The 57,671-nt window shown below is 28.9% G+C and carries 54 protein-coding genes, 1 pseudogene and 1 CRISPR repeat array (2 of these 56 running past the window's edge); of the genes and pseudogenes, 19 read left to right on the top strand and 36 right to left on the bottom strand.

Annotated elements, in window-relative coordinates:
- The 6 genes from OCV55_RS06820 to OCV55_RS06795 all read right to left on the bottom strand — a co-directional run.
- A protein-coding gene (locus tag OCV55_RS06820) for a hypothetical protein (protein ID WP_147580186.1) crosses the window boundary here: on the bottom strand, positions 1-451 show its start. The gene continues 1,607 nt to the left of window position 1, outside the view; the window shows 451 of its 2,058 coding nt (coding positions 1-451); the start codon lies at positions 449-451; its stop codon lies beyond the left edge, outside the window.
- Positions 438-3,239 carry a Z1 domain-containing protein gene (locus OCV55_RS06815; RefSeq protein WP_147580185.1) on the bottom strand — a complete coding sequence of 934 codons (2,802 nt, stop codon included), beginning with the start codon at positions 3,237-3,239 and terminating at the stop codon, positions 438-440. Before OCV55_RS06815 ends, OCV55_RS06820 begins: the two co-directional genes overlap by 14 nt.
- Before the next feature lie 263 nt (positions 3,240-3,502).
- Entirely contained in the window at positions 3,503-4,699 is a 1,197-nt protein-coding gene (locus OCV55_RS06810; protein WP_147580184.1) for a hypothetical protein, read from the bottom strand.
- Between the two features lie 102 nt (positions 4,700-4,801).
- The gene (locus OCV55_RS06805; RefSeq protein ID WP_267309849.1) at positions 4,802-5,563 is read right to left on the bottom strand and encodes an ATP-binding protein; all 762 of its coding nucleotides are present in this window, start codon (positions 5,561-5,563) and stop codon (positions 4,802-4,804) included.
- Positions 5,548-5,736, bottom strand: coding sequence for a hypothetical protein (locus OCV55_RS06800; RefSeq protein WP_217498435.1), 189 nt, complete (start codon positions 5,734-5,736; stop codon positions 5,548-5,550). Before OCV55_RS06800 ends, OCV55_RS06805 begins: the two co-directional genes overlap by 16 nt.
- A 51-nt stretch (positions 5,737-5,787) precedes the next feature.
- Entirely contained in the window at positions 5,788-6,237 is a 450-nt protein-coding gene (locus OCV55_RS06795) for an AAA family ATPase (protein WP_217498436.1), read from the bottom strand.
- Between the two features lie 237 nt (positions 6,238-6,474).
- Here OCV55_RS06795 and OCV55_RS06790 point away from each other — a divergent pair, with 237 nt between their 5' ends.
- Entirely contained in the window at positions 6,475-7,437 is a 963-nt protein-coding gene (locus tag OCV55_RS06790) for an Abi family protein (RefSeq protein WP_147580183.1), read from the top strand.
- A gap of 114 nt (positions 7,438-7,551) precedes the next feature.
- Here the strand turns inward: OCV55_RS06790 and OCV55_RS06785 are convergent, their stop codons facing one another.
- The 3 genes from OCV55_RS06785 to OCV55_RS06775 are packed head-to-tail and all read right to left on the bottom strand — an operon-like array spanning position 7,552 to position 12,220.
- Positions 7,552-9,195, bottom strand: a complete 1,644-nt coding sequence (locus tag OCV55_RS06785; protein WP_147580182.1) for a glycoside hydrolase family 13 protein — start codon at positions 9,193-9,195, stop codon at positions 7,552-7,554.
- Positions 9,188-11,404, bottom strand: coding sequence for an alpha-galactosidase (locus tag OCV55_RS06780; protein ID WP_147580181.1), 2,217 nt, complete (start codon positions 11,402-11,404; stop codon positions 9,188-9,190). The genes OCV55_RS06785 and OCV55_RS06780 overlap by 8 nt, the downstream gene beginning before the upstream one ends.
- A 9-nt stretch (positions 11,405-11,413) precedes the next feature.
- On the bottom strand, positions 11,414-12,220 hold the full coding sequence (locus tag OCV55_RS06775) for an HAD family hydrolase (RefSeq protein WP_147580180.1): 807 nt from the start codon (positions 12,218-12,220) through the stop codon (positions 11,414-11,416).
- A gap of 132 nt (positions 12,221-12,352) precedes the next feature.
- Here OCV55_RS06775 and OCV55_RS06770 point away from each other — a divergent pair, with 132 nt between their 5' ends.
- Positions 12,353-13,252, top strand: coding sequence for a Fic family protein (locus OCV55_RS06770; protein ID WP_147580179.1), 900 nt, complete (start codon positions 12,353-12,355; stop codon positions 13,250-13,252).
- 28 nt (positions 13,253-13,280) lie between these two features.
- Here the strand turns inward: OCV55_RS06770 and OCV55_RS06765 are convergent, their stop codons facing one another.
- Positions 13,281-14,759, bottom strand: coding sequence for a 6-phospho-beta-glucosidase (locus OCV55_RS06765; RefSeq protein WP_117809840.1), 1,479 nt, complete (start codon positions 14,757-14,759; stop codon positions 13,281-13,283).
- A 151-nt stretch (positions 14,760-14,910) separates the two neighbouring features.
- Here OCV55_RS06765 and OCV55_RS06760 point away from each other — a divergent pair, with 151 nt between their 5' ends.
- Entirely contained in the window at positions 14,911-15,801 is an 891-nt protein-coding gene (locus OCV55_RS06760) for a helix-turn-helix domain-containing protein (RefSeq protein ID WP_147580178.1), read from the top strand.
- A gap of 24 nt (positions 15,802-15,825) precedes the next feature.
- Here OCV55_RS06760 and OCV55_RS06755 read toward each other — a convergent pair whose 3' ends face one another.
- The 8 genes from OCV55_RS06755 to OCV55_RS06720 form a co-directional block, all read right to left on the bottom strand.
- Complete coding sequence (locus OCV55_RS06755; protein ID WP_147580177.1) at positions 15,826-17,160, bottom strand: MATE family efflux transporter; 1,335 nt, start codon at positions 17,158-17,160, stop codon at positions 15,826-15,828.
- A gap of 69 nt (positions 17,161-17,229) precedes the next feature.
- Entirely contained in the window at positions 17,230-18,090 is an 861-nt protein-coding gene (locus tag OCV55_RS06750; protein WP_147580176.1) for a LysR family transcriptional regulator, read from the bottom strand.
- A 59-nt stretch (positions 18,091-18,149) separates the two neighbouring features.
- The gene (locus OCV55_RS06745; protein WP_022002075.1) at positions 18,150-18,524 is read right to left on the bottom strand and encodes a DUF956 family protein; all 375 of its coding nucleotides are present in this window, start codon (positions 18,522-18,524) and stop codon (positions 18,150-18,152) included.
- Between the two features lie 32 nt (positions 18,525-18,556).
- Entirely contained in the window at positions 18,557-19,474 is a 918-nt protein-coding gene (locus OCV55_RS06740; RefSeq protein WP_147580175.1) for a PTS system mannose/fructose/sorbose family transporter subunit IID, read from the bottom strand.
- A 20-nt stretch (positions 19,475-19,494) separates the two neighbouring features.
- On the bottom strand, positions 19,495-20,310 hold the full coding sequence (locus OCV55_RS06735) for a PTS mannose/fructose/sorbose transporter subunit IIC (RefSeq protein WP_147580174.1): 816 nt from the start codon (positions 20,308-20,310) through the stop codon (positions 19,495-19,497).
- Between the two features lie 12 nt (positions 20,311-20,322).
- Positions 20,323-21,315, bottom strand: coding sequence for a PTS sugar transporter subunit IIB (locus OCV55_RS06730; RefSeq protein ID WP_032091072.1), 993 nt, complete (start codon positions 21,313-21,315; stop codon positions 20,323-20,325).
- A gap of 301 nt (positions 21,316-21,616) precedes the next feature.
- Positions 21,617-22,450: a PRD domain-containing protein gene (locus OCV55_RS06725; RefSeq protein WP_147580173.1), complete on the bottom strand. Its 834-nt coding sequence runs from the start codon at positions 22,448-22,450 to the stop codon at positions 21,617-21,619.
- A gap of 5 nt (positions 22,451-22,455) precedes the next feature.
- Complete coding sequence (locus tag OCV55_RS06720) at positions 22,456-24,537, bottom strand: PTS transporter subunit IIABC (protein WP_147580172.1); 2,082 nt, start codon at positions 24,535-24,537, stop codon at positions 22,456-22,458.
- A gap of 461 nt (positions 24,538-24,998) precedes the next feature.
- On the opposite strand from OCV55_RS06720, the gene OCV55_RS06715 reads away from it, so the two are divergent.
- Positions 24,999-25,376: a hypothetical protein gene (locus tag OCV55_RS06715; RefSeq protein ID WP_147580171.1), complete on the top strand. Its 378-nt coding sequence runs from the start codon at positions 24,999-25,001 to the stop codon at positions 25,374-25,376.
- A gap of 3 nt (positions 25,377-25,379) precedes the next feature.
- Here the strand turns inward: OCV55_RS06715 and OCV55_RS06710 are convergent, their stop codons facing one another.
- From OCV55_RS06710 to OCV55_RS06700, 3 genes are all read right to left on the bottom strand, one after another.
- A complete protein-coding gene (locus tag OCV55_RS06710) occupies positions 25,380-25,658 on the bottom strand; it encodes a hypothetical protein (protein WP_147580170.1) in 279 nt (92 codons plus the stop codon).
- 2 nt (positions 25,659-25,660) lie between these two features.
- Complete coding sequence (locus tag OCV55_RS06705) at positions 25,661-25,885, bottom strand: hypothetical protein (protein WP_117787719.1); 225 nt, start codon at positions 25,883-25,885, stop codon at positions 25,661-25,663.
- 82 nt (positions 25,886-25,967) lie between these two features.
- Positions 25,968-27,851, bottom strand: coding sequence for a hypothetical protein (locus tag OCV55_RS06700; protein ID WP_147580169.1), 1,884 nt, complete (start codon positions 27,849-27,851; stop codon positions 25,968-25,970).
- Between the two features lie 157 nt (positions 27,852-28,008).
- Between OCV55_RS06700 and OCV55_RS06695 the strand changes: the two genes are divergently transcribed.
- On the top strand, positions 28,009-28,767 hold the full coding sequence (locus OCV55_RS06695) for an SDR family NAD(P)-dependent oxidoreductase (RefSeq protein WP_022002084.1): 759 nt from the start codon (positions 28,009-28,011) through the stop codon (positions 28,765-28,767).
- A 572-nt stretch (positions 28,768-29,339) separates the two neighbouring features.
- On the opposite strand, the gene OCV55_RS06690 is transcribed toward OCV55_RS06695, so the two are convergent.
- Complete coding sequence (locus OCV55_RS06690; RefSeq protein ID WP_147580168.1) at positions 29,340-30,677, bottom strand: MATE family efflux transporter; 1,338 nt, start codon at positions 30,675-30,677, stop codon at positions 29,340-29,342.
- A 488-nt stretch (positions 30,678-31,165) separates the two neighbouring features.
- Here OCV55_RS06690 and OCV55_RS06685 point away from each other — a divergent pair, with 488 nt between their 5' ends.
- A complete protein-coding gene (locus OCV55_RS06685; RefSeq protein ID WP_147580167.1) occupies positions 31,166-33,190 on the top strand; it encodes a glycogen synthase in 2,025 nt (674 codons plus the stop codon).
- 312 nt (positions 33,191-33,502) lie between these two features.
- Here OCV55_RS06685 and feoB read toward each other — a convergent pair whose 3' ends face one another.
- Positions 33,503-35,833, bottom strand: a complete 2,331-nt coding sequence (feoB, locus tag OCV55_RS06680; protein ID WP_147580166.1) for a ferrous iron transport protein B — start codon at positions 35,831-35,833, stop codon at positions 33,503-33,505.
- Positions 35,834-35,977: 144 nt separating this feature from the next.
- Here feoB and OCV55_RS06675 point away from each other — a divergent pair, with 144 nt between their 5' ends.
- Both OCV55_RS06675 and OCV55_RS06670 read left to right on the top strand, forming a co-directional pair.
- Positions 35,978-37,411, top strand: coding sequence for an ABC transporter permease (locus tag OCV55_RS06675; RefSeq protein ID WP_147580165.1), 1,434 nt, complete (start codon positions 35,978-35,980; stop codon positions 37,409-37,411).
- A gap of 1 nt (position 37,412) precedes the next feature.
- Positions 37,413-38,087, top strand: coding sequence for an ABC transporter ATP-binding protein (locus OCV55_RS06670; RefSeq protein WP_147580164.1), 675 nt, complete (start codon positions 37,413-37,415; stop codon positions 38,085-38,087).
- A gap of 75 nt (positions 38,088-38,162) precedes the next feature.
- On the opposite strand, the gene OCV55_RS06665 is transcribed toward OCV55_RS06670, so the two are convergent.
- Positions 38,163-38,837: a helix-turn-helix transcriptional regulator gene (locus OCV55_RS06665; RefSeq protein ID WP_032091063.1), complete on the bottom strand. Its 675-nt coding sequence runs from the start codon at positions 38,835-38,837 to the stop codon at positions 38,163-38,165.
- 231 nt (positions 38,838-39,068) lie between these two features.
- Between OCV55_RS06665 and OCV55_RS06660 the strand changes: the two genes are divergently transcribed.
- Genes OCV55_RS06660 through OCV55_RS06635 form a run of 7 tightly spaced genes read left to right on the top strand, consistent with a single transcriptional unit; the run spans position 39,069 to position 45,164 of the window.
- Positions 39,069-39,446, top strand: coding sequence for a RidA family protein (locus OCV55_RS06660; RefSeq protein ID WP_032091062.1), 378 nt, complete (start codon positions 39,069-39,071; stop codon positions 39,444-39,446).
- A 26-nt stretch (positions 39,447-39,472) separates the two neighbouring features.
- Positions 39,473-41,089, top strand: coding sequence for a PTS transporter subunit EIIC (locus OCV55_RS06655; RefSeq protein WP_147580163.1), 1,617 nt, complete (start codon positions 39,473-39,475; stop codon positions 41,087-41,089).
- A 26-nt stretch (positions 41,090-41,115) separates the two neighbouring features.
- A complete protein-coding gene (locus tag OCV55_RS06650) occupies positions 41,116-41,454 on the top strand; it encodes a PTS lactose/cellobiose transporter subunit IIA (RefSeq protein WP_147580162.1) in 339 nt (112 codons plus the stop codon).
- Positions 41,455-41,510: 56 nt separating this feature from the next.
- On the top strand, positions 41,511-42,710 hold the full coding sequence (locus tag OCV55_RS06645; RefSeq protein ID WP_147580161.1) for a pyridoxal phosphate-dependent aminotransferase: 1,200 nt from the start codon (positions 41,511-41,513) through the stop codon (positions 42,708-42,710).
- A 5-nt stretch (positions 42,711-42,715) separates the two neighbouring features.
- Entirely contained in the window at positions 42,716-44,188 is a 1,473-nt protein-coding gene (locus OCV55_RS06640; RefSeq protein WP_147580160.1) for a glycoside hydrolase family 1 protein, read from the top strand.
- Positions 44,181-44,324 carry a proline racemase family protein gene (locus OCV55_RS13965; RefSeq protein WP_317233022.1) on the top strand — a complete coding sequence of 48 codons (144 nt, stop codon included), beginning with the start codon at positions 44,181-44,183 and terminating at the stop codon, positions 44,322-44,324. The genes OCV55_RS06640 and OCV55_RS13965 overlap by 8 nt, the downstream gene beginning before the upstream one ends.
- 15 nt (positions 44,325-44,339) lie before the next feature.
- Entirely contained in the window at positions 44,340-45,164 is an 825-nt protein-coding gene (locus OCV55_RS06635; protein WP_317233021.1) for a proline racemase family protein, read from the top strand.
- Positions 45,165-46,055: 891 nt separating this feature from the next.
- Here OCV55_RS06635 and OCV55_RS06630 read toward each other — a convergent pair.
- Positions 46,056-46,514, bottom strand: a complete 459-nt coding sequence (locus OCV55_RS06630; protein ID WP_147580159.1) for an Lrp/AsnC family transcriptional regulator — start codon at positions 46,512-46,514, stop codon at positions 46,056-46,058.
- Between the two features lie 150 nt (positions 46,515-46,664).
- On the opposite strand from OCV55_RS06630, the gene OCV55_RS06625 reads away from it, so the two are divergent.
- From OCV55_RS06625 to OCV55_RS14200, 4 genes and pseudogenes are all read left to right on the top strand, one after another.
- Complete coding sequence (locus OCV55_RS06625; protein ID WP_147580158.1) at positions 46,665-48,008, top strand: MATE family efflux transporter; 1,344 nt, start codon at positions 46,665-46,667, stop codon at positions 48,006-48,008.
- A 10-nt stretch (positions 48,009-48,018) separates the two neighbouring features.
- Complete coding sequence (locus OCV55_RS13960) at positions 48,019-48,153, top strand: hypothetical protein (RefSeq protein WP_317233023.1); 135 nt, start codon at positions 48,019-48,021, stop codon at positions 48,151-48,153.
- Positions 48,113-48,322, top strand: a complete 210-nt coding sequence (locus OCV55_RS13955) for a hypothetical protein (protein ID WP_317233020.1) — start codon at positions 48,113-48,115, stop codon at positions 48,320-48,322. The genes OCV55_RS13960 and OCV55_RS13955 overlap by 41 nt, the downstream gene beginning before the upstream one ends.
- Positions 48,289-48,372: pseudogene (locus OCV55_RS14200) on the top strand (NAD(P)-dependent oxidoreductase); the annotation flags it as partial. The gene OCV55_RS13955 and the pseudogene OCV55_RS14200, both read left to right, overlap by 34 nt.
- Before the next feature lie 13 nt (positions 48,373-48,385).
- Here the strand turns inward: OCV55_RS14200 and OCV55_RS06615 are convergent.
- The 11 genes from OCV55_RS06615 to csm4 all read right to left on the bottom strand — a co-directional run.
- Positions 48,386-48,523, bottom strand: coding sequence for a hypothetical protein (locus OCV55_RS06615; protein ID WP_167693749.1), 138 nt, complete (start codon positions 48,521-48,523; stop codon positions 48,386-48,388).
- A 119-nt stretch (positions 48,524-48,642) separates the two neighbouring features.
- Positions 48,643-49,566: a calcium/sodium antiporter gene (locus OCV55_RS06610; protein ID WP_147580157.1), complete on the bottom strand. Its 924-nt coding sequence runs from the start codon at positions 49,564-49,566 to the stop codon at positions 48,643-48,645.
- A gap of 200 nt (positions 49,567-49,766) precedes the next feature.
- Positions 49,767-50,606 (bottom strand): HAD family hydrolase, encoded by an 840-nt coding sequence (locus OCV55_RS06605; RefSeq protein WP_119364250.1) that lies wholly within the window; start codon positions 50,604-50,606, stop codon positions 49,767-49,769.
- Between the two features lie 13 nt (positions 50,607-50,619).
- Positions 50,620-50,820, bottom strand: coding sequence for an HAD hydrolase family protein (locus OCV55_RS06600; RefSeq protein ID WP_267309848.1), 201 nt, complete (start codon positions 50,818-50,820; stop codon positions 50,620-50,622).
- 7 nt (positions 50,821-50,827) lie between these two features.
- Positions 50,828-51,316, bottom strand: a complete 489-nt coding sequence (locus OCV55_RS06595) for an HAD hydrolase family protein (protein ID WP_267309855.1) — start codon at positions 51,314-51,316, stop codon at positions 50,828-50,830.
- Between the two features lie 222 nt (positions 51,317-51,538).
- Positions 51,539-53,147: direct repeats of the CRISPR family, unit length 31 nt; unit sequence GCGTTAATCCTTAATAAGTATGATATCTAAC.
- Positions 53,148-53,307: 160 nt separating this feature from the next.
- On the bottom strand, positions 53,308-53,571 hold the full coding sequence (cas2, locus tag OCV55_RS06590) for a CRISPR-associated endonuclease Cas2 (protein ID WP_147580156.1): 264 nt from the start codon (positions 53,569-53,571) through the stop codon (positions 53,308-53,310).
- Position 53,572: 1 nt separating this feature from the next.
- Positions 53,573-54,559 carry a CRISPR-associated endonuclease Cas1 gene (gene cas1 / locus OCV55_RS06585; protein ID WP_147580155.1) on the bottom strand — a complete coding sequence of 329 codons (987 nt, stop codon included), beginning with the start codon at positions 54,557-54,559 and terminating at the stop codon, positions 53,573-53,575.
- Positions 54,534-55,271: a CRISPR-associated endoribonuclease Cas6 gene (gene cas6, locus OCV55_RS06580; RefSeq protein ID WP_147580154.1), complete on the bottom strand. Its 738-nt coding sequence runs from the start codon at positions 55,269-55,271 to the stop codon at positions 54,534-54,536. Before cas6 ends, cas1 begins: the two co-directional genes overlap by 26 nt.
- Positions 55,261-55,977 carry a hypothetical protein gene (locus tag OCV55_RS06575; protein WP_147580153.1) on the bottom strand — a complete coding sequence of 239 codons (717 nt, stop codon included), beginning with the start codon at positions 55,975-55,977 and terminating at the stop codon, positions 55,261-55,263. Before OCV55_RS06575 ends, cas6 begins: the two co-directional genes overlap by 11 nt.
- Positions 55,964-57,109: a type III-A CRISPR-associated RAMP protein Csm5 gene (gene csm5 / locus OCV55_RS06570; RefSeq protein WP_022002452.1), complete on the bottom strand. Its 1,146-nt coding sequence runs from the start codon at positions 57,107-57,109 to the stop codon at positions 55,964-55,966. Before csm5 ends, OCV55_RS06575 begins: the two co-directional genes overlap by 14 nt.
- A gap of 12 nt (positions 57,110-57,121) precedes the next feature.
- Positions 57,122-57,671, bottom strand: the 3' portion of a protein-coding gene (gene csm4 / locus OCV55_RS06565; RefSeq protein ID WP_022002451.1) for a type III-A CRISPR-associated RAMP protein Csm4. Its footprint extends 407 nt past the window's final position; the window shows 550 of its 957 coding nt (coding positions 408-957); the start codon falls outside the window, past its right edge; it ends in the stop codon at positions 57,122-57,124.

Here is a 57,671-nt window from a genome sequence, read left to right as displayed (position 1 = left end):
TTCCAACTCTAAAATATACTGTTTTGCCATATCCCCATGATCCACCAGCATCTTCTTTGGTTTGTGGTTTTGCAATCTCATACACTAGTTTTCTAAAATTTCCATACTTTTCTTTTGCATCAGAATATTTTATTTTACCGTTTAATCCAACAGTATTTTTATCTTCAATAGATATAAAAGAACATTCAGTTTCTTTTATTTTATTTTTCAAATCAACTGATATACCTTCTAATTCATTGGTTAAATTTGTTTTGGTAAATTTACCAATTGTGTAATTTACATCTACACTTCTATATATTCCGATGTTATCTATACCAGCATCAAGAGAATTTTGTAAAGATTCTCTGATCATTAAATCAATAGTTGACATAGAATTATTTTGGATTGATGAAAGGACAGATGAACCTGACATAGACATTGGTGTTTGTTCAGGAATATTAATTTTCATCATAATATTCTTCTCCTTTGTTATCTAATTTAATTGTTAATTTTGAAACATAATCCTTATATTTTTTATCTCCAGGTATTGCCAAGTATAGACCTACCAAGTCTTGAGAAGTATTCAAAGCTAATCTTTTTTGATTCTTTACGTTTAATGGTTTTGAATTTTTATCTATTATGTAAATAACAAGCATTGGATTAATATCAAAACCAATGGACTTTTTAAATTCAAAAAATGATTCACTGTGTCTTTCATCAGGATTTTTAATCTTAGCTTGAATAACTTTTTCTTTGTTTTTTAGTTCGTTAAAAGCAATATCTTCAAAATTATCACGATAAGTTCTTAAAATTCCAATGTTTATATAATCTTTTATGTTGCTTTTCTTTGAACGGTTTACTTTGTTTATTGATACTTTGTTAGATAATTTCCAAGAATTACCGCTTTCAACCCCAACCAAAACGACATTCCATTTTGATAGTTCAGTTGTATCTTTTTTATTTAGCCATTCTAATAATAATTCAATATTATTGAAAACCCTATTGTTATGACAAAATTTAAATTTTGTTAAAAAATGATACACCATTTTATAATCTACATTTTTCCATACAAATGAGCTATTTGACCTTGATTTTATAGGTGCACAAGGAATATCATTTAGAAAAGCTTTTGTTAAGTCAATATTATTATTCATAATATCTTCATTTGTATCAAATGATATTGTTTGCGCCTGAACTCCTGAAAAATTATAGTCTGCTTCGATTACACTTTGTTGTTTATTTCTTGCAGTTATTCTAAGCCAACTAACAGAAGGCGTATTATTTATTAAAGGACCTGCTTGTCTAGGAGAAATTCCTTGTATCATATATTGTTCAAGATTCATTCTTAAGTCATAATCAAGTTTAGATAAAAAGGTAAATTGTTCATACGTAATTTCGTCCATCCAAATTCGAGGATATAATTCATAGCCAAATCTATAACCAAACCATCTCCCCATTTGCATTAAACTATCAGCTTGTCTTCCTTTTCTAAAAAAGTATGTACTAACCAGGCCTTCTAATGTAAGTCCTCTAGAAAGAGTATTTCCCCCTATAATAATAAAAGCAGGTGCTTCCATTGCATCTAATTGTTTTTTTTCTGGATAAATTATGCGTTTGTATTCATTATCTTCGTTAATTTTATTATTTTTATAATTATCAATACATAGATGTATACCGTTGCTATATTCGAACGAATTATCATCATTTAAGAGAATATAGTTAATTCTTTGTTCAATTAGTTTTTTTAAATAAGGTTTTATCTCATTAAAGTTAGGATATTCTTCCACGTTATCAATCATTTCATAATCTGGAAATTCCTGTTTTAAAGTATCATAAGAAAACAAATTAGTTTCTTTATCCCAAACTTTTTTACAATCATTTATAATGGCGTCTATTTTTGTGGTACTTATCCAATTGTTTATAGCATTAGATATACGAGAATGTTCATCAGTTTTATATGAAATGTTTACTAGCATACTAAAAGGTTTTTTTATTTTTTTGAATCTAAATGCACTGACAGAACATAAGAACCAACAAATTGCGGATTTTAAATTATTTGGTATGTCTAAACTTGTTTCTTCAAGTATTTTATTTATTTTTGATTCATCATCACTATCTATATTTCTGATAATTGAAAGACCATCGCTTAACCCATCTTCATCAACTCCAAAAATTTCTTGAGGGCCAAAATAACTTTTTGGAGGAGTAAGTGTTGTTATAAAATTATTTGGATATAATCCATCTTCGCTACTATCATTTAGGAAATTTGCATAAGGAGTAGCAGAATAACAAATATAATTCATTGCTCCACACAATTGTTTACCTTTTGGACCATTTACGATATCATTAACCAATTTATTAATTGTAGTTTGTTCTCCTGAATCTAATTTTTTGGTATTGATACTTGCTTGATCAGCTTCATCATCTATTATTAGAACTCTCATATTCTTTGCATTTGATGTATCTCTTTTAATCCAGTTAAGTAAGTTATTTAATCTATCCTTTTGTTTTAAAGTAACGCATAAATATTTTGTATGCGAATGATTACTTAAATCCAAATCGCTTAGTTCTTGACCAGGATCTGCTTTTTTATTGGTTATTGATGAAAGGGAAACCCAATTAAACATACCTTTACCAGAAAAATCATTTATTAATCTTTTTTCTGTTTGCATTCTTAAATTTTCAAGCATTCCTCCTAATATAATAAAGAAATTCCATCCATTATCAGCGCATTGACTTATTAATGCACCCATATTAGCTGTTTTTCCTGATTGAATAGCACCTACTACCATCCCTTTTATAGCCCCTATATCTTCAGAGTATTCAGTGGATAATCTTTTTCTTATTATTTCAGTATCATTTTCAATTATTTTTATAGATACTTTTGAAAAATGTTTTTCGTTAAGCAGTTTATTTTTATATAATACCCAAGCACTTCTTTTGCTTGTAGATGTTCTACTTTCATTATCTAGTAATTTATCAGTGATGATTGAAGAGCCTCTTGAATCTCTGCATTCTTTAGATTCTTTATAGATAAGTTCAATTCTATCGCAAGCAAAAATATAGTCGTCATATGTTGTATTGTCTTCTAGTAAACCATCATCTATCATTTCTTCGATTTTTTCTTTTATTTCATCTAAATTCTTATAATTGAAATTTCTAATAAATTGCCAATCAATTTCTTTTCCTTTAGATAAAAATTTTGTTGAGATCCTTTTTTCAATAAATTCTTCACAGCTTATTATAATATTATCATTCATATTCTTTACCTCTTTAGTTATTAAACATCTCAATTAGTCACTTATAATTTATTAAATATTAAAATTTTATATCATTTTATATAAGATTGAATTGTGAAATTTAAAAATGTTTTATAGATATAATTATACATCCTGATAGGAATGTATTCTATATAAATGGACTAAGCGAATGGATTTTAAAGCTAAAAACAATAAAAAGGTATATGTAGGAATTGTATTCAGTAGTATATAATTTTAAATCTAGAAGGAACTTAGTATTAATTTCAAAATATTACAACAATTTCATTATTTTTATTATTTATGTGAACATTGATATCCAACCAATTAGTTGACCTATTAATTTTATCAGTCATTTTATTAAACATATCATTATTTTTAAATGCTAATGTTATTTGTTTATGGTTAAATTCACATTCTATATTATTTAAAACATCTAAAGGAGATATATCTAAATTAGAACATGTTTTTATAGGTTCTAAAGTATCAGCTAAAGCTAGAATAAATAATATAGGATTCCTATTAAATTGAACCGGTTGAGCGTAAGGTGGGGTCAATTGTTTTAAACCATATTTTTCATATTGTTCTATAGTATAGTCATCAGTTGCAAACCACATATTATGTGAAATAATACAATCAGCTAAATATGCAAATATAGGAAATTGAGAGGTACTGAAATGTAAATCATTAATATAGAAATCATTAAAATCAGCAGATTTGTTTCTTGAGAAAGATAAATAATAATTTTTAACTAGGCTATCATATAACCATAATCCTCCTACTATTCCATGATCATAATGATTAATCTTTGGATTCATTTTGCAATATTCTAAATAATTAAAAATAGTTCCGCTTGTATACATACTTTTCTTAATTGTAGTTCCATTATTAAAAGAAATTCCATTATAGTAAGGTATTTCATATTTTGTTCTAACTGTTGGTGTATGATATCTTACATAGCGAGAAGGAACTGGAAAAGTAATTCCTAAATCATAATATGCTGTAAAAGGCATACGTTTATAAAATGAATGATTATAATAAATTTTATTTTCTTTCATAATCTTTTCAAAATCTTTAGATTTTTTTCTATAATCAAATTTGTATGTCCAGTCTTTTTCTTGAATATATCCCATATCATGAAATAAAGAGACTAAAAACCAAAGATAACTAAATTCAAAAATTTCATTTTGATCATTATCAATTATTTTCAAATCATGAAATGAACTGTTTTTTATAAGAAGGCCAATAAAAAAAACTGACAGTGTATGATTTACTCTTAATGTTTCACATTCTTGTAATATATCGCGAATTAAATAACTTTTTCCAGCATATGCGAAAAAATCATCTATAAATTTTTTAGCATCATTTATATTTTTTGGAAATGCTAAATCGTTTAAATAATAATTCCAATCAATATTGTTATATTTGTAATAATTAGACATTGTTTCATATAAAGTTTTCATGTTCTTTCTCTTTTCTAAATATTTTATAATTCTATTTTATCGTATTACATTAATTTAATCATTATATTTTATGATGCACATTAAAAGCTGTCTTACGACAGCTTAATCAAATGACATATCATTTAAATTAAATAATAATAAGTGATCATTATTTTCTTGTAATATTTTTTCATCAAAACCATTTTTTGAAAATAATGCATAATAGATTTTATTATTTTTCTTTAATGGTTCTAGTTTTGCAAGAGTATCTAAATATTCTGAATAAGAAAATGGACTTTCTTTAAATTTACATTCACCTATTAAATAACATTTTTCTTTTTTAGATAAAGCAAGAATATCAATTTCTATTTCTTTAATTTCAGTATTATTGTTTTTGCTTCTAACAGTTGTTTTTCCAAACCATCGCCCTATTTTTTCATATCTAAAAGGAAGCTTATTTTTTAATTGTAATCTTGTAAGATATTGTTGACATACTTTTTCATAGGTAATAGAAGCATATCTATCTAGATTATCAGCAATAACATACTGGTAAATACCATCTACATCACCATCTTCTAGACTAGAATAGTTAGTAAATATAAAGGTGTACCAAAATCTAAAGAATTGATCTGTTAATTGATAAATTCCACGATTATTATTTGCTATTTCTTTATTACCAGCATCGATAGAGAGTTCTCTTTCTACAATACCAAGTTCTATTAAATTTTTTAAGTAAACGCTGGTTTTTGAAGTGTTGTTAATAAGAATTTGTGTTGATATTTCATTTATCTTTGTATTTCCTAAAGCAATGGCTTCTATAATAGAATTATATAAAGAAGTTTCTCTTAATTCTTGATGTAAAAGAAATTCTACTTCATTAAACAAAATACAACCTTTGTTAAAATATTGTATTTTATATTTTCTTCAATAGTTAAGTCACTATTGAATTGTTTTAAATAATGAGGTATTCCACCTAGTATAGAATAAATAATAATTTGTTGTTCTAAAGAATAATTTGGAAAGAATTTTCTAGCATCAAAGAAATTCATTTCTTTCATTTTATAAATACCAGTAGCACGACCATATAATGGATTTTTATTTGCAAGTAATTATTTTTCAATAAAACTCATAGCACTGCCACATAAAATGATCATTACATTTTCATTTTTTAGAGTAGTATCCCATAAATTTTGTAAAATAGAAGGAATAGATTTATTATTTTTACACATATAAGGAAATTCATCAATAATAATTAATTTTTTTTCTTTATAAGGTAACTCTATGATAGAGCTTAATACTTGCTTCCAATCATGAAAAGTACTTAAATATTGGCTTGCTTTAATATTTTCTTTTAATAACGACTGAGAAAAGTTTCTTAATTGAATATTATCAGGGCATTCTTGACATGAGTAAAAAATATGTTCTTTGTCTTTACAAAATTCATGTAATGTTTCTGTTTTACCAATGCGGTATCTCCCATATAAAAAAATAAGTTCTGCATTTTTTGAATGATAACGACTATTTAAAAAATTTAATTCTTGTTCTCTACCTATAAACATATATCTTCACCTTTTTTATAATTATAAGGTTATATATAATTGAAACAATGGACAAATAGTCCACAAATTTACCTAAGCAAGCATAGATAAAAAAACATTTTTTTAAATAGTGAATAAATTTTAAAACAGATAGATGATATAAGATTATTTTGGTAATAAAGTATGGTAATATAATGTTATCAATAAAAAAAGAAATACTTTTATTTTTATAATATTTTATCGAAAAGAGGGATATGAGTGAGTGTCTTACTTCAAGAAAAAACAAAACCTATATTGTCTGTTGATGAGCAAATAGATAAATTAAAAGAAAATGGTGTAACTTTTAAATATGTTTCAGAAGATAATGCCAAAGAATATTTAAGGAAAAATAACTATTATTTTAAGTTAACATCATATAGAAAGAATTTCTTAAAAAAAGAAGTCGATGGTAAAAAGGTGTACATTGATTTGGATTTTGCATATTTACAAGATTTAGCAATCATTGATATGGAATTGAGGTATTTGTTAGTAGATTTGTCTTTAGATATTGAACACTGGACAAAAATATATTTATTAAATTTAATTCAATTACATAATGAAGATGGTTATGAAATTGTAAATGATTTTTTGGATAGTTTAGATAAAAATCAGTATGATAGATTAGAAAATGAAGTATTAAGAAATCGAAATTCAATTTATTGTGAAGATTTAATAAATAGCTATCCTGATTTAAAAAAATACCCTATATGGGTTTTTATCGAAGTAATTTCTTTTGGTACACTAATATCATTTTATAAATTTTGTGGGGAAAGATACAATGATAAAATGATGTCAAAAGATCATTTTATATTAAAAATGTGTAAAAGTGTTAGAAATGCAGCGGCACATAGTAATTGTATAATAAATGATTTAAATGCAAAAACAACATCATTATCAACAAGTTATTTAGTTACAAAAGAATTGGCAAATATAGAGAAAATTTCGAAGGTTACTAGAATTAAGAAAATGAGTAATGGTAGAATACAACAAGTAATATCTTTGCTTTATATGCATAAAAAACTAATACCAAGCGAAGGTGTTAGAAAGAATGCTGTTATAAATTTGCAAAAATTTAGTGATAGAATAAAAAGAAACGGTCACTATTATGATAATAATGATTTGATTAGGACAACTTTTGAATTTTTGAATATTGTTATTGACAATTGGTATCCAGTTGACTAAAATGAAATTGCATAAAAAAATATATAAATATATTTTGTAAGGACCGTGTAGTAATACATGGTTCTATTTTTTTTACAATAAAAAGCCCTCTAGTTTATCACTAAAGGGCTGTTATTATTTTTTGATCATAATAAATTGATAAGGTTTTAAGGTTGTTGGGTTGTAGTTGTTGTAGTTATCTAACAAAATGTTTCCTTGAGTTTCAGGAATTGGTTGTTCGTTGTTTGTAAAGTTACATAAACAAATAATTTCTTGTCCTTGATAAGTACGTTTATAACCAATAACATCATCTACAGTATTTACTTCTTCAAAATCTCCATAAACAAGAGTATCTTCTTGTTTTCTAATAGAAATCATTTTTTTATAGAAGCTATAGATTGAATTTGGATCATTGAATTGACTTTCAACATTGATTTTATCTTGGCTACCTGTCATTTTTAACCAAGGTTTGTGATTACTGAATCCAGCATATTCACTACTATCCCATTGCATTGGTGTTCTTGTGTTATCTCTACTTCTAAGGTTAAGGAAATGCATGGCTTCTTCTTTAGTAAAGCCTTCTTCTAAGGCTCTTTGATATTGTCCATGACTTCCAATATCATCAAATTCATCAATGCTTTCTCTTTCAAAGTTTTCCATACCAATTTCTTCACCTTGATAGATAAATGGTGTTCCTCTTAAATTAAAGAACATACCAGCAAGCATTGTTTGAGAATAATAATTATGATTTTTCTTATCTAACACAAATTTATCGATTGCTCTAGGTTGATCATGATTTTCCAAGAAACTAGCAATCCATCCAAGTTTTTGTACTTCTCTTTGGCTTGTAAACAATAATTCTTTAAATTGTTTAACAGTCCAATCCTTTCTTTTAAACCATTCTTCATCTTCACTAATATCAAAATTACAATAATTAAAATCAAACATCATTGAAAAACATCCTTGTTCACCAATAAAAATACCTAAATCCTTATATTGAACTCCAACAGCTTCAGCGACTGTCATACAATTATGTTTTTCAAATGTTTCTTTCTTCAATTCATCAAAGAATACTTCAATACCTGGTTGATTTCTAGAATAAGCAAAACAAGCACTTAAACCATCTTGTCCATCTACTGGACCATCTAAATATCTTTGATCTTTTTTAATAAAGTTAATCGCATCAACTCTAAATCCCGCAATTCCTTTATCTAACCACCAATTAATCATTTTATAAAGTTCTTGTCTTAAAGTTGGATTTTCCCAATTTAAATCAGGTTGTTTTTTAGAAAAAGCATGGAAATAATATTCATCTCTACCTTCTACCTTTTGCCATACTGAACCTCCAAAAACAGATCTCCAGTTATTTGGTTCTTTACCATCTTTAGAGGATTTAAAGATATAATAGTCATGATAAGGACTATTTGGATCTTTTAAAGCTTCTTGAAACCAAGCATGTTCATCTGAACTATGATTAATAACAAGATCCATAATAATCTTAATTCCTTTAGCTTTAGCCTTTTCAATCAATTCTTCTAAATCAGCCATTGTTCCAAATTCAGGATTAATATCATAATAATCAGAAATATCATATCCATTATCATCCATAGGTGATTTATAAATAGGACATAACCATAACAAAGTCACTCCTAAATCCTTTAAATAATCAAGCTTTTCAATAATCCCTCTTAAATCACCAATTCCATCTCCATTAGAGTCCTTAAAACTCTTAGGATAAATTTGATAAGCTATCTCTTTCTTCCACCATTCATTACTCATTTTCTTTTCTCTCCTTTAAAATATATAATTTAGAATAATAATCTCCAATACCATCCTTATTCTCACCACAAGAACTATCACTTATAATAAGTCCCACATTCATCAATTCATCTCCATATAAATCTAAACCATTCACATGATACATCTTATCTTCATCTAAACCTAATAAAGGTAAACGACGATAACCTACATTAACTTCTTGTAAAGGTCGATAGTAACCAACAATTGCTCGTGTTTTATCATGAGAGACAACCATCCAAGCTGTTTCGTTTGATGTAAATGGGCTTTTTAAACGATAAAATGTTCCAAATTGAAATAAAGAACGATATTGTTTCATAAAACTAATTTGTTTTTTAATAATTTCTTTTTCTTCAAAGGTTAATTGATTAACATCTAATTCATAACCAAAAGTACCAAAATAAGCTACATTAGCACGTGTTTCAAGTGGTGTATTTCTAAATGTTTGATGATTAGGAATTGCTGAAACATGTGATCCCATTGAAGAAAGTGGGTAAACAAGAGAAGTTCCATATTGAATCTTTAATCTTTCTATTGCATCGGTATCATCACTGGTCCAACATTGAGGGGCATAATAAAGCATTCCTGGATCAAAGCGTGCTCCTCCACTTGCACAGGATTCAAAGAGTATATCAGGGTATTTAGTTGTTAGAACATCGTATAAATGATAAACACCTAGGATATATTCATGCATGATTCTTCCTTGTGATGAAACATCATGAGTGCTTGAATAGACTTCTGACATACAACGATTCATGTCCCATTTAATATAGGAAATATAGGAATCATCAATCACATTCATCATTGCCTGGGCAATGTATTCAACAACTTCATGATTAGAAAAATCTAAAATATATTGATTTCTTCCATGACAACTCTTTCTATGAGGAGTTTTTAATATCCATTCAGGATGATTTCTATATAAGTTAGAATCTTCATTGACCATCTCTGGTTCAAACCATAATCCAAATTTTAAACCTAAATCATGAATTCTCTTTGATAGACCACGAATTCCATGAGGCAGTTTATCTAAATTAGGGAACCAATCTCCTAATCCTTGATGATCATTATTTCTATTACCAAACCAACCATCATCTAACACAAATAACTCAATTCCTAATTCTTTTGCTGTATTAGCCATTGAAACAATCTTATCTTCATTAAAATCAAAATAAGTTCCTTCCCAATTATTTACCAAAATAGGTCTTACTTGATCTCGATACTTTCCTCTAGCAAGTCTTTTTTGATAAAGTTGATGATAGGTTTGTGACATCTTATTCAGTCCTTGATTACTATAAACCATTACAACTTCAGGACTTTGAAAAGAATCTAAATGATTTAATAGATATTCAAAACAATGAGGATGAATTCCCATAGATACACGTGAGACATGATAATTATCGACTTCTACTTGGGCCAAAAAGTTACCACTATAAACCAAACTAAAACCTAAAACTTCACCACTTGTTTCTTTACAATTTTCTCTTTTTAAAGCAATAAAAGGATTAAATTGATGAGAAGAACAGCCTCTTAAAGAATAAATACTTTGAATACCTTCAGTAAGTTTTCTTGTTTTAATAGAACGTTCTCTTGCCCATGATCCTGTAAGTTCAATCATTTCATAATCTTGATCAGGTAAGTCTAAAGACATAGACATCATTTGATTAAGTCTTAATTTTTGTTTTCCTTCATTAATAATAAAAGCATTTCTGGTAATAACAGGTAAATCATGATAAATGGTATAACTTAACTGTAATTTTGTATCAATAACATCATCATATAGGGTAATGATCAATGTTTGTGCTTCATCTTCTTTTTCTACATAAGTTGCAGGTAAATGATCTAATTGAGGTTTACCTTGAATTATTTGATGATTTACATATTCAAAGTTTAAAATATGACTGCCATTTTCTTGGGTGATATCGATTGCTGGATGACGTAAATCACCAGAACCATAAACAGGATATTCTTGTTTAATATGTTCTAATGAAAAAGTGAGATCACCTTCATAGCTACAAGATGACATTGGTCGAGGACTTGTTTCAAAAAGATGATCAAAGTTATCTCGATCATGAATTCTTTTTCCATAATAGAGTTGACCTAATTGATTGTTTTTTAAGATTTTAAAGATATAACTGATTTGATCATTATATAAATGAAAAGTTTTACTTTCTTCATGAAATTGAATCATAAATTTCTCCTACTCACTAAATAAAATTTTTAAAACATCTTCTAATCCATCATCTACAATAGATTTACAAACAATATTTGCTTTAGCTTTTAATAAATCACAGGCATTTCCCATGGCAACCCCTACACGACAAAATTCAATCATTTCTAAATCGTTTTCTCCATCACCAAAAGCGTATGTGTCATCTTGATCTAAATGATAATAATCAAGAACTTTTTGAATACCTGTTGCTTTTGAAATTGTTGGTGAGTAGAATTCAAATGCATTGTCACTACCATGTTCATCAAAATTAATGACATAACCAAAATCATTTTTAATATAGTTTTCAATCTTTTCACGATCGTTATTTGTGACATTTGCTTCTATTTTAATCGCTCTTTTTAATACCTCATTACGATCAAACTTTGTTGTAAATAGATCTTTAAAATGTCCATTTTGAACAAAGAAGTTATAAAGTTCTTTATAAGAAGGATCAATGTATAAATGATTCGCTGTCGCAATCATATAATCACAATGAAGTTCTTCTAACATATTTGCTGTCTTTAAACATAACTCATAATCCATTCTATTTTCATAAATAGATTTTCCATCAATTTCTACATAACCACCATTATTTAAAACATAACCATCAAAAGTACCATCCCACCACTTTTGATCTAACATGGCTTTAGGACGTCCACTACAAATAAAGAGTTTATGTCCTTGTTCCTTTAATCTTTTTAGTTCTTTTTTTACACCTTGAGGAATTTCTTGAATACCACCATAAGACCATATTAATGTTCCATCAATATCAAAAAATAATACCTTTTGTTTCATAACGTTTCTCCTTTCATTAATTATATCACAAAGTAATAATCAATAATTTTCAAGAAAAGAAAATAGACAAATACGTAAGAAAGTACGCAAGATAATACGTATGATAGTACGTATGAAAAGGAGAAGTTAGAAATGAGTTATCAACCACTTTATACCATCACAAATCAAATATTAGCCTATGTATCTTCTATTTCTGAAAAAATAGGAAACATTTCAGCTACGCATAATTTAGAATCAAAGACCCATTTGCGAAGAAATAACCGTATTAGATCAATTCATTCGTCTTTAAAAATAGAAGCTAATTCTTTGTCTTTAGGACAAGTAAGAGATGTTATAAATGGTAAAATTGTTTTAGGTAAACAAAAAGAAATTCAAGAAGTAAAGAATGCTTTTGATGCTTATGAAAGAATAAAAGAAATAGATCCTTATGATATTGAAGAATTAAAAAAGTCTCATGGTATTATGACAAAATATGTTGTTGATATATCAGGTGAATTTCGTAATAGTGATGAAGGGTTTTTTGATGATCGAGGACGTTGTATTTTTATTGCGCCACCCCCATATCTTGTTCCTTCACTTATGGATGACTTATTTAATTGGATGCAAGATGAAAAAGATAATACGCATCCTTTAATATTAAGTTGTATATTTCATTATGAATTTGTTTTTATTCATCCCTTTTGTGATGGAAATGGAAGAATTGCAAGATTATGGCATACAACACTATTATCTAAATGGAAACCAATCTTTGAATATATTCCACTTGAAAGTCAAATAGATAAAATTTTAGATGATATTTCTAAACAAGTTAATGAAGATATTGAACAAATAGATCCTAATATAAAAAAATTACTAGATGTTATGGAAGATGATGTTTCCTATTCTAGTAATGAGCTTATGCAAAAACTTAATTTAAAAGCAAAAGAAGGATTTAGAAGAAACTATCTTCGTCCTGCGATAGATCAAAATTTGATTTATATGACAATACCGGATAAACCAAAAAGTAAAAATCAATGTTATATCAAAGTATAGTAAAAAAAGGAATCTTTCGATTCCTTAACTAGTCATCTAAAATAGAAGATCCATTAGTCGCAATAACTTCTTTATACCAATCATAAGATTTCTTTTTAGAGCGTTTATAAGTTCCATTACCATAATCATCAACATCTACATAAATAAATCCATAACGTTTAGACATTTGATTTGTAGAGTTAGATAATAAATCAATTGGTGCCCAAGTTGTATAACCCATTAATTCAACACCATCTTCTTCAATAGCTTTATACATTTGTCTAATATGTTCTCTTAAATAATCAATACGATAATCATCATTAATAGAACCATCAGCTTCCACAGTATCTTTAGCACCTAAACCATTTTCCACAATAAATAATGGTTTTCTATAACGATCATATAAATCTACACAAGAAATTCTTAAACCGATAGGATCAATTTGCCATCCCCAATCAGAACTAGGAATATGAGGGTTTTTAATAGCTGTAACAGTATTACCTGCACTCATTTCTAATCCTTTAGTATCCGCAGCAACACAACTTGATGAATAGTAAGAGAATGAAATAAAATCAACAGGATATTTTTTCATGATTTCTAAATCTTCATCTGTCATTTTAATATTAAATCCTTTATTTTTATACATTTGTAATAAGTATTTAGGATATTCACCATGAACTTGAGTATCACTATAACAATAGATTTGTCTCATTCTTTGTTGTTGTTCTAATACATCTTCTGGTTTACATGTATATGGATAATAAGTTAATTTAGTAAGCATACATCCTACTTTAGCATCAGGAATGTTTTCATGTGTAATTTTTACAGCAAGTGCACTTGCTACAAATTGATGATGCATTGCTTGATATTCTACTTCTTCAAATTCTTCAGGTTTAAATCTTGATTCAATTAAACCACCTGTCATAAATGGATGTCTAATGATTGAATCGATTTCATTAAATGTAAGCCATAATTTAACTTTATCTTTATATCTTTTAGTAATAACATCCACATAACGTGTAAAGAATTCAATGGAACGACGATCATACCAACCATTATAATCCATACAAAAAGCAAGAGGTGGTTCATAATGAGACATTGTAACTAAAGGTTGCATTCCATATTTTAAACATTCATCAAAAACAGCATCATAGAATTTTAAACCTTCTTCATTTGGTTCTAATTCATCCCCTCTAGGGAAAATACGAGACCAAGCAATAGACATTCTATAAACCTTAAATCCCATTCCTGCAAGTAAAGCAATATCTTCTTTATAATGATGATAAAAATCAATCCCATGACGTTTTGGATAGTAAACTTCATCATCAGTACTTAAAGCTTTTTCAATCATTTCATCAGAAATATCGCATAAACCATGAGTATTTAATAAATCATTCATTGATTTAGGATCAGTAAATAATTGTACATCACTACAACTTACACCTTTTCCTCCTTCTTTCCAACCACCTTCATATTGGTTAGCGGCAGTAGCACCACCCCATAAAAATCCTTCTGGAAATTGTTTCATATTATGTTCTCCTTATTTTTTATTATCAAATTCATTATATCGATATTATTGAATATTTGTTTGTTTTTTCATAATATAAAAACTAATTCTACTTATAAGAGGTGTTGTTTTCTATTTAAAATGATATGATTTGATTAAAGGAAGTGGTCATATGGATCTTATCAAAATAGGTAAATATATAGCTTTTAAAAGAAAAGAACAAGGCTTAACACAAAAACAGCTTGCTGAAAAGTTAAATATGTCTGATAAATCAGTCTCTAAATGGGAAAGAGGTATATGTTTACCGGATGTCTCTGTTTATCTAGAATTATGTAAAATACTAGATATAAGTATTAATGAGTTTCTGGCTGGCGAAGATATACCTAAAGAAACAATTGAACAAAAAGCAGAAGAAAATATTATTCAGATTACAAAAGATAATAAAAACAAACAAAAGTATCTAAAGAAAATTATAAGATTATTAATAGTTATGCTTGTTGTTTTCATATTTATTACAAGCATATTTATCTACAAAAAATTAACACAACCACAAAACTATATAGAACCTTATTTAGAAAAAAGCACAGAAATGCAAACGGCAAATATGCTTTCTAGTCGTCCAGGGAATATTTTGTTATTTCATTATAATTCAAAAAAGAATTATGATTCATTAACTATGTATTTAACCCAATATCAAAAAGGTAAAAAGATATCTGATAAAGAAATCTGTACATTTTATAATAATCCTTCAAAAGGAACAAATACCGGAAATATTGCTTTAGTAGTTGATTATGAAGCTTCTACTTTGAAGATTATAGATGCTTTTGAAGATGGGTATTATGTAGCTGAAGGTATTTCATTTTTAGAAAACATTAGTAACTATGATGTTTGGGATTATGATAAAATTGAAGAAAAAACATCTATTAAATATAGTAAAAAACAAATGTTAGTGGCATTATCTTATGGAAAAAATCATGTCACATCTCTTCCTATAAAAGGGTTAGAAACAAACAAAAAGATAAAGAATGATTATACATGTATTCTTTCAATTAAGTTTAAGTAAAAACGTCATCACTTGGATGACGTTTTAATAATCAAATTTATTTTTTTTCTTCATCACAATAAAGACAGTTATACAAATAAGAGCAGATAAAATAGAACCAAGAGCGGGTGTAAGTCCCATTGGTAGTAATGTTTCAGGGAAAAGTTTAGAAGTAATATAAGCTCCTGGAACTCTTATAAGGGCTATGGAAATTACATTATGAATAAAGGAAATAATGGAATAACCATAAGCTGTAAAGAATCCACTAAAACAAAAATGAATAGAAGCAAACATACAATCTAAAACATATCCTTTTAAATATTGACTACCATACATAATAACTGCAACTTCACTTGTAAATAACGAAAGAATTTCCTTGGAAATAAATTGACAAGTAAGCGCAAAGAAAATTCCAAATCCTAAAGCAATAAAGCATCCATAGCGTAAAGTTTGTCTTGCTCTTTGATGTTGTTTTGTTCCAACACATTGTGCACAGATTGCCGAGATGGCAGATAACATACTTGATGGTACTAAGAATAAAAAGCTAATGATTTTTTCTACAACACCAACTGCTGCGGCAATATCAACGCCACGGCTATTGGCAATAATCGTAATAATGATAAATGAAATTTGAATCAAACCATCTTGCATAGAAATAGGAAAACCAATTTTAAAGATATCTTTAATAATCTTTTTATGTAATTTAAAATGGTGTCTATGGATGACAATCAATTTTCTTTTAATAATTGCAAATAAAGCAACAATTACACTAATAAGTTGTGAAATCACTGTCCCAAATGCTGCTCCAACGGCATGCATATTGAAATAACCAATGAAAATAAAATCTAACACGATATTAAAAAAACAAGCAACTGCCACAAAATACATAGGACTTTTAGAATCCCCTAATCCTCTAAAAATAGAACTAATAATATTGTAAGCAGTAATAAAAGGAATACCGATAAAACATATTTTTAAATAAATCGTTGTTTCTTGAATTGCTTCTACAGGTGTAGACATAATAGAAACAATCGGATTAATAAAGAATAATAAAATCAAAGTAACGGTCAGAGATAAAATCATAAAGATAATGATTGTATTTCCTACAGTCATCCTTTTTTCTTCTTCTTTTCTTTCACCAACATAACGACCAATCATGACCGTTGAACCCATTGCAATTCCTACAAGCATAACAGTAATCATATGCATGACCTGACTTCCAATAGAAACCCCTGATAAAGAAGCAGCTCCATTGTATTGACCGACAATAAATAAATCAGCCATGCCATAGAATGTTTGTAAGAAATTAGCAAGTAAAAAAGGTAATGAGAAAGTAATAATATTTTTTAAGGCACTGCCTTTTGTTAAATCTTTTTGCATAACATCAACTCCTTGCTTTGTATTATATAGAATAAATGTTAAAAGATAAAACGAAAAAAAATGCTTAATCTAGCACTTTTTTTCATGTATATGTTGCAATAATAGATTTAAGTTCTCTGATTTATTTTGTTTTAAATAAACAAGATCTATTTTTTCAAGATCAGCAAAGTATTTACTAATATCCTCTAAATAGAACTGATCTCTGTTTTCTACTTCTTTTGTAGGAAGGATTGAAAAACCTCTAGATAGATTAAGTAAAAGAAGTTGTTTAGGAAATTCTTTAACGTATTCTACTTTATTAAAAGTTGTATGATAAATTTTATAAAGTTCATCTTTACATAATTGATGATAGTTTTGATCTGTTGCTTTTGTAATATAGGGAACAGATTGAATGACCTTTTCTATTGTATGATATTTATGGATCAGTTCTTTTGAACAAACAAGAGAAACGTTTTCTTTAGATAAGGTTGTTGTTTCAATTGGATTGTTTTTGTAGAAAGAGAGCATGCTTGGAGAAATTAACGCATCGAGTTGATGCGCTTTTAGGCCTTCCATCAATTCATTTTTTTCAAGATAAGAATAAGAAATAGAAAGATGTGGGTATTTCTTTTCAAAGCTTTCAAGAATTTCAAAGTCTGTAAAATCTGTTGTTTTCATGCCTATATGTAAAGTATTCGTTTGTTGAATATTTTGACATAAAGTTTGATAAGAAGCATAAATGTTTTTCATTCCTTCATAGAACTGTTTTCCTTGTTTAGTAAGAGTTAATGTTCTATGTTCTCTTATAAATAGCTGTGTTTGGAGTTCTTGTTCTAAGACAGCAATGTATTTAGACATGGTTGTTTGTCCAATATGGCAAGCGTTAGCTGCTTGCGTAAAGTTTTTATATTCAACAGCTTTAAAGAAATAATGTATTCTATTTAGATCCATATTATCACCTCTTTCATTATAACAAAAAAAAGGAGCAATGAAGCTCCTTTGCTCAATATTTATTTACGTTTGAATAATGATTTTAAACCACGAGAGATTACTTGAAAGAAACTAAGAGAACGAACCATATTATTTGGATCAACATAATTTCTAACAGCTCTTAATGTCTTTTTATTATCTCTTGTCGAAAAGATAAAGTTTCCGTTGTTTTTCGTAACAACTGCAAAACGAGGAATCCATTTTCCTTTAAACATGACACTTGCCATGATTTCTGTTACTTCAGACCAAGGAATTTGAATATAATCATTGACGTTTTTATCATTGTAATATTCAAAAGCTTCATCCCCGACTAACACTTTACCATAGTTTGCCATTCCTAAATAAGAAGTAGCATTAATTGTTAAATCGACTTTTTTATTTAATGATTGTACCATATATTCCCTCCATAAATATTGAACTTTTTAAATTACATAATTCCAGCTAAACGAGCTAAGATACCAACGATAAATAATGCAACGATAATAACGATTGGTGAAACTTTTTTCTTTAATAACCAGCAGCAAAGTAATGTAAGTAATAATGCTGCAAGACCAGGAATTAATTGATCTAAGTTTTGTTGTAAAGTAGTAACTTTAATTTTATCTAATCCAGTAGCTCCAAGGGAAGCATATTGAGATAAAGCTGATTTAATACCTTCAGCCCCACCTTTGATTTGACTCCAATCAATATAAGCACCTTCAGATTGAGTAACTCTAGAAACAACAGGAGTAAATGAAATACTTACCCAACGTTGAACTAAAGAACCGATAATGAACATACCTAAAATAGAAGCACCTTGAGTAATTTTACCTAATAAACCACCAGATAAATCTTTTGCGATAGAAGTACCAACTTTATATCCAAATTCTTGAGTATACCAAATAAATGCCATACGGATAATATTCCAAGCAAAGAAGAATAATAATGGACCAACAATACTTCCACTTAAAGCAAGAGAAGCACCTAAAGCACCTAAGATTGGTCTTAAAGTGAACCAGAATACTGGATCTCCAACCCCTGCAAGAGGTCCCATCATACCAACTTTAACCCCTTGAATAGCTTGATTATTGATTTCAGCACCATTAGCTCTTTCTTCTTCTAAGGCTAATGTAACACCCATAACTGGAGCTGAAACATAAGGATGTGTATTATAGAATTCTAGATGTCTTTTTAAAGCATCTGCTCTATCTTGTGGATCTTTGTATAATTTTTTGATAGCTGGGATAATTGAATAACACCAACCACCATTTTGCATACGTTCATAGTTCCATGATCCTTGAAGGAACTGATGACGCCAAGCAACTGATAAACGATCTTTTTTAGTTAATTGAATTTTTTCTGCCATATTTCTTTCCTCCTTCAAGATTAATAGTCATTTAAAATATCACCTAATGGATCACCAGAACCAGTAGAACCACCATTACCAGAACCACCGTTTTCTTTTAATCCTAAGTAAATTAAAGCAATAGCAACACCTAAAGCACCTAAAGCGATTAATGTTAATTGGCTTAATGCAGCTAATACGAAACCGATAGCAAAGAATGGCCAAGTTTCTTTAGTTGACATCATATTAATAACCATTGCATAACCTACAGCGGCAACCATTCCACCACCAACAGTCATACCACCTGATAACCAAGCAGGCATTTGATTTAAAACATTAGTTACTGCTTCAGCAGGAACGATACATAGTGCAGCAGCAGGAACTGCAATTCTGACACCTTGTAATAAGATACCTAAAATTTGATAGATTTCAATTTTACGGTAATCTCCTTTTTCAGCAGCACCATCCATTAAGTGAACTAATGGGATAGCGATTGTACGACAAATCATAGTTAAGAATAAACCAGCTACTGATAAAGGAATTGCAACAGCAATTGAAGTAGAGATAGCTGTTTGTGTATTAACAGTACCACCATTTAAACCTAAAACCATGATAATTGCAGAAGCAACAGAAGCTAAAGCAGCATCTGGAGCAACAGCAGCACCAACGTTTGCCCATCCTAAGGCAATCATTTGTAAAGAACCACCTAAGATAATACCTTCACTTAGATGTCCTGAAACTAAACCAATTAAAGTACACGCTACTAGTGGTTGATGGAATTGGAACTCATCTAAAATCCCTTCCATACCTGCTAATAATGCTACTAAAATAATTAACATAATAGTAATTGCAGACATTAAATTTTCCCCCTATTTCATATTTTGAAGTTCAGTCTTTGCTTTTTTAAGAAGACTGTCCATATTTTCTTTAGAATCAGCAGGTACTTTACGAACATCGAAAGTAACACCCATTTCTTTTAATTTTTCTAAAGTTTCAACATCTTTTTGATCCATAGCAATGGCTTTATTAACAACTACTTTACCAACTGAGTGAGCCATAGAACCAATATTTAATTCTTTAATATCAACGCCACCTTCAATAGCTCTTAAAGCATCTTGAGGAGTTTCAAATAACAATAAAGCTTTAGTAGCACCAAAACGAGGATCTTTAGCGACTTCAATCATCTTTTTGACTGGTACAACGTTTGCTTTAACACCTGGTGGTGCAGCTTGTTCAATCATTTGTTTACGTAATGCATCTTGAGATACTGCATCAGATACAACAATGATACGAGTTGGTTGAGTTGATTTTGTCCAAGTAGTAGCTACTTGACCATGTAATAAACGTGTATCAACACGAGCTAAGACATATTTAATATGTCCATCTCCAAGAACAGTTCCTTCAGGAATAGCCCCAGCAGGTGCTGGTTGTTCATCTTTTACTGCTTCTTCCTTTTTAGGTTCTAATTCTTCTGGACGAATGTTAACTCCGTCTCTAGCAACTTCACAGATATGAGTTGCGATTTCATGTGCGCTGTCAGTAGACATACGCATTGCATATGCTTCAATAAGCATTGGTAAATTTAACCCAGTAACGATTGCCCAATGATCTTCATGACCGTTAAGTAATAAGTTTGCTTGGTTGAAAGGAGTACCACTCCATAAATCAACTAAGAAAAGAACTTCGTCTTGATTTTCAAAAGTGGAAATAGCTTCTTCCATTTTTGCTCTTAAATCATCAGGACCTTCACTTGGTTGTAAAGTCACAGCTTTTACATCTTTTTGTTCACCGAAAATCATAGAACCAGATTGTAAAATTCCATTAGCGAATTCACCATGACTTGCAAGAATAATTCCTACCATATTTTTCCTTCCTCTCTTTAATTAACATTGAATAACAAAAAAGTAGGCCAACTATTTAAAAGAAGATACAATAAAGCTATTGCTCTTTTTTAAAATAGTTAATGCCTACTTAAAGTTACACACTATTGAATATTCAATTTAATTACAGTGGTATACTAACACCAAAAAATGTAAGCGTCAATCATTTTTTTACATTTTTATGTTCTTTCATTATTTTTTATCATACAAAAAATAATGAAAAGAATAAAATATAATATAAAACAATCACAATTTATCAATAAATAAAAAAAGGAGTGACCCCCTAATTTTGAAATGCACTTGATAAAATTCTTTCCAAATGTAAAGCAAGATAACCAACTTCTGATTCTGGTAATTCTTTATGAAGTACCTTTGATAAATTATCACACATTCTTATTGCTTGTTCATAAGCAAAAGGAAATTTATTTTTGGTAAATTCACTAATATCCATTTGCAATTGTTCATTAGTATTTAAACGAATGATTAGGAATTTAATATGATTCATTAAACGGGCATAAGAAATTGATTCAACATCAATTTTCATATTTAAATCAGTTTGTAATTTAATAATACTTTCATGAACAACACGTGCTGCTTCCATAGATTCCCCTACTTTATTAGAAGAAATTGCTGAGTGAATATGTAGAGTAATAAAACCTACTTCATCATTATTGATTTCTTTATTGATAAAGCTTTTTATGATTTCTTTTGATTTTAAAGCAACTTCATATTCATCGGGGAATAAAAGTCTAATATCATAAGTAAAGGGATTTGTAGGCATGATGTTTTCATCCATACGTTTAATCGCAAAATAAATATGATCAGCCAGTGGAATTAAAATATCATGATTGACTTGTTCAAATTTATTTGTTGCTTCTTTAATGATTTCAGCTGCGATTTCAAGATAAACAGGATTGATATAGTCAATGACTTTCTTTTGTTTATCTTTAGCTTGATAGTTCTTTTGCATCATGTATTTCTTGGCGTGAGGTGGAATTTCAAAATGTTCATTTACTTTTTTACCAAAACCAATTCCTTTTGCCATAACTATTATTTCATTATCATCTTCTTTAGCTAGAATGGTATTATTATTTAATACTTTTAAGACTTGATACATTTTGTTCACCTCTTTATTTTTAAAATCGTTTCTCCACTTTTTTTATGACCATAGTTCTTTTCTAAAGGTCCTTGACCTTTAGTGATAATCATTAAAAGACAATCATCGATGGCATTTTCTTTAATATAATTCAAATCTGCATTCCATAACAGATCTCCCTTTTTAACCTTCTGATTTATTTTAACAAGAAGTTCAAACCCTTGTCCATTTAATTTTACAGTATTAATACCAAAATGAATCAATATTTCCATACCATTTTCTAATTCAATCCCTAAAGCATGTTTTGTAGGATAAATCATAGAAATCGTTCCATCACAAGGAGCAACAACCAAACCATGTATTGGACGAATCATGAGACCATCTCCTAACAACTTATGAGCAAAGATATCATCGCAGCAATCTTCAATAGGTAAAACCTCACCATCAACTATATTTCCTATTTCTACATCCGTTGTATGATAATCAATTGTTTTTTCTTCATCATAAGAAGCAGGAACGTTATTTAAATAATCATCAATCTTTGTTTTTAAAGAAGAAGCTTTTGGACCAAAGATGATTTGAATAGCATTTCCCTGTAATAAAACAGCAGCTGCCCCTGCTTGTTTTAAAGAACCTTCGCTTACAAGACTTGGATCTTGTAAAGAAGCACGTAATCGTGTAATACAACAATCAAGGTCACTAAAGTTATATCTTCCTCCTAGCCCTTTAATAATCATTTGTACTTGGGGATCAAGTAATGATTGATCAAAAGAGTAGTCTATTTTCTTTTTATTAAAGATTGTGAGTTTATTATTATCTTCTCTACCTGGTGTTTTTAAATTATATTTTTTAATTAAATAAGTAAAAGAAAAATAATAAAGGAAGAAATACATAATTCCAAATACTACAATAAAGATCCAACGTGTCTTACTATTGCCTTGTAAAACCCCAAAAACAAGAAAATCTATTAAACCACAAGAAAAAGTAAACCCAATCGTCACCTTTAAAACATGAGCTAAAACAAAAGCCGTACCCGCTAAAAAAACATCAACGACAAATAACATAGGAGCCACAAAAATAAAAGCAAATTCAATTGGTTCAGTAATTCCTGTAAGCATACTCGTAAGGGCGGCTGATAAAAAAAGACTTCTTACAACTTTTTTAGATTCATCTTTAGCACTGCGATACATCGCTAAAGCTGCTCCTGGTAAACCAAACATCATAATCATGTATTCACCGGAGAAATATTTAGTTGCTTCAACACTAAAGTGCTTTAAATTTGGATCGGCAAGTTGAGCAAAGAAAATATTTTGGGCACCATCAATTAAAACCCCATTGACTTCCAAAGTACCACCAATAGCTGTTTGATAAAAAGGCATATAGAAAACATGATGTAAGCCAAAAGGAACAAGCGCTCTTTTAACAATTCCATAAACAAAAGTTCCCCCATAGCCACTACTGGCAATCAATTGTCCAAATTTAAAAATTCTATCTTGGAAAGTAGGCCAAATATAAAACATCAAAAATCCTACAAAAATATAAACAATGGTAGAAATAATAGGAATAAATCTTTCTCCTTCAAAGAAAGATAAAAAATCAGGTAACTGAATTTGATAAAAGCGATTATGTAAATAACTCACACCTAAACCAACAATAATTCCTCCAAATACCCCCATTTGTAAGGATACTTGCCCACATACATTTGTAAGGGTTCCTTCAACAACTTTTTTAACAATCTCATTTCCTTTAATAACTCCATCAAAAATAAGCAAACTATGAATCGTTGAATGCATCACAAAAAAAGCAATTATAGAAGATAACACTGCTACTTCTTTTGATTTCTTTGCCATTCCTAAAGCAACAGATGCTGCAAAAATCAAAGGCAGATTATCAAAAATTGTTTGCCCTACAGACATTAATAAAATCAATATATGATTTAAAGTTGTTCCTGTACCTAAAATACTCTCTAAACCAAGAGAAGCAATCGTTGCTTCGTTAGTAAGAGAACTCCCAACACCTAAAAACATTCCCGCAATTGGTAGTACAGCAATAGGTAACATAAAACTACGTCCTATTCTTTGTAAAACCCCAAAAATTTTCTTTTTCATTTTCTTCCCTTTCATTTATAAAAAAGTATAGAATTTTATACTTTAAAAACACAATTTTTCGCATTTAGTGTATCATAAAATAATCTATATGTACATTTGTATAGATGAGTTAGATTATAGATATCTTTAATGGGTAAGGTATTGTATAATATTTATATATAACTAAATTCAAGGGAGGAAAAGCATATGGAAGAGAAAAGATTGTTGAGTAAAGATGAAGTCTATTTTTTAGTATTTTTTTCTAATTTCTTTATTGGATCAATCATATTGTCAGGTAGGTATCACTTTGATCCAATACGTTCATTTTTTATATTTGCTGGAGAGGATCCCTTTCCATTTACTTTGTTTTTCATAGTGTTCTTTTGTTGTCTTTATTATCTTTTTAAAATTTTGATAAAAAAATACCCACTAAGAAATTTTATTAAGAGTAATGATGTTTAACATCAAAAAGGAGAGATATTATGGAAGAAATTAAACAACTTGTCTATAACTATGCTAAAGCAATACACACAAAAAATGAAAAAGATTTTAAAGCATTATGGTCATCTAAAGAAAATACTTTGATTTCACTTACGAATCGATTTGATGGGATTGATTCTATTTATAATGATTTTTTAATAGGTGGTATTCAAAGACTTTATGAATCAATTGATTTAATTGTAGAAGGAATAGAAATACATCAAATAGATGATAATAAAGCTATTATTATCTTTAAATATCATACTGAATGTATTAGAAGAGATACCAAAGAGCCTTATGGTATCCAAGGTTTAGAAACACAAATAGTTATTAAAGAAAACAATGAATGGAAACTTATGCATATTCATTATTCAAAGTAAAAGCTAGCGATTTGCTAGCTTATTTAAGTGCTTTTTAATTTTTAGTTTTTTATTTGATTTAATATATTTACAGTCAGCAATGATAATCATATCTTTATCAATCATATATCCAAACTCTATATTTTTTATAAAGAAATGGCGAATATTATCAGCACTTGCAATTCTTGGATACATTTTAGGAAATCTTTTTAAAGAAGATAGTATTTCTGCTATTTCTTTAGAAACAGATATTTTATTTTCTTTTAAAAATAGGAAGACACTCTGATCAATTAAGATTTTCAATCTTATAGTCCTTCTTTTTTTAATAAGTCAAGAAATTCATCTTCATTATATGCCTTTGATTTCCCTTCTTTTACAAGAGAAGCTTTATATTTTACTTTGTCTTCATATAGAATGTTTTCTTTTTCAACTTCTTTATTATAAATATCAATCATTAATTCTAAAGTTTTTGTTGGAATAAGAGATACACCATCCAAACTAGGAAAATCATTAATACTCATTTTGTTCATATTTAAGCTCCTCCGTTATTTTCATATATTTTATCATGCTTTTAAATAATATTCATTATTCAAAACATTCATTTAGATCTTTTTATTGTATTGGAGTTAATGTTCCACCATTAGATAAGGTAATAGTTTGTCCATTTAACCAACTATTAGCAGAAGCATCATAATAAATTGTATAACCATGATCTTCAATTAAAGATAAATCATTGTTTTCTAAAGTTAAAGTAGTAACATAACTATCCCCAGTAACGACCCATTTAGAAGAACTATCTAAAGATAAGTTAACTTCTTTAGCGTTGTTTTCACTATTGATTGTACTTGTAAGAGTTGAACCTTTTAAAATAAATGAAGCGGTAGAAATATTATCAACACTGATATTTCCATTTAATATTTGATTTGTCGCATTCAATATTAAGTTTCCACCATTACTTCCTTGACTACCCCATTCACCATCATTTCCAGAAACAGTAACTAATTGATTACTTCCATAATTTAATTTTGTATTTTCTAAGTTAATCACTGCATCTGTATTCGTAATAAAAAACATAGGCGATGTTTCATAGATTTTTGATTTTTTTGAAATGGTAAGTGTTGAATCAGTCGCGCTGAATGTTCCAGTTCCTTCACTAGCATCTCCAGACATACTTTGATAAATCATGACACCACAATTATCAATACCGTCATCCACACGACCTATACCATAACTTGTAAGTTTTGTGTTATTTAAAGTAATGCTGTTTTTACCTTCGATAACCGCACATGAAGAATTAGTTGCCATTCCTTTAGAATCAGAAACAGAAATTGTACCTGTTGAATAAACACAAGGTGAACCTTTTCCATTTGTATTTAAAATTGAATTTTTAACAGTAACGGTTCCTTCGCCACGATCAGTAGCAACGGCAGCACAGTGTTGACCACTTGTAGTAATAGTTACTTTATTAGCGTTAATAGTTCCACCATAAGTCGCATCTAAACCACGAGATGAATCTCCTGTTGTGGTAATTTTTGTATTACTTACATTGAGTGTTGCATTTTCTCCGGTAGAGAAAATAGCATTAGCACCTGTGGCACTTGTTTTAATTGTAGTATCTTTAATCGTTGCTTCACTTCCTTTTTGAACAAGGACAGCAGCATTTAAACCATAAAATTCACTGTTTTCAGTATTTGAAGAATCACCTGATTTAGAAATTGTTAAACCTGTTGCATTCAATGAACCGCCATCGTTTACAACAATGGCGGATTCATCTGAAGAAGTAGCTGATAATGTTTTATTTGATAATTCTTGACTATCAGAAACATCAACAACACCTTCAGTTGTTATTTGAGATGTATTGTTTGTTGCTGATGAATTATTGAATAATAAAGCATTGCTTGATAACACAAGAGCACAAACAAGTAAAATTGTTCCTACAACATTGGCAACAGCATAGATAGCTGTAGGTTTAGCTCCATAAAATGTTTCAACAAGTATTTTACTTCCGAACTTACTCATAATTAAATAAGTTATTGCAAGCATAAAAACTAAAACACTGATAGTAATAATGACAATTTGCAGAGCAGTTAATGATTGACTTGATGAAGTCATTTCTTGATTTATTTGACCAGGTTGATTGTTGTTTTGTTGATTTTTTCCTGGCATAGTTGGTTGACTATTACTTTGTCCTGAGGCACCTTGTTGATTATTAGGTGCTTGTCCATTAGAATTTTCATTTGTTTGATCATTTGAATCTTGGTTTTGTGAATTTGATTGATCATTGCTACTTTGGTTATTTTGAGATGAATCTTGTTGATTAGACTCATTATTTTGACTATTTTCTCCTTTATTAGGCATTGAAGGAGGTGTTTCTCCTGCTTGTTGCATCATAGATGAAGTATTATGGTTTTTAGCATAATACAGAGTTCCTGAAATCGAACCTAAGGAAACGATAATACAAATTACACTGATTATAACGGATAATTTCTTTTTCATGTCTATCTCCTCCTGACACCTATATAGTACCCATTCTTTAACATATAAGAGTGTGAGTAGTGTGTAAAAATATGGTAAACTCACACACAATTTTGGGATATGAAAAAGATAGAGTTAAGCGCTTACATGTGTTACTATATATCTAGGAGGATTTTTTATGGGAAAATTGGATAATAAAGTGGCAATTATTACAGGAGGAAATGCTGGCGTAGGTAAAGAAATCGCTAAATTGTTTGCAAGTGAAGGAGCAAAAGTTGTTATTTCAGCAAGACGTCAACAAGTCTTAGAAGAAGCAGCAAAAGAAATTGAAGCAGCAGGAGGAACTGTTTTATGTGTTCCTACTGATATTTCTAAAGTGGATGATGTTAAAAACTTAGTAAGTAAAACAGTTGAAACTTTTGGTCAATTAGATATTTTAATTAATAATGCAGGTGTTTTAGATAAAGGATTAAATGCGATTGATCAAATTGATTATGATGATTTAAATAGAGTTATTGATATTAATCAAAAAGGAACAATGTATTGTATGTCAGAAGCTTTAAAAGTGATGAAAAGTGGAGCTTCTATTGTTAATATCTCAAGTGTTGCTGGACAATATGGTGCTGGTGGTGCTGTTTATGTATCTACTAAAGCAGCAATTATTGGGGTAACAAAACATGCAGCAATGCGTTTTGCTAAAGAAAAAATTAGATGTAATGTTATCTGTCCAGGAAGTATTACAACAGATATGGCAGCAGGATTAACACCTGATACAATGGATATGAAAATGATGGGTGCTATGTCAGCTCATAGTGATTTAACACTTCAACCTTGTAGTCCTTTAGATGTTGCAAAAGTAGCACTTTTCTTAGCAAGTGATGATGCAGCACCACTTACAGGACAAGTTGTTGTAAGTGATTATGGAGTAGATTTATAATATGTGAAACCGCACAATGTGCGGTTTTTAATTGATTTGGTTTTTAATCATTGTATGAATGTTCTCCTCATGTCTAAAGACAGGGGATTATTGTTACCTGCCAACATTGTTGGCAGACCAGTTCATTTCTGATAGGTTGTAGTGCAAGATAGGGGTATGCCATTACCCTTCCTAGAGCAGAATACAAGTTAGTGTATCTATAATTAATTTCATAATAGCAACATTACTTACCTTTTGATCATTAAATACGACTTCTTTATCCGCCGTATTTTTCATGATTAATTGTAATTCTAACTTCTTTTTTCCTTATCTTCTATCAATTCAATATGTCCTTTTCCCATAATATTTTGATATTTCATAGAATATTGACAAGATGTTCTTCTTTCAACAAAATATATTAAATCGAGTTTCTTTCCTACTTTTGCAACATGAATGTTTATTATTATAAGTATAACAATAATTTAAATGAACAAAACACTGCCTTGATCTATAAAACCTAAACGGCAACATTAATTATTTTCAATGATTTCTTTTATTTAAATCTGTAATTTCTCGTTCTGTTCGTCGCATAACTATGCTCCAAAATGATCTTTTTTAAAATGTTTATAATAAATAATAAAGAGAAAGGAAGTTGTAAACCAAGTGATTGGATAAGAAATAACCACACCTTTTAATGTTGGATAATGAGGAGAAATAAAGGTTACCCAAGCAACACGCAAAACACAAATACCAATACAGACAAGAAGCATTGGTTTAAAAGATTCCCCACAACCTCTCATTGTTCCAGAAAAAATTTCTACACAACAGTAAGAAAAATAGAAAGGCATTAAAAAGAGTATTAAACTTTGACATTGATTAATGATGGCTGGATCAGATGAAAAGAGTTTTGTAATATAACTTCCCCCAAAACATAAGATCACACTTAAAGAAACTGCCATTGTTAAGGCAATCGCTAAAGCTGTTTTCGCTCCTTTTTGAATACGATCATAAAGATGAGCACCATAGTTTTGTCCTACAAAAGTTGTAATTGCGGCACCAATGGCTGCCATAGCCATCCAAAATAAAGCATCAATCTTTACATAGACTGACCAAGAAGCAATGGTTTGAGTTCCAAAAGCATTAATATGTGTTTGTAAGACGATATTAGCGATACTATACATTGTTGATTGAATTCCAGCAGGAGCACCAATTTTAACAATTTTCTTTAATACAGGTAAATGAAATTTAATTTTTGATAATGTAAGTTGATAAACATCTTTAGAAAACATCAATTGAAGTGTGACTAAAATAGCACATACTGTTTGGGCAATAAATGTTGCAATCGCTGCCCCAGCAATACCTTTATGTAAAATAACAACTAAAACAAAATCAAAAACAACATTAACAATACTACAAATAATTAAATAATAAAGTGGTCTTTTACTATCTCCTACAGCTCTTAAAATTCCTGAACCAATATTATAAATAGCTCCGGGAATCATCCCTAAAAAGTAAAGTCTCATATAAAGACTGGCATCATTTAAAATATCATGAGGAACACCTATTGCATCTAAACATTGATAAGAAAAGAATAAACCAAAAAGCATCATGATAATTCCACTAACAATAGCAAGCATATATGAAGTATGGACTGCTTGATGTATCTTATCTTTATTATGAGCTCCATAATATTGAGCAATAACAACAGAAGCTCCAGTTGATAAACCAACATAGAAGTTAACAACTAAGTTTGTCAAATTCCCTGTTGAACCAACAGCAGCAAGAGCATTTGTCCCACAAGCTTGACCAACAATAATGGTATCAACGGTATTATACAGTTGTTGAAAAAAGCTCCCAATTAATATTGGAAAAAAGAAAAAAAGTAATTGTTTCCAAATAACTCCCTTAGTAAAATCTTGTGTTTTATTCATAGATTCCCCTCCTATAATAAAAAACACCAAAAGGTGCATCACTTGGAATAATGGTATCACATAATTTTTGACAAAACAACCAAAGAAGAAACATCAAAAAGTTAAATAAAGTTCATATTTCTTCTTTATGATAATACACGAAAGGAGAGACAAGAACTTACTTAAACAAAACTTAATTATAAACTTCCCTTTTTAAAAAAGATAATAATAGATAAAAAAACAGATTCTCCCCCTCCCTTTTGAATCTGTTTTTTTGTGTATAATAAATACCTTTTATATAAACAACATTCATTGATTATGGTACAATAATTAAAAGAACATTTTGAATATGAAAGTAAATTAAAATGAAAGAATTTTTGTATGTATAAAATATTAAAAAGATACAAAAATCGCAAATTCTAATGACTATAATAGGAGATGTTAATAAGAAAAAATGATGAAGTTAGAGTTTTAAACATGATATTATTTTAAAGATGGGAGAAGAAAGTATGAGTAAAAAAACAGTTCAAAAAAGTAAGAAAAGAACAACAAGAGCCAATAAAAAAAGAACAACGGGTGTAAAGGCCAATACGGTTGTTAAATCGGCACCAGTTACCAGTGAAAAGGTAACTGAAGTCAAACCAGTAGAAGTACCAAAAAAAGTTGATACTGTTGAATCAACACCAAAGACAACTGTTCAACCAAAAGAAACAAGTGAAAAAGTTGTTGCTGCTGAATCAGCACCAGCTGTAAAAACAGCGCCTGCTAAGAAAGCGACTACTAAAAAGGCTACAGCTGCTAAATCAACAACAGCTACAAGTAAAAAGACAGCTACTGCAAAATCAGAAACCACAACTGAAAAAGTTGCTACCAAAACAACATCAACAAAAAAAACAGCTTCTACTAAGAAAGCAACTACTAAAAAGACAACAACTGCTAAATCAACAACAGCTACAAGAAAAAAAACAACTACTGCTAAACCAAAATCTGTAAAAAGTGAAACACCTGTTGAGCCTAAACCAACAGAAGTTATTCAAGAAGTTCCTGTTGAAAAATCACAACCAATTGATTTAGGACCTCGTAGAAGTGTTGCTTTTATTGGTTCAGAATGTTATCCATTTGTAAAAACGGGTGGATTAGGGGATGTTATGTCAGCTCTTCCAAAGAGTTTAGCTAAATTAAATATGGATGTTAAAGTTATTATTCCTAGATATAAATGTATTCCTCAAAAGTTCCAAGAAAAGATGGAATATAAAGGATCATTTTATATGGATCTATGTGCAGATGGAAAACAATATTATGTAGGTATTATGGAATATCAAGAAGATGGTGTTGTTTATGATTTTATCGATAATGATGAATTCTTCTCATGGGGAAATCCATATACGAATCTTATTGATGATATTCCTAAGTTCTGTTATTTTAGTAAAGCAGCTCTTGCGGCACTTAATTATTTAAATTGGACACCGGATATTGTACATTGTCATGATTGGCAAGCAGCTTTAGTTCCTCTTTATTTAAGAACAAGCTTTAAAGATACAAATGTAGGACGTGCAGGTGCTGTTCTTACAATTCATAACTTAAGATTCCAAGGTATCTATGATCGAAAAACAATTCAATATTGGTCAGATCTTCCTGATTATGTCTTCAATAAAGATTGTATGACACAAAATTGGTTAGATGCGAATATGTTAAAAGGTGGTATCACTTATTGTAATAAATTAACAACGGTAAGTAATACGTATGCTGGAGAAATTCAAACAGAAGAGTATGGTGAAGGTCTTGAAGAACATTTAAGATATCATAGTAGTAAGATTTTAGGAATTGTTAATGGTATTGACACAGATATTTGGAATCCAGCAACAGATAAACTTTTAGCTGCTCAATATGATAGCCAATCTGTTATCAAGAATAAAAAAGCGAATAAAAAAGCACTTCAAGAATCCTTAGGATTAGAAGTTGATGATCATAAAATTGTTATTGGACTTATTTCGCGTCTTACAAATCAAAAAGGCCTTGATCTTGTTAATGATGTTATTCCAAGTATTATGGATGAACATACACAAGTTGTTGTTTTAGGTACAGGGGATGCGATGTATGAAGATGCTTTCCGTTATTATGAAAATAAATATAAAGGAAACTTCTGTGCATATATTGCTTACAATGAAAATGTCGCTCACAATATTTATGCAGGATGCGATGCATTATTAGTACCATCAAGATTTGAACCTTGTGGACTTACACAACTTATTAGTATGAGATATGGTTCTATCCCAATTGTAAGAGAAACAGGTGGACTTAAAGATACTGTTCAACCTTATAATCTATTTGATAATACAGGTAATGGCTTTACCTTTGATCGTTATGAAAGTGGACTTCTTTATGATGCAATTAATCGTGCTAAAACACTTTATTTTGAAAATAGAAAATCTTGGGATGAAATGGTTGTTCGCGATATGAATAAAGATGTCTCTTGGCAACAAAGTGCAAAACAATACAAAGATATGTATGTGGAATTAACACCAAAATATTAAAGCAATTTAAAAATGCAATGTTATTTAACGTTGCATTTTTTTATCCCATAATTTTTGACAAAACAAACAAGAAAGAAACATGAAAAAGTTAAATAAAATTCATAAAACTTATCTATGATAATACACGAAAGGAGGAACAAGAACTTACTTAAACTCAAAACTTAATTATCAATTTCCCTTTTTAAAAAATAATAATAGATAATAGTAAAAAGCAGATCTTTTCCCTTCCCATGGATCTGTTTTTTTGTTGTAACAATAAAAATTGCATTGTAACAATCTAATTGTTACAATGCAAAAACTGATGTTACAATACTAAAATACCAATAAAATCAAATGATACACAACAAAAGAGGCAAGCCAGGCGATAAGGCATTGTCCAAAGACAACAATCAATGCCCATTTACCATTAAGTTCTCTTTTGATTGCAGCAATCGCTGCAATACAAGGTGTATAAAGTAAACAGAAAATAAGTAAAGATAAAGCAGCTGGTGTTGTAAGTGACATCAACAATGATTGGGTTGAACCATAAAGAATAGATAATGTCGAAACAACACTTTCCTTTGCCATAAAGCCTGAAATAAGGGCTGTTGAAATGCGCCAGTCACCAAATCCTAATGGATTAAAGATTGGAGCAATATATCCTGCAAGAATAGCAAGAATACTATCTTTAGATTCAGTTACAATATTAAATCTTAAATCAAATGTTTGTAAGAACCAAATAACGATGGTTGCGACAAAGATGACAGTAAAAGCGCGTTGTAAGAAATCTTTAGCTTTTTCCCATAATAATTGACAGACGTTTTTAGCACCTGGCATACGGTAGTTTGGAAGTTCCATGACAAAAGGAACAGGTTCACCTTTAAAAAGGGATCCTTTTAAAATCAAAGCAAAGATAATACCTGTTAAAATACCAAAAACATATAAGAAAATCATTACCAAAGCACCTTTGCCTGGAAAAAAGACAGAGGTAAAGAAAGCATAAATTGGTAGTTTTGCTGAACATGACATAAATGGTGTAAGAATAATTGTCATTTGTCGATCTCTTCTTGATGAAAGTGTACGACTTGCCATAACGCCAGGAACAGTACAACCAAAGCCAATCAACATTGGAACAATACTTCTTCCTGAAAGACCAATTTTTCTAAGGAGTTTATCCATAATAAAAGCAACACGAGCCATATAACCACTATCTTCTAAAATAGATAAGAAGAAAAATAAAGTAACAATAATTGGTAAGAAACTTAAAACAGTTCCTACCCCATTAAAAATCCCATCAATAATCAAAGAATGTAAAGCTACATTGATTTGTGCTTGGGTTAGAAGAGTATCAACATAATTTGTTACAATAGATACACCATTTTCTAAGATGCCTTGTAAAAAAGAACCAATAACATTAAAGGTCAAAAAGAAAACGATACCCATAATTCCAATAAATGCGGGAATACCTGTATATTTTCCAGTTAAAAATTGATCAATTTTCTGACTTCTTAATCTTTCTTTACTTTCATGAGGTTTCTTCACAGTTTGTCTACAAATATTAATGATTGAATGAAAACGATCACTGGCAATAGCAGCTGAACAATCAAGACTACTTTCTTCTTCAAGCTGTTTACGAATGTGTTCTAAAATTTCCTTTTCATTTTGACTTAAATCAAGTTGTTCTAATAAAAGAGAATCATTTTCTGCAAGTTTACTTGCTGCAAAACGTAAAGGAATTCTTGCTTTTTTTGCATGATCTTCAATAAGATGTTCAATTGCATTAATACAACGATCAAGAGCTTGATTATCAAAATGTTGTAAAAATTGAGGTTTTTCTTGATAATAAGCAACATGTAAAACATGACTGACGAGTTCATCAATACCTTCTCCTTTAGCGGCTGAAATAGGAACGACAGGAACTCCTAAATGTGCTTCTAATTCATTAATAAGAACGGTTCCCCCATTTCCTGACATTTCATCCATCATATTTAAAGCAACAACCATAGGCATATTGAGTTCTAATAGTTGCATTGTTAAATAAAGATTTCTTTCAATATTTGTTGCATCAACAATATTAATAATTGCTTTTGGTTTTTCTTTTAATAAGAAATTTCTAGTCACGATTTCTTCACTACTATAAGGTGACATTGAATAAATTCCTGGTAGATCCGTTATAAGGGTATTTTTATAGCCTTTAATTACACCATCTTTACGATCAACAGTGACTCCTGGAAAATTACCAACATGTTGATTAGAACCAGTTAGTTGATTAAATAAAGTTGTTTTACCACAGTTTTGATTACCAACTAAGGCAAAAGTAAGTAGATCACTTTCATGATAGATTTGGTGATTATTGATTTTATCGTAACTTGATTCACCATACCCTGGATGGTTTTTATTTTTAAAAATAATGTTTTCATTTTTTAACTCTTCTTTTTTAGTAATTTCTTTAACTTCTATTTTTTGAGCATCTTCTTTCCTTAAAGTAAGCTCAAAATCATGTATTTTAATTTCAATAGGATCCCCCATTGGTGCATATTTTACCATAGTTACTTCTACACCTTGGATAAGTCCCATATCTAAAAAGTGTTGTCTTAATGCTCCTGTTCCTCCTACAGAGACAATTACAGCACTTTTTCCTATAGCCAAATTATCTAATTTCATATTTTATCCCTTCTCTTTCTTTATAAGGGTAACTTTAAATAATAAGAAAAGCAATAAAATATATAATGTATACCCCTTTTTTTACATAATTATTCCATTTTATAGATTTACTTTTTCTTTATATTGAAGATGGAGGTAGAAAGTATGATAAAAAACGCACTTTTAAGTTTAAAGAAAAACATAGGAAAAACGATTTTATTATTTGTAATAATTGTTGTTATTACCAATCTCGTCATTGCTGGTTTATCCATTCAATCAGCAACACAAAAATCAATGGATCAAATTCGTAGTAGTTTAGGAAACGATGTAACTCTTTCTGTTGATTTTAGAAACATGATGAAAAATAGAGAACCAGGTGCAGCCGTAAGTAATGAGACATCATTAACAACAACCATGGCAGATAGTTTAAAAAATTTAAAGTATGTAGAAAGTTATAATTATCAAATATCTACATCAGCTGATAGTGATTCTATTTCAGCAGTAGAAAATAAATCGGATAATAGTAATAATCAGCAAGATACAAATAAGCCAAATGATCAATCAGAACAAGCTTCAAATCAAGGTGATTTTACGATCAGAGCTAATACTACAATGGAATATTTAGATTCATTTACAAACAGTAATTATACCTTAACAGATGGTCGTTTGCTTACAAGTGATGATGCAAATACAAATAACTGTGTCATTGAAACCAATCTTGCAAGTGATAATGATTTAAGTGTTGGTGATACTTTTACTATTACAACCACAGTTAATGATGAAACAATTATTCAAGAACTTACAATTGTAGGTATTTATGAAATTCAATCAACAAATGAAATTGGTGCTGCCCATTTCAATAATCCAGTAAACACGATTTATACTGATTTATCAGTTGGGCAAACACTTACTGGAAGTAGTGAAAACATTACATCAGCAATTTATTATTTAGATGATCCAGAAAATGCAGAAGCTTTTGTAGAACTTGCGAAAAAGAAAAGTGATATTGATTTTGATACATTCTCATTAGATGCCAATGATCGTCTTTATCAACAAAATGCTTCTTCTCTTGAAAGTATGCAATCATTCGCAAAGATGTTTGTATGGATCGTAGTGATTGCTGGTAGTGCAATTCTTTGTTTAATTTTAGCTCTAACAATTAGAAATAGATATTATGAAATTGGTGTTCTTTTATCACTTGGACAAAGTAAAGTTAAAATTATTGCTCAACAACTTATTGAAATAGGGTTAATTGCAGTAGTTGCTTTTGTGCTTTCTTTAGGTACAGGACAATTAACATCTCATTATATGGGTAATATGTTAGAAAGTGGTTCTTCTTCAAATGTCATGCAAATAGATCAAAAAGATGATCAACTAAATGATAATCAACAAAAAACTAATACACAAACAAAAGAAAATTTTCTAGGAAATATGATGGAAGGACCATCAAATCAAGAATTAGATGTTTCAATTACAGGTGAAAATATCGTTCAACTTGCCGGTGTTACAGCAGCAATCTGTATTGTTTCTATTGCTGTACCTGCAGCCTATGTATTAAGACTTACACCTAGACAAATCTTATCTAGAAAGGAAGGTTAAGATGGAAAAGTTATTAAAATTAGAAAATGTAAGCTATAGTTATCAAGATGGTAAAGAAAAAAATAAAATTTTAGAACATGTTTCTTATTCATTTGAAAAAGGTAAAATATATGCTGTTGTTGGTGCGAGTGGAAGTGGGAAAACAACAACCCTTTCCCTTTCATCTGGTTTAGATAAACCAGATGAGGGAAAAGTCTTATTCAAAGGAAAAGATATTCAAGAAATAGGTTTAAATAAATATCGTCGAGAAGATATCTCTATTGTCTTTCAATCATATAACCTCATTTACTATATGAATGCTTTAGAAAATGTTATGTCTGCTTTAGAAATTGCAGGGATCAAAAGAAAAGATAAAAAAGAATATTGTTTATCTATTCTTGAACAACTTGGACTTTCCAAAGATGAATGTAAAAGAGATATTCGACAACTATCTGGAGGACAACAGCAAAGAGTTGCGATTGCACGTGCTATTGCAAGAGAAGTCGATTTGATCCTCTGTGATGAACCCACAGGTAACCTTGATGAAAAGAATTCAATAGAGATCATGAATACTTTCTTAGATTTAGCACATATTCATCATAAATGTGTTATTTTGGTAACCCATTCACCTACTCTAGCAAAGATGTGTGATGTATCTTTAAAAATTAAAGAAGGAAAAATAGAAGCAAAACGTTAGAGCTTTGCTTCCAAATTGATTAAAAAATTTTAATTAATAAAAACACCTAAGAGAATAGTATCTTAGGTGTTTTTATTAATTTCCTTGAGGCGATAAATTGCGCAAATGTAAATATACAGTATTTTTTGAAATGTTTAATTCGTCTGCAATTTTTGGAACAGAATCTTTTATTTGAAAAATACCCCTATCATATAATTGAGAAATTATAGCCTTGTTTTTATTAGAATATGAAATTGAAGAATCTTCGTATACTTCGTTCTTTACATATTCCAAAGTAGATAAAATCATTTCATCTACGTTACTTGCAAAAGTTTCAGTAACAGATTTGATTTGTACTTCTTCTTGTTTTTTAGGAACATAAGATTGAATAAAATCGTTTAAACTAATATTCATATAATAGTTCATACATAATAATCCAATAATTCTATTATTTTCACCACGAATTGCAATAGTAGTACTTTTTAATGGTTCACCTTTAGCGTTTGTAGAAAAGTAAGTTTCACTTGATTCACCGCTATCTTTTAAACGACTAAGCATTTCTAACGCTTTGTCTGTAATAGGAGCCCCTATCTTACGGCCAGTATGTTCACCGTTTACTATATTTATGACTGAGTGTTCATAACTATCTAAGCTATGCAATACAATTTCATAACCATATCCTAAATATTTTTCTAAGCCTTCTAGTAGTGTACTGTAACTTTTTAAAATTTGTTGATCGATTAATGTAAGTTGAATTTCTTTGAATTTCATAGTTACCTCCAATACCTATTATAACATAAATTAAATAAATTTAAAATAAATAATGAAAAATATTTCATTTAATAAATATGTTTAATATAATTAAGTTAAAAATAAGCGCTATTATTTTATAAAATAGTAAAAAATAGTTTATAAAATTAAAGAAAGTTTATTGACTAAAATAAAATAACATATTACAATGTAATTGTGAAAAATATTTCATTAGAGAGAGGAGCTAAGAAAATGAATAGTGAAATTAAAACAAAAGAAGCCCCAGCAGCAATTGGGCCATATTCTCAAGGAATTATAGCTGGTGAATTTGCATTTGTTTCTGGACAAATTCCAGTTAATCCTAAAACAGGATGTGTGGAATCTGATAATATTGAAGGACAGGCTAAACAGTCTTTAGAAAATGTTAAAGCTGTTTTAGAAGAAGCTGGTTTTAAATTAAGCGATGTTGTTAAGACAACATGCTTTATTGCAGATATGAATGATTTTGCGACTTTCAATAAAGTATATAGTGAATATTTTAATGGAATGTGTCCAGCAAGATCTTGTGTGGCTGTTAAAGAACTTCCAAAACAAGTGCTTTGTGAGGTAGAAGTAATTGCTCATAAATAATAAAGAAAGAAAATAGGTGAAGAAATATGAAAATATTATTGATGTGCGGTGCCGGTGCTTCGAGTGGGTTCATGGCTCAAGCTATGCGTAAAGCCGCAAAAGAACAAGGATTAGATGATATTGATGTTATTGCAAGAAGCGAAGCTGAGATGACAAATAATCTAAAAGGAACAGACATTATTATGTTTGGACCACACTTAGCTTATAAGAAAGATGCTTTAGCAAAAGATTTAGAACAATATAATATTCCATTTGCTTTTATTGATAAAGATGCATATGGAGCTATTGATGGTGCAGCAACTTTAAAACAAGCAATGGATGTTTTAAAAGGTGCTAAACCACAAGAAGTAGAAAAAGAACCAGTAAAAGAAGTAGAAAAAAAAGAAGTTAAAGCTGACAAAAATGTTGAAAATCAAAAAGATTTTATGGGTTGGATTACAAATTCATTAGCACCTAAGTTAGATAAATTAACACAAAATGTTTATATTATGGCAATTCAACAATCAATCATGAGCATTTTACCAATGATTATGATTGGATCGGTATCTTCAATTGTTGGTGTATTTAGAAATTTTGAAGCATTGAGCTGGATTCCAGACATTTCACAATTGAATACTTTCTCATTTGGATTAATTGCTATTTTCTTAACAATATTAGTTCCAATGAAAGTATTAGAAAAAAAGGGAAATGAAAAATTAAAAATTTCCGCTATGTTATCAAGTTTAGCATTATTCTTTATTATCACTATACCAAATATTGCAGATGGTAATATTTCATTTGTAATGGATAAAATTGGTACTGGAGGTATGTTGACGGCTGTTGTTACTGCAGTATTTACTGCTTGGATTTTCAATGTAGCATCAAATCATTCAATGTTTAAAAAAGATACAGTTATGCCTGATATGGTTGTGGCTTGGATGGATGCACTTGTTCCAGTTACAATTACATTGGTTATTGGTTTAGTTATCATGAATACTGGATTTGATTTACCATTATTTATTCGTGGATTATTCTCTCCAATTTCAGCATTTGGTCAAACTTGGTTAGGATTAATTGCGATTACATTTTTTACATGTTTCTTATATTCATTTGGATTTACTTGGATTTTATTCCCAATTGCATGGGCAATTTGGATGGAAGGTATGGATGCTAATATGGCAGCTGTAGCTGCGGGACATGTTGCACAAAATATTAACTTAATGGAAACAGTTATGGGATTAACTTATATCGGTGGTCAAGGATGTACATTAGCATTAGTTATTATGTGTATGCGTTCTAAAGTAAAACGTTTAAAAGCTATTGGAAATGTATGTGTTTTACCAGCAATTTTCAATATTAATGAACCAATTGTTTTCGGTGCACCAGTAGTTTGGAACCCAATTTTAATGATTCCATTATGTTTAAACTCAATTGTCATTCCTAGCATCATGTATTTAGTTATGAGAATTGGATTAGTGCCTGTTCCTAGCGCACCAATGCAAATGTGGTATTTACCAAATATCATTCAAGGTTATTTAACAACAGGAAGTCTTGCTGGAGTTGTTTTAGTAATCGTATTGTTTATCGTTTCATGGTTTATTTGGTTACCATTCTTTAAAGTTTACGAAAAACAACAATATTTAGAAGAAAACAGTAAAAAATAAAATTAGAGTAGAAATGAGGGAATAAAATGAATTTAGAACACGCACAAACAGCAATGAAGATTATTTTACATGCAGGAGATGCTAGAGAAAAAACAATGGATGCTTTAAAAGCTTTGGATACATTTGATATAGAAAATGCAAAAGAATTATTAAAGCAAGCAAATGAAGCTATTGTACAAGCTCATCAAGTACAAACAGATGCTTTACAAGCAGAATCTCGTGGAGAAGAATTAGAATATTCAATATTATTCTCTCATGCACAAGATACATGTATGTGTGCAAGTAGTGAATTAAATGTAGCAATGCATTTAGTTGATTTGTTTGAAGTTATTGATACAAGATTTAAAAAATTAGAAAATAAATAATTACTTATTTGGCAGGAATATATTCCTGCCAAATTTAGAAGATAGGAGATGAATATATGTCATTTTTTGATGATGAAAATGTAAATTTAGATGTATTAAAAAGAAAAGCGTACAATTTGCGTTGGGCAGAAGTTGAGGAAGGAGTTATTCCATTAACAGCTGCAGATCCTGATTTTCCTTGTCCACCTATGGTAAAACAAGCAATGCTAGATTATATTTCTGATGGGTATTTTTCATACACACCAAAAACAGGATTTGATGATTTTAAAATTGCTTTATCGAATTATGTTAAAGATTTAAAGAATGAAAATATTCCAGCAAAAAATGTATTACCGGTAGATAGCGCAGCACGAGCAATGTATATTGTAGCAAAAGCATTTTTAAAACCTGGAGATGAAATGATTGTTTTTGATCCTTGTGATTTTTTATTTAGAGAATCATGCTTAGCAGCAGGAGCAACACCAGTATATTATTCTTGTGTAATTGATGAAAAAAATAGAAAAATGGATCTTTCTAAATTAGAAAGTTGTATTACTGATAAAACAAAAATGATAGGATTATGTAATCCACATAATCCTTATGGATTGACTTATACAAAAGAAGAATTAGATTATATTATGTCACTTTGTGAAAAATACGATCTTTATATTATGAATGATGAAATTTGGTCAGATATTGTTTATCCAGATGCAAAATTTGAAAGTATTTATTGTTTAGGAAATGAACGATGTCACCGAGTTATGTCTGTATTTGGTTACTCAAAAAGTTTTGGACTAGCAGGTCTTAGAGTGGGATGTGTTTATACTACAAATGATGATGCATTTGATAAATTGGTAGAAGCAAGTGATGTTATGTCTACTGCAGGAGGTGCAACTTCAATTTCTCAAGTAGCTGCCATTGCGGCAATGAATGATTCTAGAGACTGGGGAAAAGAATTTATAAAACATTTAACAGAAAATAGAGATTATGCGGTAAACTTTATTAATAACAATATTCCTCAATTACATGCATATAGACCTAAAGCAACTTATTTATTATATGTAGATATTAAAGATTTAAACTGTACAGCAGTTGAATTAGTTGATTTCTTAAAGAAAGAAGTTAAGCTTTCAGTTGTTCCAGGAGGACATAATTATTTTGGTGATCAATCTGAAGGACATGTTCGAATTTGTATAGCTACAAGTAAAGGAATATTACATGAAGGATTAAATCGTTTAAAATTTGGCGTAGAAAAATTTGTTAGTCAGAAAGGATAATGCTTATGAATAATAATGAATTCCCAAAAGGCTTTTTATGGGGAGGTGCAACAGCAGCTTACCAATGTGAAGGAGCATGGAATGAAGATGGAAAAGGATTTGCGATAACTGATTTATTAACAGCAGGAACACGTAGAAATCCTAGAAAATTAACAATGAAAGAAGAATCAGGAGTTTATTATCCTGCAAAAATAGGTATTGATCATTACCATCGTTATAAAGAAGATATTAAATTATTTGCTGAAATGGGATTTAAAGTCTATAGAATGTCAGTTTCATGGGCGAGAATTTTCCCAAATGGAGATGATGAAAAACCAAATCAAAAGGGATTAGATTTTTATAGAGATGTATTTAATGAATGTCACAAATATGGAATAGAACCATTAGTATCAATTATGCATCATGATACACCAATGGCATTAGCTATTAAACAAGATGGTTGGTTATGTAAAGATACAATTGGTGCTTATGTTAAGTATGCTAAAACTTTATTTAATGAATATAAAGGTTTAGTTCATTATTGGATTACATTTAATGAAATTAATATGACAATGAACTATTTTGGTGATGTTTATGGTGCAGGTATCTTATCAAATCAAACAACGGTAATTGATATTAATAATGTAAGTGATGATTCAATGTCTAAAGAAAAACAAAATAAACGTTTTGCGGCATTACATAACCAATTTTTAGCTAGTGCTTTAGTGGTTAAAGCAGGACATGAAATTGATCCATCAAATAAAATTGGTTGTATGATAGCATCGGATGCACATTATCCATATTCTTGTAATCCAATTAATATTTTAGCTGCACAAAACTCAATGCGTAAACTATGGTATTGTGGAGATGTGCAAGTAAGAGGTGAATACTCTTACTTTACAAAAAGCTTCTTAAAAGAAAAAGGTGTAACACTAGAAATCACAGAACAAGATAAAAAAATTCTCAAAGAAGGAACTGTGGACTTCTATTCATTAAGTTACTATACTTCTGGAACAGATTGCTTAGATCAAAAAGTTGATACAGATTCAGGAAACTTTAATTTAGGAGCTGCAAATCCCTATTTAAAAAAATCAGAATGGGGTTGGGCTTTTGATCCTGATGGATTACGTTGGGTATTAAATGAAATTTATGGACGTTATCATATACCATTATTTATTGCAGAAAATGGATTGGGTGCAATTGATGAAGTGAGTGAAGATGGTAAAGTTCATGATCCTTATCGTATTGAATATTTAAAAGCACATACAAAAGCAATGAAACAAGCGATTGATGATGGTGTAGACTTATTTGGTTATACTTGGTGGGGACCTATTGATTTAGTAAGTGCTTCAACAGGAGAAATGAAAAAACGTTATGGGTTCATTTATGTAGATTTGGATAATGCTGGAAATGGAACGTTAGAAAGACAAAGAAAAGACTCATTCTATTATTATAAAAAATTAATTGAATCGAATGGAGCGTGTGTTTTTGATGAATAAAAAAGCAATTTGTTTTAAGACGATTGAAACACATACTTTAGGAGAACCTACACGTATTGTTACTGAAGGTTTTCCTAAGCATAAAGCAAAATCTATGATGGAATATAAAGAGTATTTAGAAAATAATTATGATTAATATCGATCAGCACTTATGTGTGAACCTAGAGGTCATAAAGATATGGTTGGAGCACTTCTAGTAGAACCAATTTCTAAGGAAGCGGATATAGGTGTCATTTACATGGATGCCAACCGATGGATAAATATGTGTGGGTATGCTACTATCGGAGTATCTATGACATTGGTTAATGAAAATCTAGTTAAAGTTGTAGAACCTGTAACTCATTTAACTTTAGAAATGCCAGCTGGACTTATTCATGTAGATGTAGAAGTTGAAGATGGAAAGACAAAAAGTGTTTCTTTTGAAAATATTCCTTCTTTCTTATTTGAAGAAAATTGTCTCGTAAATAATATCCACTTTGATATTAGTTATTCAGGATCATTTTTTGATTTGGTAGATGCTGATCAATTAGACATAGAAATCAATATTAATAATGCAAATAAATTTAAAGAACTTGGAGTAAATTTATTGAGACAAATTAACGAAAAATATGATGTGAAGCACCCTACTTTACCGATAAATCGAGTGGTTAATGTAGAATTTTATCATAAGACAGATGATGGACAAAAAAATATTGTTATTAGTGAAGAAGGCATGATTGATCGTTCCCCATGTGGTACAGGAACTTGTGCAAAACTTGCATATATGTATAACACAAATAAATTAAAGTTAAATGAAACATTTATTAATCAAAGCTTTACCGGGGTTTCTTTTAAAGAAAGAGTAATAGAAGAAACTAAAATAGATAAATATAAAGCTATTATACCAAGTATTACGGGAGTAGCCTATATTGATGGATATAGTACATTTTTAATAGATGAAGATGATCCGTTAAAATATGGATTTGTTATTAATTAACATGATGAAAATGTGATTTTCCTTCCTTGTATACATTAACATTTTAATTGTTTAATATAATCAAATCTTTAAAAAAAAGAGAGAAATTTTTAAAATGGACCCTGTAAAACGGACACAAGAAAAAAGTACTTTGGTGCTTAGTCCTGTTTTACAGGGCTTTTATTTTGTGTATTATGATTATTAGAGAAATGGTGGTGTATTTATGGGATTTAATTATTTGACAGATGAACAGCTTAGTTTATCAGAAGAAAATCCCTATGTAATAAAAGCATAACCTATTCAGAAGAATTTAAAGAACTTCTGCTTGAATTGGATTGATTATCAAAATAGGATGCAGCCAATAGAGATATTTAAAAAATATGGATTTGATCCCTATGCTTTGGGATTAAGAAGACGAAATAATTTTACGAATCGTTAAAAAGGCTGTAAGAGAAGATGGCTTCAAAGACACAAGAAGCAAAAATTGTAGTAGACCATCTACCAAAGACTTATCTTTAGAAGAACAACTGGAATAAGAACAAAGTTCTCCAACAGGAGAATGATTTTTTTAAAAGAGTGAGATCTATCAACAGAAAACAAATTACAAAACAATTGAAAAACAAACAGTAAGAGAAAAATATGAACTTATTGATAGAACGTTAAATTCACCAAAAAATGTATTAACAGTGTCATATATTTGTGAAAAAGAACAGAACATAGAAATATGTCTGTCCTTAACTTAATGATATTTCTTTACAGCTTTTTTATTCTCGCATTGGCACAAGTTTTCTGACAATATGATGACATGGATAATTGACATAATATGATGTGTTGGAAAAACCTACTAAATGACTATTTCTAGAGCTTGATAGATTTTCAAATAACTCCTTTATTAAAAAAGATGATATATAATTATAAACGTAATCCTTTAATATCTTTAATACGTGAGAGAATAATATTACAACTACAACTAGTAACCCCTGGTAATGTATCAATAGTAGCATGTAAGAAATGTTCCATTTCACTATTAGAAGCAGCAACAGCATGTACATGTAATTTGTTTTTTCCTGTAACACGATAAATTTGAGTAACAATATTATTTTGGTTTAATATGTCTATAACATCAGTAAACGAATTTGACAATGTTTCAATTTCAAAATAGCAAGATATAGCGCCACTGATTTTTTGAGGATTGATAATTGTTGTATATTCTTCAATAACCCCTTTTTTTTCTAATGCTTGAATTCTAGCTTTTACAGCAACTCTAGAAATCCCTACCTCTTTTCCAATATCAGAGTAAGAAAGACGTGCATTTTTTATTAATAATTGAACAATTTTTTGATCTAATTCATCAAGTCCATTTAAATACATAATCATTCCTCCGTTAATCATTTATTTAATACTATCATGCTCCGTATTATAAGTAAATCTTTTAAAAATTAGAGATATTGACTGAAAATAAATAATTGATTATAATACTTACGAAACGTAAGATAAATATTACGAAAGGAATACAAAAAGATGAATAGAGATTTAACAAAAGGTTCAGTTTTAAAGTCAATGCTTCTTTTTTCAATTCCAATGATTTTAGGTGATTTACTTCAACAATGTTATAACATTGTTGATACATTGATTGTTGGTCAATTTCTCGGTAAAAATGCTCTAGCAAGTGTTGGCTCATCGTTTACCTTAATGACATTTATAACATCTATAATCCTTGGTTTATGTATGGGAAGTGGAGCGTTGTTTTCAATTAGATATGGACAAAAAGATGAAAAAGGATTACGAGAAGATGTATGTGCATCATTTTTCTTTATTGCACTCATCACGTTTATACTAACAGTAATATCCTATATTTTTCTTAATCAGCTTTCTGTTTTTTTACATGTTCCGCATGAAGTGTGGGGAGATATGAAAGGCTATCTTATTGTTATTTTTATAGGAATACCAGCTATTTTTTTATATAACTATTTTGCTTCTTATTTAAGAGCGATTGGTAATTCAATGATTCCACTTATATTTTTAGCTATTTCGGCAATACTTAATATTGTATTAGATTTATTTTTTGTAATTGTATTAAAATTAGGAGTTGAAGGTGCAGCTATTGCTACGATGATTTCCCAATATCTTTCAGGTATTGGCATCAGTATTTACTCACTTATAAAAAATATACAAGTACGAGCAATTATGAAATTACAATATTTTCATTTAAAGAGGGTTCATAAAGTGATTTCGTTTTCAGTTCTTACATGTATTCAACAATCAGTAATGAATTTAGGTATTTTAATGGTACAAGGGTTAGTGAATAGTTTTGGAACTGTAGTTATGGCAGCATTTGCTGCTGCTGTTAAAATAGATGCTTTTGCATATATGCCAGTACAAGATTTTGGAAATGCATTTTCTACTTTTATTGCTCAAAACTATGGTGCAAAAGAAAAAATGCGTATTCAATCAGGATTAAAATCAGCAGTTTGTCTTTCTATGGGATTTTGCATGATTATTTCAACTATTGTATGTATTTTTGCTAAAGATTTAATGACTATTTTTATAGAAGCAAAAGAAACAGAAATTATTATGGAAGGTGTCAAGTATTTAAAAATTGAAGGTGCCTTTTATTGTGGAATTGGTTGTTTGTTTTTGTTGTATGGTTTGTATCGTGCTTTAGGTAAACCTGGTATGAGTGTCGTTCTTACAATATTTTCTTTAGGGACACGTGTTGTGTTAGCTTATGTTTTATCAGCAATTCCAGCGATTGGTGTTACTGGTATTTGGTGGTCTGTTCCTATTGGATGGGCACTTGCAGATTTAATAGGATTAATTTATTATAGGTGTAAAAAAAAGGAATTGCTTTCTTTTAATATTTAGGGGATTATTTATGAACAACAAATGTGTTTTATTAAATGCAAAAAAAATGAATTTTGATAGAAAATTAGATTTATCAATACTATCATCTGATTTAACAGTATACGATGAAACGACAATTTCCAGATTCTATAAAATTAATTTGTGAAGCTGGAACAGGTTATAACAATATAGATCTTGATGCGGCAAAGGAAAAGAAAATTACTGTTTGTAATATTCCATCTTATAGTTCAAAGCGTGTTGCTCATACTGCAATCATGATAACTTTATTCATAATTTACAAGTCCCTCATGTTGAAGTTAATGGTAAAACGTTAGGTGTTGTAGGAGTTGGGCATATTGGGAAAAATGTGATTAAAATTGCACAGGCGTTAGATATTGTTAAAAAATGGCTTGCTCAAGGGCGTGAGTTAGATAAAGATTACTTAGCAAAAGATCTTGGTAACTACATAAAAATGCTTGAGCACAGTTGAAACCTTGGTTATGTAATTCTCTTACTTTTTCTTCTCTTTGACTCATCACCCTCACCTCACATCCATTAGTTTATTGATTTTAAAAAGTTTTGAAATATAAAAAAATGTAAACGGAGAGACATTTACATTTTCTGATTTATTATTTAATTTTTTTGTAAATAGAATTTACATCAAACACAAATACATAAAATAAAGTCCATAACATAAAAGCATAATGATTCCACAAGGTTTCCTTAATTCTTGATGTTTCATTGTACCAAACCAGAGAACTAATCCAGCTATTACTGCAATCATAGAATCGATCATAAACTTACTTTCAAAAGGAACACTACAAATAAGAGATGTTGTTCCAATAACAAAAAGAATATTAAAAATATTGCTTCCTACAATATTGCCTATCGCAATTCCTGCATTACCACGTTTTGCAGCTGTTACTGAAGTGACGAGTTCAGGAAGTGATGTTCCAAAAGCAACAATTGTTAAACCAATAAATCGTTCACTCATACCAAAATAACGAGCAATGGCACTGGCCCCACTTACCGCAAAGTCACTTCCTTTAACAACAAGGATTCCTCCAATGAGAATAAAGAGAAGACATTTCCAAACGGGAATATCTTTTTCTTCTTCTTGAGTTTCACTATTTCTTGCCATGATAAATAGATAAACAAGATAAGCAATAAAAAGAATCCAAAGGAAAACACCTTCAATAAAATTAATTTTCATATCTGTCATACCAAAGATCATGAGGATGATTGTTATAAAAATCATAAAGGGAATTTCATAACGGATGGTTGATTTTTGTATTTTTACATTGGTGATCAAGGCTGTAATACCTAAAATAATAAAAATATTTAAGATATTACTACCTACCACATTTCCAATAGTAATCCCTGCATTTTGTTGCATGGCAGCCGTAATACTTACAGCAGCTTCAGGCATACTTGTTCCCATAGCAACAATTGTAAGACCAATGATTAGTTGGGGAATACCCATTTTTCTAGCAATACTTGCCGCCCCGTCTACAAACCAATCAGCTCCTTTTACTAGAAAAATAAAACCTACTAATAAAATAATAATTTGTTGAATCATAACGATTACTCCTTCCTTTTATTTTGCAGTAGGTATAAAAAAAGCGGACTCCTACTGCATTGCAGTAAAAGTCTCGCTATTCAATCACTTTCCGAGTTATAAATTTTATAACTGTACTGACGAAGAAGTGAACCAAGTGCTTGGCAAGCTACTCCCTTTTATGAAATTTATTCTATCAAATAATATTTATTTAAGCAACTTTAAATTAATTTTAAATATTTAAAGGCATTGTATAAACCATCTTCATTTACATCATCAGTAATATAATCAGCGGCTTCTTTAATTTCAGAACCACCATTACCCATCGCAACATTATAAGCGCAACATTCAAACATCGACAAGTCAATTTTAGCATCACCAAAAGAAATCGTATCTTTAGGATCAGCATGTAAATAATCTAATAGGACTTCAATAGCATGTCTTTTAGTAATACCTGTAGGTCCTAAATCACCAAATAATGCAACTTCTCCTTTACCTCCCCAAGTATTCGCAACTAAATGAGGGAAGTCTACTTTAGAATCTAAATGGTCTTGATATGTTCTTAAAATGAAACTGATTTTATTAACATCGTCACGGTATAACTCATCTCCTTGTAAATGAATGAAACCATTAATAAAATGTTGAGCAGAACTTTTGGCATTCTCTAAGCTTGCTCCTTTACCTTTGGCGTATTTTACCATGGTTTCAGGTCCTTGTTCTAACATATAATCATTACAATACATACCACTATTAGCTTCTAAATAAAAACCAATATGTCTTTCATTACACCAATCAACAATATTTTTTACATCTTCTTTAGACAAACCTTGATGCATTACAACATGATTATTATCTTCAACATAAGCACCATTTCCACCAATCATTCCATCTAAATCACATAAATTTCTTTGTAAGATTTCTGCTTTTGAACATCCTGTACAAATATAAACTTTATGGCCATTAGCTCTAGCTTGATCAACAGCTTTTGCAGCTGAAGCAGGTAATTTTGCTTCATAATCAATTAATGTTCCATCGACATCTAAAAATACAATTTTACTCATACCTTTCTCCTTTTTATATTAATTTTAAATATTTAAAAGCATTATAAAGTCCGTCTTCATTTACATCATTGGTAATATAATCAGCGGCTTCTTTGATTTCTGGTCCGCCATTACCCATCGCGATATTGAAACCACAACATTCAAACATAGACAAATCTACTTTGGCATCACCAAAAGAAATGGCATCTTCTTTATCCACTTTTAAATAATCCAACAACACTTCAATGGCATGTTTTTTTATTAATTCCTGTAGGACCTAAGTCACTAAATAAAGCAAGGTCTCCTTTATCTCCCCAAGTATTATGTGCTAAATGAGGAAAGGCAGTAATTGCATCTAAATGATCTTGATCATCACGAATAATAAAGTCTATTTTATTAACATCTTCACGATAAAATTCATCTCCATGAATTAATGTAAAAGAATCAATAAAACTTTTTGCCTTTTCTGTTGCATTTGAAAGATCTGCACCTTTACCTTGACCGTATTTAATCATTACAGCTGGTCCATCTTTAATCATTTGATCATTACAATAAACCCCACTATTTGTTTCTAAGTAAAAAGCAAGATTTCTTTCTTGACACCAATGAACCACCTTTTTTACTTCTTCTAAAGGCATTGCTTGATGCATAATAACATGATCATGATCTTCTACATAAGTACCATTTTCTAAAATCATCCCATCTAACTCACATAGATTTCTTTGTAAGATTTCATCTTTAGAACAACCTGTACAAATATAGACTTTATGGCCATGAACTCTGTCTTAATCAACAGCTTTTCTTGCTGAATCAGGTAACTTTGTTTCATAGACAATTAAAGTTCCATCAACATCTAAAAATACAATTTTACTCATAACGCTCTCCTTTGTATATATTCTATTGTACTAAAAGAAGAACATAAAATATAGTTTTTTCATTATTAGATAGAAATAAAAATATGCCTTAATAAGTATGATATCTAACATGAATTGGCAAATAAGATTACCAAAGATAGAAGAGCGTTAATCCTTAATAAGTATGATATCTAACAAAAAATTAATTAAAAACTTTATGAACAAACCTATTGCGTTAATCCTTAATAAGTATGATATCTAACAAGATATTTTAGATAGGTATGAGGTGATTGAAAATGGCGTTAATCCTTAATAAGTATGATATCTAACTTGAAAGCTGCAGGTATTAGAGCAATCAAAACAGTAGCGCGTTAATCCTTAATAAGTATGATATCTAACGAGAGAATGTTGAGATTAATAAATATATCACATAAAGGCGTTAATCCTTAATAAGTATGATATCTAACAAGTGTAGAGGACGTGTTTAGAAATGGAAAATAAATCAAGCGTTAATCCTTAATAAGTATGATATCTAACTGAATTATTGAAATATTATATTGAACATGGTTATCAATAGCGTTAATCCTTAATAAGTATGATATCTAACACGAAATAATTAGCGAAAAATTAATCAAGAACCATTAGCGTTAATCCTTAATAAGTATGATATCTAACATATTCAAAAGGCGACAAATGAATTGTCTGATAAAAGCGTTAATCCTTAATAAGTATGATATCTAACTGATCAGGATGATACTTATTTAATTCTGATGGACTAGCGTTAATCCTTAATAAGTATGATATCTAACTAATCAAGAAAAGTTTATTGATGAAGAACGAGGACTTTAGCGTTAATCCTTAATAAGTATGATATCTAACTGGAATAATCGAAAATGTAACTGACCATGATTATATTAGCGTTAATCCTTAATAAGTATGATATCTAACGCTTTTCTTATCATTATCGCATACCCTCGCGATAATGGCGTTAATCCTTAATAAGTATGATATCTAACTCGTGAATCGAATACATTTAAAGCAATCAATAGAGATTGGCGTTAATCCTTAATAAGTATGATATCTAACTTAAATGACAAAATTGTCGAATTAAATCATTTTCCTGCGTTAATCCTTAATAAGTATGATATCTAACAGAAAGATGATCTATACGTTGAGATTAGATAAGGAGAAAGGCGTTAATCCTTAATAAGTATGATATCTAACAGAAAGAATTGAAAATAGACAATCATATTATGAAAATGGCGTTAATCCTTAATAAGTATGATATCTAACAAATAGATAACATAATTATAATCCTCATGTTACCTATTGCGTTAATCCTTAATAAGTATGATATCTAACAAGAAATTTGAAGAACAAGTTGAAGCACAATTCAATGCTTGCGTTAATCCTTAATAAGTATGATATCTAACAAGAAATACAAAGAAGCTTTAGAAAACTTCATAGAAGAGCGTTAATCCTTAATAAGTATGATATCTAACATTAAATTATTTACATCTTCACACTACAATTATCACGCGTTAATCCTTAATAAGTATGATATCTAACAGAAAATGAAAAAACAAGTAACAATTAAAGTAGTAGAAAGCGTTAATCCTTAATAAGTATGATATCTAACTAGAAAAAATTTTACGTTAGACGATTTTCTAAAAATTCGCGTTAATCCTTAATAAGTATGATATCTAACAATGAAATATTAACATATTTAATGAATAATATAAATTGATTTGTTAATATACTAAAAATATGTAAAAATAAGAAGAAAAATGATTAAAAATATCGACTATCTATCAAAAATATAAGTTTTTTGTAATAGAATTCTTATAGTAATTAGGGGATAGTCGATATTAATCTATTATGAAACGTGTTTTATCAATAGATTTACCGATTTCTTGTTTCTTAATCATTTTAGAATTATATGAATAATAGATTGCAACATGATCATCATCTGTAATGATTTTTTCTAACTCTTTAGTTAATTTTTTATATGTTGCTGGTGTAAGTTCACCTTCAAATACAGATTCCTGAACATGAAAAAGATATCTTCTTAACAACTTCATAAACTTTGGACAGTTCTTGCTTTTTACATCATAAGTACAAATTATATACATTTTACCACTTCATAATATATGGTTTGTAATCATTTGATTCATTAGCGATGTAATTAGAAAGCAAGTGAACTTCACGAGATATAAGATTTCTATATGAATAGTATCTATTATTTATTTTGATTGTTTTCAAAAGATAATTTTCATATTTTTCAACAAAGAATTTAACACCTTCTTTGTTGAGATAACATCTATCACTTTTGTAATCAAAATATTCATCTTTTAATAATTTATGTCTACAAAGACTAAGAACAAGTCTATCAACCAATACTGGTTTTAATATATCGGCTAAATCAAATTGTAAAGATTCACTACATTTAGTTAAACTGTGAACAAATGAAATTTGTGAGTAAAGACGACTCCTATCTGTAACAGATATATAATTAGCATAAAGTAAAGAATATCCATAGCTCAATAAAGCATTTATCTCATTTTGAGGAGGATTCTTTGTTCTTTTTATAAAATGATACTTTTCTTTTTCTAGAATAATATCAAAACTATTAAAATATATTTTCTTTGCTTGAGCTTCTAATAATAGAAGCTCATTTACGGATTTATTTTTACATTCTTTGATAATAGATTCTATTTCAATAATATTGTCTAGTAAAGGAAACAGTTTTTTATTATAATATTTCAACAGTGCTAAACAATTTTTTAATGATGAGATAATCATAGTTCTTGCTATATGATTTCGTATCATTTCATTTTCAAAAGCATAAATTTGATTGACTAATATTTTTCCATCTAGATATTGTTTAGGTGTAAATTTTCCAATATATTGACCATAAAAATTAAAAAATAAAATAACTATATTATGTTTATTTAATAATGATAAAGTACGTTTATTTATTGAAATTTCTCCAAAACAAATAAGCGTATCTATTTGTTCAATAGGAATGTAATTTACATAATCTTTTTTATCTTTTAATATTAAGGAATAATCTTTACATAGTAATCGACCACTTTTATAAAGATATATTACTTTTTTCATGAGCAATATCTATCATGCCAAAACCACATGAATTCTTACTTGAAAGCCCACAGTTATAAATAAGTGATAATGTTTCAAAATTTGTTTCAATTTCTAATTTTGTCATAAAACATTCATAGAAGCAGTTTTTAAATTTCATCATTCTTCTTTTTTCATATATTATATAATCAATTTTAAATACTAATTCTTTTATTGGATAATGGTAAGCAAGGCACTTATCTTGAATATTGTTAATAATAAAATTAAGACTTTCTTTATCTGAAGGTCTGTAATATGTTGAATAATTATCTTTTGTTGAATAGATAAGCATAGGGGATAATGTTTCAATGCATATTTTTTTTGTTCCAATAAAAGGTTGTAAATTAAGAATAGATATATTTTTAATTTTTACTTGTTGTTTATTAATTAATAATGAATCATTTAAAAGAAGTGTTTTATATACATGTTTTAAAAATTCTTCATCTAAAGAACTAATATAGAAATAAAAATCACTATCAAAAATTAAATATTTGTTTTCAATTTTATATTTTCCAAATAGTTGACTAAATGTAAAACATTTAAATATTTTTTTATCATAATGATATCCATCATTATGATAAAAATCTCCTAATTTATCCTTAGATAATAATGAATAAATAACACCTTGTAGAATGCTTTGATAACTCATAGGAACCTTAAAATTATTATAAGATAATTGTATTTTAAGTCTCAAGTTTTCCACCTCCTATAAAATTGAAATTTCCAATGCCGATATATAAAATATCTAATGGTATATTAATGTTTTCATTAAATAATATTTGATATGTAAATCCTCTAGGTACTATTTTCTTTGTTTTAAATTGAATACCTTCTTGTTGACTATGCTTAATATTTTTAATATCTATCATACAATTAGATAAATTATTGTATTGAGTTAAATAACGTTTGTTGTAATAATTGATCATTTGATTATATTCATCAATAAAATCAGTCGTTTTAATGCAAGAAGAAATCATCATATGATTTAAACTGATATTTTTTTGATTACAATCTATCATGTTTATATTTTTTAAATAAAAGAAATATCCTTGAATTTTTTGATTAAGATAGGATTGAAAAAAGAGTTTAAGATAATTTATATGTTTAGTATCTTCACCAATTATAAAAAATGATATTTTTAATATTCCTTCTTTTTGAAAAATAGCTTGTGTAAAAATAGAATTTTCTATTAAAATATTAGGATAATATTTAAAATTTTCCCCAGTGCAATGATAATAATAACACTCTTTAGAAAGAGGACAGGAGCAACATTTTTGGTCTACTACAAAACAATTCAATTTATATAAAAAGTTGATATATTGTTTATAGATAAATAAATTAATATTTTGATAAAAAAGTGCTCCTTGTGGTAAAATAAGCTCTATTTCAATTTTCTTCATAGGGTTCAACCTTAATAAATCCTGGTAGATAACATTCACTATCATATTTAAAAATAATTCTTGTTTTAGGCATAGTATCTGCTTTAGGAGAATTCTTTTTCCCTAATCTAATTGGAGCGAATAAGCTGAAATTATTATCATAAAATTCATAAAAATTTTTTTTAATAAATATAGAGATTGATTTATAAAAGTAATTCGTACTATTTCCTATTCGCAAATAACATATATCTTTATTGTCAAAAGATATAGTATTTAAAAAATTTATGATTTGATCTCTTCCTTCAAAATCTGATTCTTTGAAATAATCAAATTGATCTTCAATAAAATATTTTTTATCATCTTTTATTACAGTTCGAAAATAATTTCTACAAGCAATAATTATATTTCTTTTATTAAAAAATATACGTAACTTTTTAATTATTTCTTTGTTGCTATATTTATTTAAAAATACTTTTTGTCTAGTTTGATCTATCATAAATAGATTAGTCTTTTTTTCTTGTAAGTTATCAATACATTCAAATTTACTAAATTCTTGGGATTTTTTATGATTATTATTTTTCATGTTTAAACGATCACTATCACAAAGAATCATAGTATCAAAAAATATATCTTCACAACAAATACAAGAAGAAAATAATTTAAATATCTCTTCAAAATCTTTTCCAAAAAGATAAGACAATAGTTCTTTTTCAAAGTTTTTAGATAAATTTCTATTAAAATTAATAAGAAATTCTTTTATTTTTTCTTTATTATCATTTAATAGATTAAATATAATGGCATTCATAATTGCACCCTTTATACTGCTACCTGGTATATAGGGTTTATTTAATGATTTGACTTGCTCAGTGACATCTTTAGAAAAAGGTTTAAATTTATAAAATAAGAAGTACTGAGGTTTTAATTGATTATAATTTATATAATTATTAAATAGCTTGATAATATCTTTTTTACCATTATTACTAGCATTATCTGGTTGTAATTCTAATAATTTTTGAGGTGGAATAAATTGTAATAAATCTTCTATTCTATAACAATTAAAGTGATCATTTTTATCAGGATGATATAAGAAACAAGCATTTTTATTGCCTGATGATATATGAACAGGTGTTAATATAGATATTTTATAAGTCATGTTTTTAACCTCCTATATAATGTAGCCAATGCCATAGTAGTATAATGGTTTTTTATCAATATTGAATGATAGAATTTTACCTATCCATTCTTTATCTTGTGTTAGTTTTAAATAGCTTCCTTCATTAAATAAATTCATTTTATGAGTTGCTTTATTTATATATGTTTTAGAAGGATGATATTGTTTAGAAATAATTTGATAGTTTGATTCACTTAAATTGATGCATTCATCGAAAACTGATTGAGAAAGCAAAAGTTTATTATTTAAATTAGGTTTTCTTTTTATTTCTTCTATAGAAATTAATTTAAAACTGTTTTTTCCAACAGAGTGGCGAGGTCCAAAACCGAAAAAATGAGAATAAGAAAATATATCTTTTATTTTTTTAATATTTTCATTTGTTTTAACTAATATATAAAATAATCCATTAGTATATATAGTATCATCGTAATACAAAGCATTATCATCCCCTATAGAAGTGTTGTAGTAATCTTTTTTTCTTACATGTGTATTGAGTTGTTTGGTTTGTTCAAATAATATATTTTCACTAGCTTTTTGAAGACAA

Source organism: [Clostridium] ammoniilyticum, from assembly GCF_025566905.1.
Lineage (GTDB): Bacteria > Bacillota_I > Bacilli_A > Erysipelotrichales > Coprobacillaceae > Faecalibacillus > Faecalibacillus intestinalis.
This window is presented reverse-complemented; position numbering and strand designations above follow the sequence as displayed.

Excerpts from the sequence above, each read along its gene's own strand:
- OCV55_RS06815 (WP_147580185.1), bottom strand. The coding sequence starts at position 3,239 with ATGAATGATAATATTATAATAAGCTGTGAAGAATTTATTGAAAAAAGG.
- OCV55_RS06810 (WP_147580184.1), bottom strand. The coding sequence starts at position 4,699 with ATGAAAACTTTATATGAAACAATGTCTAATTATTACAAATATAACAAT.
- OCV55_RS06800 (WP_217498435.1), bottom strand. The coding sequence starts at position 5,736 with ATGAAAGAAATGAATTTCTTTGATGCTAGAAAATTCTTTCCAAATTAT.
- OCV55_RS06795 (WP_217498436.1), bottom strand. The coding sequence starts at position 6,237 with ATGTTTATAGGTAGAGAACAAGAATTAAATTTTTTAAATAGTCGTTAT.
- OCV55_RS06785 (WP_147580182.1), bottom strand. The coding sequence starts at position 9,195 with ATGAGTAATGAATGGTGGAAGAAAGAGATAGCTTATCAAATTTATCCT.
- OCV55_RS06780 (WP_147580181.1), bottom strand. The coding sequence starts at position 11,404 with ATGATTCAATTTCATGAAGAAAGTAAAACTTTTCATTTATATAATGAT.
- OCV55_RS06775 (WP_147580180.1), bottom strand. The coding sequence starts at position 12,220 with ATGAAACAAAAGGTATTATTTTTTGATATTGATGGAACATTAATATGG.
- OCV55_RS06770 (WP_147580179.1), top strand. The coding sequence starts at position 12,353 with ATGAGTTATCAACCACTTTATACCATCACAAATCAAATATTAGCCTAT.
- OCV55_RS06765 (WP_117809840.1), bottom strand. The coding sequence starts at position 14,759 with ATGAAACAATTTCCAGAAGGATTTTTATGGGGTGGTGCTACTGCCGCT.
- OCV55_RS06760 (WP_147580178.1), top strand. The coding sequence starts at position 14,911 with ATGGATCTTATCAAAATAGGTAAATATATAGCTTTTAAAAGAAAAGAA.
- OCV55_RS06755 (WP_147580177.1), bottom strand. The coding sequence starts at position 17,160 with ATGCAAAAAGATTTAACAAAAGGCAGTGCCTTAAAAAATATTATTACT.
- OCV55_RS06750 (WP_147580176.1), bottom strand. The coding sequence starts at position 18,090 with ATGGATCTAAATAGAATACATTATTTCTTTAAAGCTGTTGAATATAAA.
- OCV55_RS06745 (WP_022002075.1), bottom strand. The coding sequence starts at position 18,524 with ATGGTACAATCATTAAATAAAAAAGTCGATTTAACAATTAATGCTACT.
- OCV55_RS06740 (WP_147580175.1), bottom strand. The coding sequence starts at position 19,474 with ATGGCAGAAAAAATTCAATTAACTAAAAAAGATCGTTTATCAGTTGCT.
- OCV55_RS06735 (WP_147580174.1), bottom strand. The coding sequence starts at position 20,310 with ATGTCTGCAATTACTATTATGTTAATTATTTTAGTAGCATTATTAGCA.
- OCV55_RS06730 (WP_032091072.1), bottom strand. The coding sequence starts at position 21,315 with ATGGTAGGAATTATTCTTGCAAGTCATGGTGAATTCGCTAATGGAATT.
- OCV55_RS06725 (WP_147580173.1), bottom strand. The coding sequence starts at position 22,450 with ATGTATCAAGTCTTAAAAGTATTAAATAATAATACCATTCTAGCTAAA.
- OCV55_RS06720 (WP_147580172.1), bottom strand. The coding sequence starts at position 24,537 with ATGAAAAAGAAAATTTTTGGGGTTTTACAAAGAATAGGACGTAGTTTT.
- OCV55_RS06715 (WP_147580171.1), top strand. The coding sequence starts at position 24,999 with ATGGAAGAAATTAAACAACTTGTCTATAACTATGCTAAAGCAATACAC.
- OCV55_RS06705 (WP_117787719.1), bottom strand. The coding sequence starts at position 25,885 with ATGAACAAAATGAGTATTAATGATTTTCCTAGTTTGGATGGTGTATCT.
- OCV55_RS06700 (WP_147580169.1), bottom strand. The coding sequence starts at position 27,851 with ATGAAAAAGAAATTATCCGTTATAATCAGTGTAATTTGTATTATCGTT.
- OCV55_RS06695 (WP_022002084.1), top strand. The coding sequence starts at position 28,009 with ATGGGAAAATTGGATAATAAAGTGGCAATTATTACAGGAGGAAATGCT.
- OCV55_RS06690 (WP_147580168.1), bottom strand. The coding sequence starts at position 30,677 with ATGAATAAAACACAAGATTTTACTAAGGGAGTTATTTGGAAACAATTA.
- OCV55_RS06685 (WP_147580167.1), top strand. The coding sequence starts at position 31,166 with ATGAGTAAAAAAACAGTTCAAAAAAGTAAGAAAAGAACAACAAGAGCC.
- feoB (WP_147580166.1), bottom strand. The coding sequence starts at position 35,833 with ATGAAATTAGATAATTTGGCTATAGGAAAAAGTGCTGTAATTGTCTCT.
- OCV55_RS06675 (WP_147580165.1), top strand. The coding sequence starts at position 35,978 with ATGATAAAAAACGCACTTTTAAGTTTAAAGAAAAACATAGGAAAAACG.
- OCV55_RS06670 (WP_147580164.1), top strand. The coding sequence starts at position 37,413 with ATGGAAAAGTTATTAAAATTAGAAAATGTAAGCTATAGTTATCAAGAT.
- OCV55_RS06665 (WP_032091063.1), bottom strand. The coding sequence starts at position 38,837 with ATGAAATTCAAAGAAATTCAACTTACATTAATCGATCAACAAATTTTA.
- OCV55_RS06660 (WP_032091062.1), top strand. The coding sequence starts at position 39,069 with ATGAATAGTGAAATTAAAACAAAAGAAGCCCCAGCAGCAATTGGGCCA.
- OCV55_RS06655 (WP_147580163.1), top strand. The coding sequence starts at position 39,473 with ATGAAAATATTATTGATGTGCGGTGCCGGTGCTTCGAGTGGGTTCATG.
- OCV55_RS06650 (WP_147580162.1), top strand. The coding sequence starts at position 41,116 with ATGAATTTAGAACACGCACAAACAGCAATGAAGATTATTTTACATGCA.
- OCV55_RS06645 (WP_147580161.1), top strand. The coding sequence starts at position 41,511 with ATGTCATTTTTTGATGATGAAAATGTAAATTTAGATGTATTAAAAAGA.
- OCV55_RS06640 (WP_147580160.1), top strand. The coding sequence starts at position 42,716 with ATGAATAATAATGAATTCCCAAAAGGCTTTTTATGGGGAGGTGCAACA.
- OCV55_RS13965 (WP_317233022.1), top strand. The coding sequence starts at position 44,181 with ATGAATAAAAAAGCAATTTGTTTTAAGACGATTGAAACACATACTTTA.
- OCV55_RS06635 (WP_317233021.1), top strand. The coding sequence starts at position 44,340 with ATGTGTGAACCTAGAGGTCATAAAGATATGGTTGGAGCACTTCTAGTA.
- OCV55_RS06630 (WP_147580159.1), bottom strand. The coding sequence starts at position 46,514 with ATGTATTTAAATGGACTTGATGAATTAGATCAAAAAATTGTTCAATTA.
- OCV55_RS06625 (WP_147580158.1), top strand. The coding sequence starts at position 46,665 with ATGAATAGAGATTTAACAAAAGGTTCAGTTTTAAAGTCAATGCTTCTT.
- OCV55_RS13960 (WP_317233023.1), top strand. The coding sequence starts at position 48,019 with ATGAACAACAAATGTGTTTTATTAAATGCAAAAAAAATGAATTTTGAT.
- OCV55_RS13955 (WP_317233020.1), top strand. The coding sequence starts at position 48,113 with ATGAAACGACAATTTCCAGATTCTATAAAATTAATTTGTGAAGCTGGA.
- OCV55_RS06615 (WP_167693749.1), bottom strand. The coding sequence starts at position 48,523 with ATGAGTCAAAGAGAAGAAAAAGTAAGAGAATTACATAACCAAGGTTTC.
- OCV55_RS06610 (WP_147580157.1), bottom strand. The coding sequence starts at position 49,566 with ATGATTCAACAAATTATTATTTTATTAGTAGGTTTTATTTTTCTAGTA.
- OCV55_RS06605 (WP_119364250.1), bottom strand. The coding sequence starts at position 50,606 with ATGAGTAAAATTGTATTTTTAGATGTCGATGGAACATTAATTGATTAT.
- cas2 (WP_147580156.1), bottom strand. The coding sequence starts at position 53,571 with ATGTATATAATTTGTACTTATGATGTAAAAAGCAAGAACTGTCCAAAG.
- cas1 (WP_147580155.1), bottom strand. The coding sequence starts at position 54,559 with ATGAAAAAAGTAATATATCTTTATAAAAGTGGTCGATTACTATGTAAA.
- OCV55_RS06575 (WP_147580153.1), bottom strand. The coding sequence starts at position 55,977 with ATGAAGAAAATTGAAATAGAGCTTATTTTACCACAAGGAGCACTTTTT.
- csm5 (WP_022002452.1), bottom strand. The coding sequence starts at position 57,109 with ATGACTTATAAAATATCTATATTAACACCTGTTCATATATCATCAGGC.